We start from the raw sequence: 57,671 nt of genomic DNA, 5'->3' as shown, positions 1-57,671 counted from the left end.
GGGAGCCTGTCGAGCAGGGCGAGCAGGGCGTCGTCGCGGGCGACGGCCTGCGCCAGACGCTCGTACGTGGGCGACACGCCGCGCGCCTCGCGGCTGCCGAACTCGGCGTACGCCTCAGCGGTCGTCATGCCCTCATCGTCGCAGCCCATTCCTCGCAAGTTCAGCCCCCGTTCCCGTGTGCTGACTCACCGCCCTCGTAGAGTGCTGCGGCGGCCGGCCCGTCGAGCAGCAGCTCAGCGGCGGTGCGGGCAGGGGCAACGGGGAGGAGTGTGTCATGCGGGGCAACGGTGTCCGGGTACTGATCGTCGGTGGAGGTGTCGCCGGGCTCGCGACGGTGGCCGCGTTGCGGGACTGGGGCGCGACCATCGACGTGGTCGAGCGGGCACCCGGGCCGACCGACTCCGGCACCGGCATCTACCTCACCGGCAACGCGACCCGCATGCTCGCCGTACTCGGTCTGCGGGAGCCGGTCGCCGACGTCGCCGTGGAGATCACCCGACAGCGCAGCGCCAACCAGCGCGGGGGCCGCCTCTTCGACATCGACGTGACCGCGCTGTGGCGGGGCGTCGGGCCGTGCGTGTCGCTGCCCCGGGCACACCTGCACCGGGCGATGCTCGCCGGCGTCCGGGACACCCCGATCCGCTGGGGCCGCCACCCGGTCGCAATGGCCGAGGAGGGCGACCGGGTCGCCGTCGAGTTCGACGACCACAACATCGAACGGTACGACCTGGTGCTCGGCGCGGACGGGGTGAACTCGACGGTCCGGCGGCTCGCCTTCGACGCTCCGGCGGCCCGCGACCTCGGCCAGTACGCGTACCGGTGGATCGCCCCCCGGATCGACGCCGAGCCGGTCTGGTCGGTGCAGTTGGGGCGTGGTCGGCAGTTCCTGACGATCCCGATCAGCGCCGAGCAGACGTACTGCTACTACAACGACGGCCCGGTGGTCGACAGACCCGGCTGGCGCGACGAGGTGGCCGCGACGTTCACCGAGCCGGTCGCGAGCATGCTCAAGGCCCTCGACCACGACGACAGCACCCTGTACGCCGGGCCGAACCAGGAGGTCGTGCTCGACGCCTGGTCCCGGGGGCCGGTGCTGCTGATCGGTGACGCCGCCCACGCCACCTCGCCGAACATGGCCCAGGGCGCGGCGATGGCACTGGAGGACGGCGTCGTGCTCGCCGCGTCGCTGGCCGCCGCCGGGTCCATCGCCGAAGCCCTGCGCGGGTACGAGGCGCGGCGACGCCCGCGTACCGACTGGGTGCTCAGCCAGACCCGCCGCCGCGACCGGGCCACCGGGCTCCCGCCCGCGCTCCGCGACCTGGTGATGCGCCGCCTGGGTGAGCAGATGTTCCGCTCGAACTACGGCCCGCTGTTCGCCCAGCCCTGAACCGCCCGCACGCGGCGCTGCCCCTTCCCGTCGTCTTCTCGCGTGACCTCCTGATCGGCGACCCGCCCGGCACTGCTCAGGGCTGCTGGCCCGGCCGGTCGACGATGGCGATGCGGAGTAGCGCGAAAGCCAGTCCCAGGGACTCCTTGCCGTCGCGCACCACCGACCCTCGGCGGCCGAGGAAGACGTGGGTGTCCCGGTCGAAGAGGAAGTCCTCGTTACCGCCGATCACGCCGGGCATCCGGATCGCCACCCCATGCCGACCGGCGGCGTCCACCACGTCGCCAGAGATGACGACGGCCCCGGGCTCGCGCGCCAACAACTCGAACAGCGCCGCCAGCGCTCGGGGCGGCACGTAGCCCTGGAGCATCATCCGCGCGGTGGTGTACACCATGCTCTCGTCCCCGTAGACGGCCTCCTCATCGGCTCCTTCGGGGAGGTGCAGGTCGACCGGGTGGTCCCGAAGGTATCGGAGCAACTCGTCCGGATCGGTGGGCAGGTCGCCGTGGTACGCGGGCGACTGGAAGGCGTCGAGCTGCCGGTCGGGATCCCCGGGATCATCGAGGCGGAGCACCTGCACCTCGCTCCACCCGTTCGGATCGGTCTCCGGTCGATAGCGTGCCTGCGTGTACGCGACTCCGCCGGCCGACTGCCACAGTTCGGTCCGATGTGTCCGGTACGGGCCGCTGGCCGGCTCGTCCCGTAGCGTCACCAGGGATTCCGTGAAGACGTACTGGTCGGGTCGGGCGGTGAGCTCGGGCTGCTGCCGGGCGGCGTCGGCCGCCATCCGGAAGATCTCCGACGCGGTTGCCGTGGGCGGCGGCCTGTCGCCCACCCCCATCGTCTGGACCGCCAGCGCGCCGGCGGTCAGGACGACGGTCAGTCCGAACGCTCCGGCCAGGCGCCAACCGCGCGGGAACCGGGTACGGAGTCCGGCGGCGCGGGTCGCCGAAGCCACCTCGGCCCGCCGAGCGACGTGGGCGGTCAGGTCTCTGAGGAGCTGCTCCTCGAAACCCTCGGTCGACTGTTCGATCTTGTTCATGATGTCAGCTCCGTCTCATCAGGCGAGGGTGGTGGCCGGACGGGCGAGCACGGCCTGGACGACGCGACGGGCACGGTGCAGGCGGACCCGAGCAGCGACCGGGGACATCCCGACCACGGTCGCCGCCTCCGCGACACTGAGGCCGTCCACGGCGACGAGTTCGACAAGCGTTCGGGTGCCCTCGGGCAGCTCGCTCAGCGCCCGATAGGTGTGGCGGGCCACGGACTCGGCGTCGATCCGCTCCTCGATGCGGGCGATGTCATCGGGACCCAGGTCCCGTCGTCCGGCCAGTCGGCCGGTCACCCGCAGCCGTTGGGCCGCCCGACGCCGCTCGTCGCCGATGACGTTGCGGGCCACCCCGTACAGCCAGCCGACCTGGCTACCCCGGTCCGGCCGGTAGCCGTCCGCCGACTCGATCACCGCGAGGAACACGTCGGCGGTCAGGTCGGCGGCGAGGTGCGGGTCGTCGACCCGCCGCGCCACGAACCGGCCCACCGCCTCCAGGTGCCGCCGGTAGAAGACCTCGAAGGCCACCGGATCGGCCCCGATGCCGGAGATGTCACCCCCCGCTTCGCTGGGCTCACGCACAGGCTGTCCCCTCTCGTCACTCACACCTCTTCTTCGTCAGCCGGACCGCTGGTGTTACCAAACCCCCGGGCGAGTGGGCCCCGCCCGAGGCGGCACGGCCGGTCAGCTGGGCAGTCGCCCTGGTGATGGGGCACTATCGAGGCACCGGCGACTGGCGGCACGGGGATGGTGGAACCATCGGGGAGCCTCTCGCGGGCGTCGACCGCCTGGGCGCCCGCGTCGAGGGACCGTCATGACCACGACAAGCGAATCCACCGAACACCACACCTCGTCGGGCCCGGCCCGGCTCCTGCCGGGTGCTCCCGTCGCCGAAGCCGTCCTGGCCGAGACCGCCGCCGCTGCCGCAGCACTCCGCAGCCGCGGGATCACGCCGAGCCTCGCCACCATTCTCGTCGGCGACGACGACGCCAGCGCCGGTTACATCGCCATCAAGCAGCGCCAGGCCGTCGCGCTCGGGTTCGCGTCCCCGCACGTGCATCTGCCCGCCGCCGTCACCCAGGCCGAGCTGCACCAGGCCATCGCCCGCTTCAACGCCGATCCCGCCGTGCACGGACTGCTCGTGCAGTATCCGGTGCCGGGGCATCTGGACTACGACGCGGCGCTGCTGACCATCGACCCGGACAAGGACGTCGACGGCATGCACCCGCTGAACATGGGGCGTCTCGCCGTCGGCCTGCCCGGCCCGCTGCCGTGCACCCCCGCCGGCATCGAAGCACTCCTGGCGTACCACCAGATCCCCGTCGCCGGTCGTGAGGTCGTCATCCTCGGTCGCGGCGCCACCCTTGGCCGTCCCCTGGCGATGCTGCTCGCCCAGAAGCGCCCGACCGCCAACGCCGCCGTCACCGTCGTCCACACCGGCGTGCCCGACTGGGACCGCTACACCCGCCGCGCCGACATCCTCGTCGCCGCCGCCGGCGTACCCCGGATCGTGCGGCCTGAGCACGTCAGGCCCGGCGCCGTCGTCATCGGTGCCGGCGTCCGCTACGAAGGGCGGCGTCTCCTGCCGGACGTGGACGAAGCGTGCGCCGAGGTCGCCGGCGCCATCACGCCCCGGGTCGGCGGGGTCGGTCCAACCACCGTCGCGATGCTGTTCCGCAACGCCGTACGCGCGGCCGAGCGAGCGAGCCAGTAGCCCGCACCGCTGCGCCAACCGCGCATTCATGGCGGGGTTAGTCCCAGGTTCGTGGGGGCCGCTATGGTGCGCGGTGGCACAGACGTTGCGAGGTGCCCCGCGCGAGTGGGGAGAATCGGGAAGCCGGTGTGAGTCCGGCACGGGTCCGCCGCGGTGACCGGGGTCCGAAGACCGGCCTCGCGTCATCGCCCCGTCAGGGGCGCGAGCGCAGCGGGAGCCTGCCGTGAACAACGAGCTCTACGAGACCATCCACCGCCGCCGGGACGTACGTGCCCAATTCACCGGGGCGCCGATCCCCGCGGATACGTTGGATCGGATCCTCACGGCGGCGCACGCCGCACCGAGCGTCGGTCTCTCCCAACCCTGGGACTTCATCCTGGTCCGCGATCCAGAGCTGCGGCAGGAGTTCCACCGACACGTAGAGCGGGAGCGGGACACTTTCGCGGCCACTCTCGACGGTCCGGCGGCGGAACGCTTCGCCCGGATTAAGATCGATGGCGTACGAGAGTCGACGTTGTCGGTCGTGGTCACCTACGACCCGGAGCGGGGTGGGCCGGCCGTACTCGGTCGACACGCGATCACCGACGCCGGCCTCTACTCGGTCTGTCTGGCGATCCAGAACCTGTGGCTGGCCGCAACCGCCGAGCAGCTCGGGGTCGGCTGGGTCTCGTTCTACCGGGAGCCGTTCCTACGCGATCTGCTCGGCATCCCGGCCACCGTCCGCCCGGTGGCGTGGCTCTGCCTCGGCCCGGTCACCCATCTGGAGCAGACGCCGGACCTGGAGCGGCACGGCTGGCGTCAGCGACGTCCGCTGTCGTCGGTGATACACCACGACCGTTGGTCCGAGTGACCAGCACACGGACGAGCCCCGGGCGCGCGAACGCCCGGGGCTCGTCGCTGACGTGTCAGCTGCAGCCGCTGGTGGAGCCGCAGCCCTCGCAGACGTAGCAGCTACCGGCGGGGCGCATCTTCGTACCGCAGGTGAAGCAGAGCGGCGCGTCGGCGGCCTTGCCGATCACGGCCTCCAGCAGTTCGGTGCTGGAACCCACACTCGGCGCCGGCTTGGCGGCGGCCACGTCGGCCATCTCCTGGGCCGGCTGGGCGACAGCCTCCGGCTTGGCCGGGGTCTCCACCGGCGCGGACGACGCCATCGCGGTGAGCTCCGCGCCGGTGACGGCGGCGGCCTCGGCCCGCAACTGGGCGGCCCGCTGTTCGCTCAAGCCTGACCCACACGCCGCCCCGCGACCTCTCCTACAGCCGCCGGGACGGGAACGACAAGCACCTGGCCGTCGAGGGTGCCGATCGCCAGGCGGCCGACATCTATCCGCCTCAGCGAGAGGGGTACAACCGGGTGGCCGGCGATCCGTAGTTCATGTCGCGCGTGGACATTGCCGTCCTCGGTCCTCAGGACGACCAGCTCCCCCGTGTTGAACACGACGTAGACGAAAGTGTCGTCGGCGTCCAGGGCGGTGGCCTCCCGATCGGCGGTGAAGATCCATTGCAGCTCACCGGTCAGATACCGGCGGCGGACCACGACGGCGTTTCCCGGCAGTCTTCCCCCGCCGTTGTGCACCGCGCCCGTGTGCACGAGCGACGGCCCGGCCCGGTCGTCCAGGTACGCACCGACGCCACCGAACAGGTGGCCGCCTCGCAACGTATCCCATTCCAGCGGAAAGAGCTGCCGGACCCGTCCCGTTGGCACGTCGACAGCGACCACCCATTTGTCGCGCCAGGGCTCGCCCCTCCGGCCTTGAAGAAACAGCAGATCCGGTGCGTAGCGGATGTCAAAAAAGTGGTTGAAAAGGTCGTACGGGCCGAGTTGGATGGTGGCCGCAGCATCAGCGGGCGGCCCGAAAGTGACTTCTCCGGCTGTTTTGCTGCGCCTGTCATGGTCGGTGTCGCGAAGCGCCCACGAGCCATCGATCCTGCCAACCAGGAGTGCGGGATTGGACGATTCGTGGGTCTTGCGGACCGTGCCGTCGTCCAGATCGATCTCCAGCACGCCGCTCGGGTCCTGGGTCGACCGCCCACCCCCGTACCGGCGCGGCACCTGTGTCAACACCAGGGCCGTCCGATCGCCCGGCAGCACGCGGATCTGATAACCCGTGCGATCGGTTGGTACCTGCCAGAGCAACTCCGCAGATGTCCCCGACCAGCATTCAAGACCGACACCCTCCAGTGCGGTGAGGATCCGGCCATCTGCGAGCGCCTCGACTGCCCACACGCCCCGTCGGGCCGCCCACACCTGGCCGCGTCGGCGGCAGAGTTGCGAGACAGTGGCGACTGCCGCCGCCGTATCGATCGAAGGTTCGTCCGGGACCGGTTGTTCGCCATAAGGCATCTGCAGCATGCCTACGACGGCTCGGTCCCAGTCATCGCGGCTGATCGAGCACGCCAGGGAGGTAGTGCCGAACCGCTGCTCGTCCGGGTCACACGGGATGGCCAGCACCAGGTCGAGCATCTGCGGGCTTCGCCACGCGACTCTTCGCACCTCGCGGGGATATTCCAGCAACGAGACGGCGATACCGGCGGTCAGGTCCAGCAGGAGCAACTCGCCCTCGTAGGACCACCCGCCGTCGTAGGAGCCAGTGCCGATCGCCACCAGGGGCAGAGTTGGATGAAAGGCGATGCTGTGGACCGGCCAGCGAGCGGTGACCTGGTGGACGCAGGTGAGGTCGTCGGTCCGGTAGACCGCCAGCGGATGCGGCCCCGAGCCGCAACCGATGTCACGGCCGTGCCATTGCGGCCAACCAAGATCACCACCGACCGCGATCAGATCACCGTTGGGGGAATTGGCGGTGACGCGGGGCTGGCCGATTTCGCGGAAGGGCCCGGCACCCAGCACGCGGGCTTCGGAGCGCTTCACCGGTTGGCGGCAGGTTCGATTCTCTCGATCATGTTGGCATCCTGCAGGGCCTGCCACTCAAGGACAAGGCAGTTTCCGATAGGTGCTGGGACGGCTTCACCACCTCGACCACATCACGGTTCATTGGCGCGGCGTCCTGCGCAGGGAGATCTCCTCCAAGTGCTGGCGTTGGTGCTGCCGAACCATCTCGTCCCAGACCTCCTGGTCGTAGTCCGGATCGGGCGGGATCCACTTGTGCGAGTTGTCGCTGTAGTGGAACCGCTCGTCGCCCCGCCGGATCAGACTCACCGGACCCAGCCCAGAAAGCGCCGGTGCAGCAGCCCGGCGGGCACCCAGGTCAGGTCCTCGGCCGCCCAGACCAGGTACGACCCCATGTAGAGGGCCAACGACACCGGTGCGCGGTCGAACTCGGCACGCAGCTCGGTGCGCCGGGTCCGGCAGGGCCAGTGCGCGTCGCAGCCGCCGCAGGTCCACACCGGAAGGACCGGGCCGTGGGTGGTCACGACAGACCATCCAGGAAGCGCCGGGTGACCGACCGGGCGTGCCAGCGGGCCGCCCATTCCGCCTGATAGCAGGGGTACGGGGACAGCCGTTCCCACCACCAGCGACAGCCAGCGCAAAGCCCGCCAAGGCCGGGCAGGTGCACGGACAAGATTCGTTCGACCTGATCCTCGGTCACTCCTGCTCCTCCCCTGGCCAGTGGCCTCGCCGGATCGGGATGCGGTGCCTGGCCCGACACGGCAGTTCAGCTCCACACCGGCAGACCCACCGCCACCGTCGCCACGACCAGACCGGCCGATGCCGCCGAGCCAGAGTCAGCGCCACCGCCAGCAGGTAGTCGTCGTACGGCACGTGCGATCCCATGAGACCCCAAACTTGGACTCCTATTTTGGAAGTACAACCACGTTAAAGTTGGACTCCTATTTTGGGAACCTCTTCGCGGCGTGTCGCGGCATCCAGCGATGACCACGCCATAATCAGCCGGTGGTGAACCCGACGATCCAGCGACGGCGCCTGGGCCTTGCTCTCAAGCGGGCACGTGAAGGCGCAGGCAAGACGCAGGACGAGGCGGCTGTTGTCATCGACGCAGCAGCAAGCAAGATCAGCAGGGTCGAGCTTGGACAGTCGGGAATCAAGCTCACCGACCTGAACCTGCTACTCGATCTCTACGGGGTTCGAGGCGATGACGCCGAATCGCTCCGCGACCTTGCACGAGCAGGTCGACAACGTGGGCGCTGGAGCACCTACCGGAACGCCGTACCCGACTGGTTCCGCCAGTACCTGGACCTCGAAGGTGACGCGTCAGAGATCCGTTGGTACCAGCCAGAGGTCATCCCCGGAGTCCTTCAGATCGAGCCCTACATCCGTGCCATGAACGCGATCGCCCACCCACGCCCGCCCACCGACGAGGTCGACCGGCAGGTTGCCGTGCGCTTGGAACGGCAGTCGATTCTGCGGCAGGACGGCGGGCCTGACCTGAGCTTCATCCTCAGCGAGTCGGCGCTGCGCCGAAGTGTCGGTGACGCGACGACGATGCGGGATCAGCTCCTGCACCTGACAGAGGTCAGCAAGCAGCCCAACGTCACCCTTCAAGTGTTCCCGTTCAACGCACAGACCTACGAGACGGCATCGTTCAGCTTCATCATCCTGCGCTTCGGGGACGACGCGGCATCGGACGTGATCTACGTCGAGACCTTCACCGACGCCGACTACCTTGACCGGCCGGACGCCGTACGGGCCTACACTCGGCTGTGGGACCGACTCCGGGCAGCCGCTCTCGGGCCGGTAGAGTCGCGCAAGCTCATCCTGAGGATGGCGGACGACGTGGAGCGGCAACAGACCTGAGAGAGTGATCATGGAAACTTCGGACAACCTGGTCTGGCGCAAGTCGAGCTACAGCGACAACAACGGCGGCGCTTGTATCGAGGTTGCCGAATTGGATACGAGCATCGCGGTGCGCGACAGCAAGGACCCCAACGGGTCAACCCTTCGCTTCAGGAGGGGCGCATGGACGGGGTTCGTACGTAGCATCCGGTAGCTCCCGGCCCCAATACCCAGGACAGCAAGCGTGCCGTGCGCTCGGGTGACGCTAGAGCCTCCAGCGGCAGCAAGCAGTACCCACGTCGAGGTCACATGCGTCCACCGACCCGACGAGGTCCACGACGAAAGGACCGGGTCGGCCCAGTCCTACGGTTCGAATCGCCGCTGCTTGGAAACACGTCCTCCATCGAGGCTTGCGATGGTCGCTCTACACATCGCTGTCGCCGTTCCAAAATAGACCGGCCCCGGGCGCAACCCAACGCGCACCTACGACCAGGCTGTGAAGCGACCGCGCTTGTACGGGCCTGGCGAGTTGGCCGCCCTGTTCAACGTGTCGCCGCAGCGGGTACTTCAGATCACACGCCGCCCCGGCTTTCCGAGCCGATGGCCCGCCTGATCGGGGCGACCATCTGGGACGCAGACGAGGCCATGTGACCATGCGTGGACGAGACGATCGGGCCGCGTAGCCTGCGGCGCGGGCTGTCGCCGATAAGCATCCCGAACCCGTCGAGCCAGACGCTCCAGAATAGGTTTCCTCGATGTCCAGCGGCGCATCGGCACCCTGCTGTCGGCCGAGATCCCAACTACCTGCATCAGCAGAGTGGCAGCTTGGCTGAGAAACGACAGTCACTCGTGCGGTGCTTGCGCCTCACGCTCGTTCACGTAAGTTGGGCTCATTTCGCGTACTTGCAGCATGACCCAGGCGATCTGCGCGATGGTGATGTCGTGCCGATTAGTCTCGGCCCGGATCGTGGCGCTGACCCGTGATGGACTCCACTGCGGATACCGAGCGGTGATTCGTCGTACCGATTCTTCGGCTTCGACGGAGGGCGGTGTCGTCATGCCGGCGGCAAGCTCCGCGAGTGATGCCGGCGCGATCGGGTGAGGCTGGGGGAGAATCGGGTCGCCGTAGTAGGCCATGAGCACCTCCACCTCGTGCCGTCCAATACTCACGACGCTAGGAAACGGTGCTCCCGCCGGTCCACGACCGATCTCCTGGCAGGCCCCTGACGTCTTCTGGCAGCACTCCGCCACGACCATCGTGGCGAGGGCCAGTGCGGGATGATCCTGATCCAAAGCGAGATCCGCCGGCAGAGAGGACCCCCTTCCGTGGCCGTTCGCGTCGCGGTCGTCGACCCGTTGCCGATGTTCCGGCACGGCGTCACAGCAGTCCTGTCCGCCGCCGGGCATGCGGTCGATCTACCGGACGATCTGGTGGCGTGGGCGTCACGACGCAGCTCCGCCCTGGTGTTGCTGACCCTGGCCCATGAAGCGGATTGGCGTCTTCTCGCTCGCCTGGGTGAAGTGCCCACACCACCGGCTGTTATCGCACTGATCGACGGTGTCCCGGCGGCCCAGGGCTCCAGGGCTATCCGCAGCGGCGCCCGCTCGGTTCTACCGCGTGGCGCGGTCGCGCCACTACTGCGGCGAACCGTCGAGGCCACGCTCGACGGGCAGTCGGTGATGCCGACGGGGGTGATGACCGCCGTACTAGGCGCGGCCGCCGACACAACACCCTTGCCGACGGCCGGCGCGGTTTGGCTTCGCGAGCTCGCCGCAGGCACGACGGTGGCCCAGCTCGCCCTACAGAGCGGCTATTCGGAGCGAGCCATGTTCCGCCTGCTGCGAGCGCTATACAAGCAGATGGGAGCCAGCAGCCGGGTGGAGGCGATCATGCGGGCTCGGGAATGGGGCTGGCTTTAGTCGTCCTCGAGCCGGGCAATAACTGGCGCGAGCTGCCCGGGAGGCGTACCTGAGGCATCGAGGGTCTGTAGGAGGAACCGCAGCCGAGCCGTCAGCCCGCGAGCTGCGGCATGGACTCGACCCTGGCCACTGCCATTGATGGCCGCAATTGCCGTTTCGAGCGTATCGCGCCGCTCGAGCAGACGACCGGAACGCGCGAAGGCTTCGAAGCCTCGTGTGGAGATAGCATCGGGATCTTCCTTCAGGCGCTCCGTCGTCGAGGTGAGTAGCCGGTCGAACCACGCCGAGGCGGCAGCGGGTTCTGTGAGCCGAGTGGTTAGCGCCAGTAGGGCTAGGACGGCCAGCGGCGGCTGCGGCCTACGGTAGTGGTAGGCCCGCCTGATCTGCCGCGCTGCCTCGAAAAAGTCGCCCTGCCTCAGATACGCGACGCACAACGTAGTGCGGGCCCGACGCAGGATCGATGCGTTCTCCAAGCGCAGTGCTAGGTCAACGGCACCGTGGGCGAGGCGCACCGCCTCGTCGACGGATCCGCCCTCGAGGTTCGCGCCCAGCACCAGATCGGCTTCGCTCTCGATGCAGGCTGCAATGAGCGCGTCCTCGTTACGCTCGCTGGCCATCTCCCTTGCCGCGGCAAGCCAGGTCCAGGCGGTGTCGAGGTCGCCACGTTCGGCGTCCCAGCGCACCAGTCGCAAGATGACCGTGAGTCGCCGGTCGTCGGCGATCCCAGGCAGATCCAACGCGGCTCGGGCGTGGGCGACGGCGGCGTCGTAGTCGCCCTGCCGGCGGCGGCAATACGCCAAGCCCTCAAGCGCTCCGGCGAGCCCCGCCTGGTCGCCCGTGGCAAGCGCCTCCTGGCGGGCGTACGTGAACTCCGCCTCGGCGCGTCCTGTCCGATTCGCGGCGAGATTCAGCAGGCCGAGGTTATTGTGCAGTGCGATCGCGTCAGAGGCCCGGCCATCTTGATGCGCAAGCTTCAGAGCGCTGCCGTAGACCCCGTCGGCCTCCTCGAGCCGTCCCGTTGCGAAGTAGATGCTCGCGATGGCGTTCTCGTTGGAAAGCCTATCCTCGATATGTTCGAGCGCGCCGCGGACCGACAATCGCTGTTCAAGGAGTAGGTAGCTGCAATTCCACACGCGCAGCAAATCGTCGATCTCGGCGATCACGGCGTGCGCCGCAACGAGTTCGTCCGCAGCGATCAGCACCTCGACTTCCGCGAAGGGAATCCTCAGGTCCTCGAGATTGCGGGGTGCGACTTCACGCAGGTCATAGAGCGTGTTCGCCGCCCGGACCAGAAGTCTTCGCTTCTCGGTGACCGGCATGCGGGAAAGGATGATCCAGGCGTCAGCAGGTGGCAGATGAACGTCGTCGTTGTGGGCGCTACGAAGAACTCTCACCTGCAGGAGATACCTCACCGCCCGGGCGACCTTCTCCCGCGACCACTTGTCGGCGAGCAGTTCCACAACCGCGTGCAACGGTACGTGGGTACCAAACGCCGCGACAGCATGGAGTACGTCACGTCGCCAATCGTCGACGTTTTCAACCAGCAGTCCGGTGATGTGCGACGCCACCGCCGCCTCGACGCCACGTGGTAGGCCGTCCACGAGGCTCTGAAGATCGATCGAGCTGCCACAGACGATCGCGCAGACAAGCTCGCCCAACCGCGGATTGCCCTGCAAACGCTGCCACAGCTTTCGCTGCTGCTCATCCGGCAATGCGTCGAGCTCAAGCATCCCGTTGTAGTCCCGAGTACGCAGGAAGGCCAGGAACTGTTGCGGCTCGACTCGGCCGACCACGATGGGCTCGTCGATCTCCGGCCACCCAAAACCGGACGGTGAGACCGGGTCCTGCTGTGTCGCGAGAACGATCGAGATCCGGCGATCAGGCTCGTCGCTGAGCAGCGCGAACGCCTCGTCAAGATCCCGGTCGACCAGCACCCGGCTGTGCGGATCCAGGAGGCTCTCCGCGGAGTCGACCGCCACCACCACCGGTGGGCCGGCAAAGTCGTCGAGCACGGCCTCGAGCCGCACTAGTGACGACCTGCCCGCCGCCGGCATTCCCGGTACCGGCTCGCCGCCGATCAGGTCGATGAGAGTGCGCACGTCCAGCCGGCGACCCCGCGACGCGAGGTATTTTCGAATGTGCACGCTGCGCTCCATGACGTCGCCGCTCTGGAGCGCCTGAAGCGTCACGTCGAGCAAGTTCGTCTTGCCCATGCCCGGGCGGCCCCGAACCAGGATCATGCCGAAGGGACCGGTGGCCAGACGAGTTCGCAGCCTGCGGTGCTGATCCTCACGTCCGAGCAGATCTGCTGCGGCGACGCCCAGGTCACTGGACTGGCCAGCCCTCTGACCGTCGGGAACCTGTTGTCGCGCGGACGCGCTCGCAGCGGCGAAACGGGCCGGAGCGGGCGCGTGATCGTACTCAGAAAGAAGGCGCGCAGCGGCGGCGGCCGCCAGTTCGAAGCACCACTGTTTGGCCTCCTGCTCGAGCTCCTGCGCCCTATCCAGGGAGCCATCACCCACATGGAGCTTGCGTCCCAGGTGAACCAAGGCCGCGCCGACGAGGCCGACCAGGCACTGCGGTTGCCACGAATCACCCAGGCCGCTGCCCGAGAGACCGGCGCCGACAGCCTCGTGGATCGCACGGCTGATATCAAGGAATTCGCTGATCCGCCGGGAGTGGTCACCATGAGGATTCACCATGGCATTGATGTACTCGCGCCCGCGGTTGCGCACCTCGGCGAAGTCATCCAGCGCCAACGCCACGAGCAGGTGCATCGGATCGTTGGCCAGCGGCGCGTCGTCGGCGAAGTGGTCGTAATCGATCAGCCAGAACTCAGCGGCAGACTCCGGATGGGCCCGCTGCAAGATGTTGCGGGCGCTCAGATCCCCGTGGGCCTTACCGATCTGCACATCCAGGACCAGGTCGGCGTGTGCACCGTACAGGAACGACCTCGGATCGTCGCGGAGCGGTCTTGATGGCGTCCACGCACGTACGCCTTGCGCCCTCCCGGCAACGATGGCCGCCACGACCTGTCCGACGGACCGGTTCCGCACCTTGATGCCCGAGTGGTTCCACTCGGCGATCACCGAACGGACGACGGCACCGCAGCGCTGGTGAAAGTCGCGGTGATCTCGCAACTTCGCCAGCGCCTGGTACTCGGAGAGCTTGTCCCCGGCGACACGCATGAACACGACAAGTTTGCCGCCCGGGAGTGGCAGAGGCGTCTCCTCCGTCTCCGCCAGATGTTCTTTACAAAACGCTTCCTGCTCGTACCATCCCTGGGCCAGCCGGTCAGCGCGATCCGCCGAGGCGCAGAACTTCAGAACGACCTGGTCGTCGTTGCCACGTCTCTTCTGACGCAGAACGCGGGCCACCGGGCTTCCGCTCCGCCCGGAGCCGAACCACTCCTTGAAGACCACGTTGTAGGACTGACCACGGAGCGCCTGCGCGAGTTCGTCGACACATGCCCGACCGTCCTCGTCCAGGCCCTCCTTCCACCGCTCCGGTTCGACGAGTTCTCCCCACACGCTCGCCTCCCCCTGTCCCACTAACGCAGTGTTGCCAACTTATGCGCCGAGCGTGATCAACTGAATAGGCTCAAGGCCCGATCCCCTCGGAGGAACACACGATGCCTGATCAGCTGTCAGACACCGCCAAGGCCCGAAAAGACCTTCTCTGGGGGATGTACGCCGATCTACGGCTGCATTCCCGGCACGCAGAGACTCTCCGCTCCAACGTGGTCAACTTCTCGATCGTCATCGCTTCGTTGCTGATCGCGGCAATCTCGGCCGACGGGCACATATGGCGGTCGGACCTCGCGCTGTGCCTTGGCGTTGTGAGTGTGGGTCTGCTCGGTCTCGGATTCGCCGCGTCGTACACCGAGCTGCACGAGCGCAACCGGCGCCGAGCCATGCGTCTCCGTGACGCTCTCGACGCCGAGTTCCTGTCCGGTCCGGAACCCGACATTGAGGATCTGCTCGAAGAGTCGGACCGCTCGCACGAAGCCGGTCGGCTCTACCGGTGGAGCCGCGCCATCACCGGCAGCACCCAGCGGTTCTGGTTCGCCCTTCCGGTCCTGGTGCTCGTCTCCGGCGTGACACTAACGGCGGTGGCGGCATAGACCTCGACGGCCAGGCCGGGACCAGCGCGGATCGACTCGAAGCGTGTCTGTCACCGGCCCTACTACAGCCAATGCAGGTGCCTCCCACCCGAAACTGGATGGGAGGCACCTGTTGTATGCCTTCAGTTGGATGTCAGCCAGTGATTCCTCTTAGGAGTTACTCACGCTCAGCTGCAACCGCTGGTGGAGCCGCAGCCCTCGCAGACGTAGCAGCTACCGGCGGGGCGCATCTTCGTACCGCAGGTGAAGCAGAGCGGCGCGTCGGCGGCCTTGCCGATCACGGCCTCCAGCAGTTCGGTGCTGGAACCCACACTCGGCGCCGGCTTGGCGGCGGCCACGTCGGCCATCTCCTGGGCCGGCTGGGCGACAGCCTCCGGCTTGGCCGGGGTCTCCACCGGCGCGGACGACGCCATTGCGGTGAGCTCGGCGCCGGTGACGGCGGCGGCCTCCGCGTCGGCCTCGGCCCGCAGCTGCGCGGCCCGCTCCGAGGCGGTGAAGATGCCCAGCTCGGCACGGCGCTCGTAGGGCAGGAAGTCCAGCGCCAGGCGACGGAAGATGTAGTCCATCACCGAGGCCGCCATCCGCACGTCCGGGTCGTCGGTCATGCCGGCCGGCTCGAAGCGCATGTTGGTGAACTTGCTGACGAACGTCTCCAGCGGCACGCCGTACTGCAGGCCGATGCTGATGGCCACCGAGAAGGCGTCCATCACGCCGGCCAGGGTCGAGCCCTGCTTGGACATCTTGAGGAAGACCTCGCCGAGGCCGTCGTCCGGGTAGGACGACGCGGTCAGGTAACCCTCGGCGCCACCGACGGAGAAGCTGACCGTCTCGGACGGGCGCTTCTTCGGCAGGCGCTTACGCACCGGCCGGTACTCGATGACCTTCTCGACCGCGGCCGGCGCGGCCGGTGCGGTCTCGACGGCGGCCGGCGCGGTGACCCTGTTGGACTTGGCCACCGAGAGCGGCTGGCCGACCTTGCAGTTGTCCCGGTAGATCGCCAGCGCCTTGAGGCCGAGCTTCCAGCCCTCGAAGTAGATCTTCTCGACGTCCTCGACGGTGGCCGCCTCCGGCATGTTCACCGTCTTGGAGATGGCGCCGGAGACGAACGGCTGGATGGCCGCCATCATCCGCACGTGGCCCATCGGGGCGATCGTCCGCTCCCCCATGGCGCAGTCGAAGACCGGGTAGTGCTCCGGCTTGAGGCCCGGGGCGTCCACCACGTGGCCGTGGTCGGCGATGTGCTCGATGATCGCCTCGACCTGCTCCTCGGGGTAGCCGAGGCTGCGCAGCGCGCGCGGCACCGTCTGGTTGACGATCTGCATCGAGCCGCCGCCGACCAGCTTCTTGAACTTGACAAGCGCCAGGTCCGGCTCCACGCCGGTCGTGTCGCAGTCCATCATGAAGCCGATGGTGCCGGTCGGGGCGAGGACGCTGGCCTGGGCGTTGCGCCAACCGAACTTGTCGCCGATCTTGTTGCCCTGGGTCCACTGCCTGGTCGCCTCGCGGACGATCGCGGTGGCCACCGGGCTGGTCGGCTTGATCTCGTCGTTGGCGGCGGCGTGCTTGCGCATGACCCGCTTGTGCGGCTCGGCGTTGCGGGCGTAGCCGTCGTACGGGCCGACGACGCCGGCCAACTCGGCGGAGCGGCGGTACGCGGTGCCGGTCATCAGGGACGTGATCGACGCGGCGACCGAGCGGCCCTGCTCCGAGTCGTACGGCAGGCCGGTGGCCATCAGCAGGGCGCCGAGGTTGGCGTAGCCGATGCCGAGCTGCCGGTAGGCGCGGGAGGTCTCCCCGATCTTCTCGGTCGGGAAGTCCGCGAAGCAGATCGAGATGTCCATCGCGGTGATGACGAACTCGACGGACTTGACGAACTTCTCCACCTCGAAGCCACCGTCGGCGCGGAGGAACTTCATCAGGTTGAGCGAGGCAAGGTTGCACGAGGAGTTGTCCAGGTGCAGGTATTCCGAGCACGGGTTCGACGCGGTGATCCGCCCGGTCTCCGGGCAGGTGTGCCAGTCGTTGATCGTGTCGTCGTACTGCAGACCGGGGTCGGCGCACTCCCAGGCCGCCTGGGAGATGGAACGGAACAGGTTCTTGGCGTCGACGGTCTCGATCACCGAACCGTCCAGCCGGGCGCGCAGGTCGAAGCCCTTGTCGTTCTCCACCGCCGACATGAACTCGTCGGAGACCCGGACCGAGTTGTTGGCGTTCTGGTACTGCACGCTGACGATGTCGGAGCCGCCGAGGTCCATGTCGAAGCCGGCGTCCCGCAGCGCGCGGATCTTGTCCTCCTCGCGCGCCTTCGTGACCACGAACTCCTGGATGTCCGGGTGGTCCACGTCGATGATGACCATCTTGGCCGCCCGCCGGGTCGCGCCGCCGGACTTGATGGTGCCGGCGGAGGCGTCCGCGCCGCGCATGAAGCTGACCGGGCCGGAGGCGTTGCCGCCGGAGGAGAGCAGCTCCTTCGACGAGCGGATCCGCGACAGGTTGACCCCGGAGCCGGAGCCGCCCTTGAAGATCAGCCCCTCCTCCTTGTACCAGTCGAGGATGGAGTCCATCGAGTCGTCGACGGCCAAGATGAAGCAGGCGCTGACCTGCTGCGGCGACGGCGTGCCGACGTTGAACCACACCGGCGAGTTGAAGCTGAACACCTGGTGCAGCAGCATCCAGGTCAGCTCGTGGTCGAAGATCTCGGCGTCCGCCGGGCTGGCGAAGTAGCCGTACTCCTCACCGGCGGTGCGGTAGGTGGTGACCACCCGGTCGATCAGCTGCTTGAGCGACCACTCGCGCTCCGGGGTCCCCACCGCTCCCCGGAAGTACTTGGTGGTGACGATGTTCGCCGCGTTGACGCTCCACGACTGCGGGAACTCGACCCCCCGCTGCTCGAAGTTGATCGAGCCGTCCCGCCAGTTCGTCATCACGACGTCGCGGCGCTCCCACGCGACGTCGTCGTACGGGTGGACCCCCTCGGTCGTCCACACCCGCTCGATTTTCAGCCCCGCGCCTGCCTTGCTCCGTGAACGGCTAGTTGTCACGCCGTCGCCCCCCTCGTCTGCGCGGTCACCCACCGCGCGTCCTGATCTTTCGAATAACAGTGAAGTCAATTGGTACGGCCGGCGGCCTCGACCGCGTCGGCCCGGCCCTGCTCCCGGGCTCGCGCCACGGCCCGCAACGTGTCGATCTCGCGCTCGAAGTCGGCGAGCGAGTCGAACGAGCGGTAGACGCTGGCGAACCGCAGGTAGGCGATCTCGTCCAGGTCGCGCAGCGGACCCAGGATCGCCAGGCCCACGTCGTGACTGGGGATCTCGGCGGCCCCCTTGGCCCGGACGGTCTCCTCCACCCGCTGCGCGAGCAGCGCGAGGGAGTCGTCGTCCACCGGCCGGCCCTGGCACGCCTTGCGCACCCCGCCGATGATCTTCGTCCGGCTGAACGGCTCGGTCACCCCGCTGCGCTTGACGACCGCGAGAACCGCCTCCTCGACGGTGGTGAACCGCTTGCCGCACTCCGGGCAGGACCGCCGCCGTCGAATGAGCTGGCCGTCGTCGGCCTCCCGCGAGTCGACCACCCGGGAGTCAGCGTGCCGGCAGTACGGACACCGCATCGCCCACCTCCTTGATAATGATCAACTGCAACCCGGACCGAGCACCCCCGGGCACGACTCACCACGACGGTGCCATCCGCGGATGACGCCCGCCGTGATTGACGTTACGGGAGTGCGGTCGGTAGTCGGACCCAACCTGTGGGCAACTTACGCCCGTGTCACTACTACATGTAGGGGTCGACCGTATGTCGCCGGGGAAGCCGGGTCAAGTTCGCCGGCGTGTCCGGCGCGTCACGGACCATCTGGTCATCCACGACCGCCAGCACGTCCAGAAACCCCAACGTCGAGACTCCTCCCGGGTTACCGACCGGGCGGCCGGATCGGCCCGGAAAACGGCCGAGGATCGAACACCAGTACTACTCGACGTACCATTTATCAGAACATCCGTACGACGGGAGCGGTTTTTCACCCCGACACGCCGGTGAGAGGTCGTACAGATGTTTGAAAATGACCGATCTCACCTATACGGTCATGAACAACGTGGCACCACCGCACGCACCACGAGCCGACGAGGCACCCAGCGCCGACCAGGGAGGACGGACGTGACCGAGGAACGGGCCAGCCGGCCGAAGAGCCCGCAGCAGATCACCGAGGCGGGCCCCCCGGCCACCCGACGCCGCACCGCCGCGCGCAGCCGGACGGGTCAGCCCGCCGTACGCCCGGTCACCCCGGTCGTCAGCGCCTTCCCCGACCCGGCGACTGTCGACCTGACCGCCCGCCAGCGGCGCATCCTGGAGTTCATCCGCAACTGGGTGGAACGGCACGGCTACCCGCCCAGCGTCCGGGAGATCGGCGAGGCGGTCGGCCTGGTGTCGCCGTCGAGCGTCGCCTACCAGCTCAAGGAGCTGGAAAAGAAGGGCTTCCTGCGCCGCGACCCCAACCGGCCACGTGCCGTGGACGTGCGCGCCCCCAGCGAGGCCATCGACGACGAGCTGTCCCGGGCACAACGACCGACCCCGGCGTACGTGCCGATGCTCGGTCGGATCGCCGCCGGTGGGCCGATCCTCGCCGAGCAGGCCGTGGAGGACATCTTCCCGCTGCCCCGCGAGCTCGTGGGCGAGGGCGAGGTCTTCATGCTCCAGGTCAAGGGCGACTCGATGCTCGACGCGGCGATCTGCGACGGCGACTGGGTGGTCGTCCGGCAGCAGCCGACCGCCGACTCGGGCGAGATCGTGGCCGCCATGCTGGATGGCGAGGCGACGGTCAAGACCTACCGGCGGCGCGACGGGCACGTCTGGCTGATGCCACAGAACCCGGCCTTCGACCCGATCCCCGGAGACGACGCGACCATCATGGGCCGGGTCGTGGCGGTGTTGCGCCGCATCTGACCGATCGGCGGGTGAGTGCTCACGAGCGCTCACCCGCGTCGGTTGCCCGGTGCTGGCCCGTCAGTTGTTGGGGGCTGGCCCCGTCAGTTGTTGAAGGCTGGCCCGTCAGTAGCGGTCGCCGCGGGGGCCGCGACCGCCCCCGGGATACTGCCCGTACGGGTCGATGGGCTCGTCGTCGTCACGGCGACGGCCTGGCCGCTGGCCCCGGGGGTCGGATTCCTGCCTTCCGCGCCCGGGCGGCTCCGCGCGACCCGTGCCGGTGTGGCCACCGTCACCGCCGTACACACCGCTGACGGGACGAGCACCCCCGCCCGGCGGGACACCACCGGCACCCTGCGGACGGCCACCGCCACCCACCGGAGGACGACCGCCCCCTTGAGGGCGACCACCACCCGCCGGAGGACGAGCAGCGCCACCCGCCGGAGGACGAGCGCCGCCGTACACACCAGCGGCGCCGCCGTCCGGTCGTGCCGCACCGTAGCCACCGTCGGCCGCGGTCGGTCGACCACCGCCGTACACGGCACCACCCGCCGGAGGCGGGCCACCGCGACCGGCAGGGCCACCGCGGCCCGTACCACCTGCCGGAGGCGGGCCACCGCGACCGGTGCCGCCGCCGTAGGCGCTCGCCGGCGCCCCGCCACCGTAGACACCGCCCGTACGGTCACCCACCGCTGGCGAACCGTCGACGGCCCGGCGCGCGCGTGGGTTGAGCGGCTCGCCGTCCGGATCCGACGTCTCTGCCGCGTCGGCGGCCGGCAGCCGTCGGCGGGCCCGGACGATGCCGACGATGCCGGCAGCGACCAGCAGCAGGCCGATCACCCCGACCGCGCCGACCAGATAGGTGATGTCGTCGAAGTCCAGTCCGGCGGCCCAGGATGTCGAGGTCGCCTGCTTGACGTTCCCCGCCCCCGCCGCGACTGGCACCGCGGTCGACGTGGACGGTGCATAGCTGAGGATGTCGAGGGGCTCGTCCTCGCCGAACCGGAACGCGTCGGAGACGGTCAGGAACGACTTGCCGTCCGTGGAGTAGCTGATGGCCTCGCCGAACGGGTCCGCCAGCGCCGTCACCCGGGGCTTGCCGGTGGTGAGCGCGCCGACGATGTCACCGCCGCTCACGTCGTACTCGAAGGCGTCCGCGTAGGTGCGCAGGACCACCCGGGAGCCGTCCGGCGAGCGGGCCGCGCCGGTGATGGCGATCCGGCCGAACGTGTTGAGCGGGTTCTCCGTCTGGGTCTTCGGCAGGGTGATCTCGCCGACCTTACGCATCGGTACCGAATCGGCCTCGCCGTTGCGCAGCGCTGCCGTCGGCGCGTAGATCTCGGCCTTGCCGCTGGTGACCTTCGTGATCACGAGCGGTTTTCCGTCGTCACCGATGAGCAGTGCCTCGGCGTCGTGCGGCTTGCCCTCCGGGTAGGAAATCCGGTGCGGCGTCGGCTGCCTCGCGCCGGTGACCGGCATCGACCAGAGCGCGACGCGCGTGCGGCGCTCCTTCGCGTCGGCGTTGTCACCGGTGTCGGCGATCCAGAGGGTCTCACCGTCCTTGGAGAGGGCGAGATCCTCGGTGTCGACCGGGCCCTGCCCCGGGTAACGGACCGGCTCCTTCGAGACCTTGCACCTGGTGTCGAGGAAGAAGATCCGCTCGCGCGCCGTGAGATCGGTGCTGTCGTTGATGACGACGTAGCCACTCTTGGTCGCGACCAGACCGGACAGCTCCCGCAGCCGCTCGTCGACGATCGCGCACCGCTTCTGGCCGGCGGTGACGGCGGGCGGCTCGGACGACCCGGGGCCGGGAGCCGCTGCGGCGACTCCGGCGAGCGCCACGGTTGCCCCGAACAGGCCGAGGGCAACCGTGACCGAGGAAACAACGCGGCGCATTCGGCCAGTGTCGCATGCCACGCGTTTCCGACGGATGACACCGTGGCCGCTCAGGAGCGGCTGCCCGCCGCCTGTCCCTGTCGCTCGACGTCGAACGGTGCCAGTTCCGCGGCGAGGTCCGCGGCGACGCGGACATGCAGCAGGGTGCCCTCCGGCAGGTGCGCCGTGCTGAGCACCTCGCCCGTGCGGTGCACCCGGGCGACCAGGTCACCGCGGTCGTACGGCAGCACGGCCCGGACCTCCACGGCCGGTCGCGGCAGCCGGTCCTCGATCGCCGCGCGCAGCTCGTCCATGCCCCGCCCGGAGTGCGCGGAGACGAAGATCGCGTCCGGCCAGAGCCGCTTGAGCCGCAGCAGCGAGTCCTCGTCGGCCGCGTCGGTCTTGTTGACCACCAGCAACTCGGGAAGCCGCTCCGCGCTCACCTCGGCGAGCACCGTGTGGACCGCCCGGACCTGCTCCTCGGGAACCGGGTGGGTGCCGTCCACGACGTGCACCACCAGATCCGCCTCCGCGACCTCCTCCAGCGTCGAACGGAACGCCTCGACGATCTGGTGCGGCAGGTGCCTGACGAAACCGACGGTGTCGGTGAGGGTGTAGATCCGGCCGTCCGCGGCGGTCGCCTTCCGGGTGGTCGGGTCCAGTGTCGCGAACAGCGCGTCCTCGACAAGTACGCCCGCGTCGGTCAACCGGTTGAGCAGGCTGGACTTACCGGCGTTGGTGTAGCCGGCGATGGCCACGGCGGGAACGGAGTTGCGGTTGCGTCGGGCGCGCTTCGTGACGCGTACCGTGCGCATGTTCTTGATCTCGCGGCGCAGCCGGGAGATGCGGTGCCGAATCCGCCTCCGGTCGGTCTCCAGCTTGGTCTCACCGGGACCACGCACACCCACGCCGCCGCCGGCGCCGCCGCCACGGCCGGAACCACCGGTCTGCCGGGAGAGCGTCTCACCCCAACCGCGCAGCCGGGGCAGCAGGTATTCGAGCTGGGCCAACTCGACCTGGGCCTTACCTTCCTTGCTCTTCGCGTGCTGGGCGAAGATGTCGAGGATCAGCGCGGTCCGGTCGACGACCTTGACCTTGGTGCGCTGCTCCAGGTTGCGCAGCTGCGACGGGGACAGCTCACCGTCACAGATGACCGTGTCGGCACCGCTGGACAGCACCACCGCGCTGAGGTCTTCGACCTTGCCGCGGCCGATGTACGTGGCCGGGTCGGGTCGGCTGCGACGCTGGATGAGCCCTTCGAGCACCTGCGAACCGGCGGTCTCGGCCAGCAGGGCGAGCTCGGTGAGCGAGTTTTCCGCGTCCGCCGCCGTGCCCTCGGTCCAGACGCCCACCAGGACGACCCGCTCCAGCCGCAGCTGGCGGTATTCCACCTCGGTGACGTCGGTGAGCTCGGTTGACAGGCCCGGGACGCGTCGGAGGGACTGTCGCTCCGACAGATCCATCTCGCCGGTGGTGACGTCGTCGAGCTCGTCCTCGACGGGGACAAAGCTCTCCTGGTCTCGCAAGCGGGTCTCCTGTCCGTTTTGATAAGTGGAACGTAATCCTGACATGACACAACGCCGAACGCACCTGCTATATGCCCATGCTCCAGGTCGCGAAAAGTGGGGGCGAATGCTGGTCGGCTGCAACAACCCGGTAGAAATGCGGGCGGCGGCCGACCGGCCGCACAGCCGTGACGGAGGGATCCCGTGGCCATCACCCGACTGCCGAGCGCCGGATTTTCGATCACCATCCGGATCGCCGTAACCGCGGACGCGTCCTCGATCGGCCGGCTCACCACCTCCGTCGGCGAGGCCGGCGCGATCGTCACGGCGTTGGACGTGGTGGACTCCGACCCGACGAACGTGATCGTCGACCTGACCTGCGACACCGCCGACGCCGGCCACGCCGACCAGGTGGTCGACGCGCTGACCGCGCTGGACGGCGTGGACGTGCGCAAGGTGTCGGACCGGACGTTCCTCCTGCACCTCGGCGGCAAGATCGAGGTGACGTCGAAGGTCGCGCTGCGCAACCGCGACGAGCTGTCCCGGGCGTACACCCCGGGGGTCGCCCGGGTCTGCATGGCGATCGCCGAGAACCCGTCGGACGCCCGCCGACTGACCATCAAGCGCAACACCGTCGCGGTGGTCAGCGACGGCTCGGCGGTGCTCGGCCTGGGCAACCTGGGTCCGGCCGCCTCGCTGCCGGTGATGGAGGGCAAGGCGGCACTGTTCAAGCGCTTCGGCGGGGTGGACGCCTGGCCGGTGGTGCTGGACACCCAGGACACCGACGAGATCGTGCAGATCGTGAAGGCGATCGCGCCGGCGTACGGCGGGATCAACCTGGAGGACATCGCCGCGCCGCGCTGCTTCGAGATCGAGGCCCGGCTGCGCGAGGCGCTGGACATCCCGGTGTTCCACGACGACCAGCACGGCACCGCGATCTGCGTGCTGGCCGCGCTGACCAACGCGCTGCGGGTGGTCGGCAAGCAGCTGGAGGACGTCCGGGTGGTCGTCTCCGGGGCCGGCGCGGCCGGCACCGCGATCATGAAGCTGCTGCTGCGCCAGGGCGTCGGCGACATCATCGCGTACGACCGCCAGGGCGCCCTGCACCGCGGGCTGACCGGGCTCAACTCGGCGTGGCAGTGGCTGGCGGACAACACCAACAAGGAGAACTACTCGGGCGACCTGCCGGGTGCGATCCGGGGTGCCGACGTGTTCATCGGCGTGAGCGCGCCGAACCTGCTCACCGGGGACGACATCGCCCAGATGGCCAAGGACTCGATCGTCTTCGCGCTCGCCAACCCGGACCCGGAGGTCGACCCGCGGGAGGCACGCAAGCACGCCGCCGTGGTCGCCACCGGCCGCTCGGACCAGCCGAACCAGATCAACAACGTGCTCGCCTTCCCCGGAGTGTTCCGCGGGATGCTCGACGCGCACGCCGAGGAGTTCACCGAGGAGATGGCGATCGCGGCCGCCCGGGCCATCGCCGACGTGGTGGGCGAAGACAAGATCAACCCGACGGTGATCGTGCCGAGCGTCTTCGACTCCCGGGTCGCCCCGGCGGTCGCCGCCGCCGTTCGCGCCGCCGCGCACAACCCCAGCCCGCTGCCGGCAGCCGACCCGGGTCCCGCCGACCTCCCCGAGATCGCGGCGAACGCCAGCGCCACCCCGTAACACCCGACCTTGGTGATCAAGAGGTTCGCGTCAGGAACCGCGCCGTTCCTGACGCGAACCTCTTGGTCATTGCGCGGAAGCGTGCGGCGGTGTGGAGGTCGCGAAGTCGGCGGCTCGGTCGGCGACCACGTCCGGGTGGCTCAGCGGCAGGTCGTGACCCGCGCCGGGGACGACCTCCGACCGGGCGCCCAACGGGCTGGGCTCCAGCGTGCTCGGCGGTCAAGGCGACGGCGCGAGCGCGCTGGCGATCCTGACCTACCACCTCGACCGGCTGTTCACACCGCCAGTGCGGGCAGGCTGATCTCGCCGCTCGCCACCAGGACGGCGGGGCCGGACAGCCAGCAGGAGGTCTCCGTGACGGTGACCGTCACCCGACCGCCGGGCACGTCCACGGCGATCACTCCGGTGTCCCGGCCGAGGTCACGCAGGGCCACCGCGCCCACCGCGCAGGCACCGGTGCCGCAGGACAGGGTCTCGGCGCTGCCACGCTCGTACACCCGCATCAGAATGTGTGCGTCAGTGTCGTCGACCGGGTCACCCGCCACGATGAACTCCACGTTCACCCCGCTCGGGAAGAACTCCGGGTCGAACCCGGGCGCGGTGGTCAGGTCCAGCGCGGACAGCTCCACGCCGGCCGGCAGCACGCAGACCAGGTGTGGGTTGCCGATGTCCACGGCGGTGCCGGCCAGGGTCAGCCCGCCCAAGGTGGCGGTCGAACCGTCGTACACCCGGGGTCGGCGCATCTCGACGGACACGGCGTCGCCCTCGACCAGCGCGCGCACGACGCCGGCCCGGGTGGCCACCGGCAGGGCCGCTCCGGCGGGCGTCGCCAACCCGGTGTCGAGCAGGTAGCGCACGAAGACCCGGGCACCGTTGCCGCACATCTCGGCGAACGAGCCGTCGGCGTTCCAGTAGTCCATGAACCACTCGGCCTCGCCGGCCAGCCCGGCGCCGTCCGGATGCTTGGCCGCCCGGACCACCCGCAGCACGCCGTCCGCGCCGATGCCCCGCCGCCGGTCGCAGAGCGCCGCGACCAGCTCCGGGGTCAGGTCGAGCTGACCGTCCGGGTCGGGAAGGAGGACGAAGTCGTTGCCGGTGCCGTGGCCCTTGGTGAACTCCACGCCCTATTATCGCGTCTCGGCCGGCATCAGACGCAGCGCGGCCCCGATCAGGTCCGGCGCGGCCGAGTCCAGCCAGTGGATCCGCTGGTCGCGGCGGAACCAGGACCGCTGCCGGCGGACGAAACGCCGGGTGGCGCGGACCGTATCCTCGTGCGCCTGCGCCTCGGTCAGCTCACCGGCGAACAGGCGCAGCACCTGCTGGTAGCCCAGCGCTCGACTCGCCGTCCGCCCCTCGGGCAGCCCGCGTGCGACCAGCTCCCGGGTCTCCGGTACCAGACCGTCGGCCCACATCCGGTCGACCCGCAGGCTGATCCGCTCGTCCAGCACCCCCGTGTCCAGGTCGACGCCGAGCTGCACGGACGGGTAGTACGGCGTGGGTTGCGGCAGCGACGCGGTGAACGGCGCGCCGGTGAGCTCGATCACCTCCAGGGCCCGCACGATGCGCCGGCCGTTGCCGGGCAGGATGCCCCCGGCGGCGACCGGGTCGGCGGCGCGCAGTCGCGCGTACAGGGGGGCCGGGCCGACCTCGGCCAACTCCCGTTCCAGCCGCTCCCGCAGCGCCGCGTCGGTCCCGGGGAACTCGAAACGCTCCAGCACCGCCCGCACGTACAGCCCGGACCCACCGACCAGCAGCGGCACCCGCCCCCGCGACAGGATGTCGTCCACCGCCGCGCGGGCCAGCCGCTGGTACTCCGCGACGCTCGCCGGCTCGGTGACCTCCCAGATGTCCAACAGGTGGTGCGGCACGCCGTCCCGCTCGGCGGCGGTCAGCTTGGCGGTGCCGATGTCCATGCCCCGGTAGAGCTGCATCGAGTCGGCGTTGACCACCTCACCGTCCAGCGCGTGCGCCAACGCGATACTCAGCGCCGACTTGCCCGCCGCGGTCGGGCCGACCACCGCGACGACAGTGCCCCCCGCGTCGCCACTCACATCCGCGTCGCCAGTCACATCCGCGTCGCCACTCACATCCGCTCCCACGACGCCACGAAGTAGGCCACCCCGTAGGGGGCGGAATCGTGCAGCAGCTCACCACGCCACCCTCCGCCGGCCGCCCGGGCCGCGCCGGCCAGCACCTGCCAGGGCGCCCGGCCGGCGGCCTTCAGCTCCGCCGACACCACTGGGTCGAGGCCGAGCAGGGCGTCCAGGTCCGCCTCGGCCAGAGCCGTGGCAACCCCCTTGTCGTACGCGCTGGCGCGCGGGTCGTCGTACCCGGGAGCCTTCTCGCCCCGGCAGGCCGACCCGTCTCCGAGCACCAGCAACGCCACCCGGTCCCCCGCGGCGCCGACCTCGTCCGCGAGCGCGGCCAGCTCGGCCGGGCCGGCGTCGGCGGCCACCTGCACGGCGGACACCGACTCCCGCGGGTCGTGCTCCCGCGCGTCGTGCTCCCGCGCGTCGTGCTCCCGCGCGTCGTGCCGCGACAGCAACCACGCGCCGATGGTCAGGCTCAACGGCAGCACCGCGCCTCGGTCCGGCTGACCGGGGACCAGCGGCACGTCCAGGTCGACACCCCACGGCTGGAGGGAACCGGTGGCCGGGGAGTCGATCAGGCCGGTGACCGGGCCGGTGCCGAGCAGCACCACGGTGTCCGGGTCGACGGCCAGCAACCGGCGTACGGCCACGTCGCAGGACGCCCGCAGACCGTCCAACTCCGGAGCCGCGGCGCCGGCCACCTCGGGCACGAGCAGGGGCGGATGTGGGCAGACTGCAGCGGCGACCAGTGGCACCCTTTCACCGTAGCGGGAATCGTCGGTGCGTCTCCGCGCCGATCCGGTCATTCGGCCCCTAGGACACCGTATGGTCACGGTCGGCGATAGGCGCTCGACGCGGACCGGGTTGGACCTGTGACAATGCCGGAAGCAACTTGGCTGCGCCGTGGCGGCGACGGGGGATCGATCCCTCGACGCCGGGAGAACGAGGATGGGCACATGAGCGACTGGACTGCCTTCGGACGGGTGGACGCGGACGGCACCGTGTACGTCAAGACGACCGAGGGCGAGCGGGTTGTCGGATCCTGGCAGGCGGGAGCACCGGAGGAGGGCCTGGCACACTTCGCGCGCCGCTTCGCCGATCTGGTGACCGAGGTGGACCTGACCGAAGCGCGTCTCAAGTCGGGTGCGGCCGACGCCGGGCACTCGGTGAGCACGATCCGGCGGATCCGTGCCACGCTGCCCGAGGCCAACGTGGTCGGCGACATCGACGCACTGGCCGCTCGCCTCGACAAGCTGGCCACTCTCGCCGAGGAGAAGGCCGGCGAGGCGCGCGCCGCCCGGGAGGCCGCTCGCGGCGAGGCCCTGGCACGCAAGACCGCCCTTGTGGAGGAGGCCGAGAAGCTGGCCGCCGAGTCCACCGGTTGGAAGACCGCCGGGGACCGGCTCAAGGAGATCCTCGACGAGTGGAAAACCATTCGTGGGGTCGACAAGAAGGCCGACGGTGAGCTGTGGAAGCGTTTCGCCGCCGCCCGGGACGGTTTCACCCGTCGCCGGGGCGCCCACTTCGCGTCCCTGGACTCCCAGCGCAAGCAGGCGCAGACGGTCAAGGAGGAACTGGTCGCCGAGGCGGAGAAGCTCTCGGAATCCACCGACTGGGCCGCGACCGCCAACCAGCTCAAGGAGCTGATGACCCAGTGGAAGGCCGCGCCGCGCGCTTCCAAGGAGGCCGAGCAGAAGCTCTGGGAACGGTTCCGGGGCGCGCAGGACGCCTTCTTCAGCCGGCGCAGTGAGGTCTTCTCCGCCCGGGACAACGAGCAGCGCGGCAACCTGGAGCGCAAGCAGGCCCTGCTCGCCGAGGCCGAGGCGTTGGACATCGACGCCGACCCGAAGGGCGCCCAGGCCAAGCTGCGGGAGATCCAGGCACAGTGGCACGAGGCCGGCCGGGTGCCCCGCGAGGCGGCCACCGGGCTGGAACGCCGACTGCGCGTCATCGACGACAAGGTCCGCGACGTGATGGACTCGGCGTGGCGCCGCACCACCAAGGAGGACAACCCCCTGCTCGCGCAGATGCGGGCGCAGGTGGCCGAGGCCGAGGAGCGGCTGGCCCGGGCCCAGAGCGCCGGCGACGCGCGCCGGATCAAGGACGCCGAGCAGGCGCTCGCCGCCAAGCGGCAGTTCCTCCAGCTCGCCGAGCAGGCCGGCTGAGCTGACGTTTTCCGGGAGCCCCCGGCCCCTCGACGGGACCGGGGGCTTCCGCGTGTCCGCCTCCACGCCCTCGCCTCACGCGCCCCGGGGTCCCCGCGCCCCGCGCCCCGCGCCCCGCGCCCCGCGCCCCGCGCCCCGCGCCCCGCGCCCCGCGCCCCGCGCCAGGATCTACGCAACTTCCCGGATGTTGCTGCCTCCGAGGCGCGAGAGGCACCAACATCCGCGATCTTGGGCGGATCTTGACACGAACCTGGTGCTTGCGGAACAAGATCGGGGCCTAGAGGGCCACCAGACGTCAAGGTCACGCTCGATCCAGGATGTAGTGGCATCCGAGCGCCCGGAGACCACTACATCCATGTTCTAGCGCGATCTTGCAGGGGCGCGCGGCGCAGGACGGGCGGCGGGGCGCGGGGCGGCGCGGCGCGGGGCGGCGCGGCGCGGGGCGGCGCGGCGCGGGGCGGCGCGGCGCGGGGCGGCGCGGCGCGGGGCGGGGCGGCGCGGCGGGGCGGCGCGGCGGGGCGCGGACGGGGGCGCGGCGCAGAACGGGCGGCGCGGGGCGGCGCGGGGCGGCGCGGGGCGGCGCGGGGGCGCAGGTTGACGCATCGAGGCTGGCTGATCAGAATGAGCGACGGAGCCAGGTAGGGCCACCGGCACGAGGGCGACGAGGGCGGAACATCCGCCGTCGAGGGTCGTCGGTGAGCTGCCGCGAGTGACCACGTCCGCGTGACATGGGCCGTCGCGCACTGTCCGCGTACCCGAAATGGGTCCGTGACGTGCGGACGGCCGCCCGCCGACGTCGTCATCGGACGGCGTCGGACCTCCGAAGTGGAGCTCGAATGTTCCGTCCCAAGGCTCTCGGCGGCGCGCTGACCGCGCTCGCCACCGTCGCGGCTGGCGTGTTCTTCGCCACCGCCGTCAGCACCAGCCCGGCCGTCGCCGCTGGCACCGGCTCCGGTTACCTGCACACCAACGGCAATCAGATCGTGGACAGCACCGGTGCCACGGTCCGGTTGACCGGCATCAACTGGTTCGGCATGGAGACCGACAACAAGACCTTTCACGGGCTGTGGTCGAACAACCCGTGGCGGGGGCAGCTCGACACGATGGCCCGGCTGGGTTACAACACGTTGCGGGTGCCGTACTCGAACGACGCGCTGAAGCCGGGCGCGACCGCCAGTGGGATCAACGACTTCGTCAACCCGGACCTGATCGGGCTGTCGCCGTTGCAGATCCTGGACAAGGTGATCGATTACGCCGGCAGCAAGGGAATGCGAATCATCCTGGACCGGCACCGGCCGACGTCGGCCGGGCAGTCGCCGTTGTGGTACACGTCGACGGTCTCCGAGGCGACCTGGATCAACGACTGGAAGATGCTCGCCCAGCGGTACGCGGGCAACCCGACGGTGATCGGCGCGGACCTGCACAACGAGCCGCACGCCGAGGGCACCAACCCGGCGGCCACCGGCGCGTGCTGGGGCTGTGGCGACACCACCCGGGACTGGCGGCTCGCCGCCGAGCGGGCCGGCAACGCGATCCTCGGTGTCCAGCCCAACTGGCTGATCTTCGTGGAGGGGGTGAGCTGCCCGAGCGGTGGCCTCTCCAACGTCTGGGACGGCGACACCAGCAACGACGAGGACTGCGGTTGGTGGGGCGGCAACCTGTCGAAGGCGGGTCAGTTCCCGGTACGGCTGAGCGTGGCCAACCGGCTGGTCTACTCGCCGCACGAGTACGCCACCTCGGTGTACCGGCAGACCTGGTTCGACGCCCCGGACTACCCGGCGAACATGCCGGCGATCTGGGACAAGTACTGGGGTTACCTCTACAAGCAGAACATTGCTCCGATCATGATGGGTGAGTTCGGTAGCACTCTGGTCGACCCGAAGGACAAGGTGTGGCTGGAGAAGTTGATGGCGTACACCGGGACCGGGGTGACCGGGATGTCCTTCACCTACTGGTCGTGGAACCCCAACTCCGGTGACACGGGCGGCATCGCGCTTGACGACTGGACGAACGTCAACACCACCAAGCAGGCGATCCTCCAGCCGTACCTGATCGCACCGTCGGGTGGCGGACCCACCGGCGGGCCGACGGGCGGACCTACCGGCGGGCCGACGGGCGGGCCGACGACCCCGCCGCCGGGTGCCTGCACGGCCACCTATCGGCAGGTCAACGCCTGGCAGGGCGGCTTCCAGGGTGAGTTGACCGTGAAGAACACCGGCACCGCCGCGGTCAACCCGTGGTCGGTCACCTGGACCTGGCCGTCCGGGGTGACGCTGGGTAGCGGCTGGAACGCCACCGTCTCCCAGTCCGGCACGACGGTCACTGCCGCTGCGCCCAGTCACGCGCCGTCCCTGGCGGCGGGAGGGTCGGTCACCGTGGGCTTCACCGCCAACGGCACCGCCAGCGCCCCGGGTGCCGTGAAGCTCAACGGCGCCGGCTGCTGAACCGCTGGGACGGCCGATGCGGTGCGCATCGGCCGTCCCAGCCATTTACATTCACATGCTTCTATGTTTTTATCGAGAAAGCGTTTGCCTTCGTAGAGGTGGTCGCGAGCGCGGGAGCCGCTTTCCTTCACGTCATCGCACTGGCGGGCCACTGGTCCGGGCACGATTCGCCGCCCACGGGCATGGGTGTCGCGACGGTCCCGTCCGCCTCCTCGAAAGGAAGCAGCATGCGCACACCACAGCGTCGAATGACGCTGCTCGCCGCCACCGCCGCCGCCACCGCCAGCCTCGTCACCGCCGGGCTGCTGACCTCCGTGTCCGCGCAGGCGGCCGCCGGCTGCCGGGTCGCCTACTCGGTCGCCAGCCAGTGGCCGGGCGGGTTCACCGGCAACGTCACGGTCACCAACCTCGGCGACCCGGTCTCCGGTTGGACGCTGCGCTGGTCGTACGGGGCCGGGCAGCAGGTCAGCCAGGCGTGGGGTGCCACCGTCTCGCAGACCGGCGGCCAGGTGTCCACCACCAACGTGGACTACAACGGCAACCTGGCGACCAACGGCAGCGCCTCGTTCGGCTTCAATGCGAGTTGGAACAACGCCAGCAACCCGGATCCGACCAGCTTCACCCTGAACAACGTCGCCTGCACCGGCGGCACCACCACCCCGACCACCCCGACCACGCCGACCAACCCGGGCACACCGACGACCCCGCCGATCCCGAGCGATCCGCCGCCCAGCGTCCCGCCACCGACCGGGCTCGTCGGTTGGGCCACCCAGAACGGCGGCACCACCGGTGGCGGCGGCGCACCGGCCACCACCGTCACCAACGCGTCGGCGCTGACCAGCGCGCTGAACGCGACGGGTGCCGCGGTGATCCGGGTGTCCGGCACAATTTCCTGCTCGGGAATGCTGCGGGTCCGGTCCAACAAGACCATCCTCGGCAACTCCGGCGCCACCATCGCCGGCTGCGGGCTCAACGTCAGCGGTGACCGCAACGTCATCATCCGCAACCTGACCTTCCGGGACTGGAACGACGACGCGATCAACGTGCAGGAGTCGGCCACCAACGTGTGGGTCGACCACAACACCTTCAGCAACGGGTACGACGGCGCGGTCGACATCAAGCGCGGATCGGACTTCGTCACCGTGTCGTGGAACCGGGTCTTCAACCACGACAAGGCCATGCTGCTCGGTCACAGCGACGACAACGGCGCCCAGGACACCGGCCACCTGCGGGTGAGCTACCACCACAACTGGTTCGACGGGAGCAGGCAGCGCAACCCCCGGGTGCGCTTCGGCAACCCGGTGCACGTGTTCAACAACTACTACCGGGCCAACGGCGGCTACGGCGTGGCCTCCACGGAGAACGCCGGCGTGCTCGTCGAGGGCAACTACTTCGAGAACGTCAACGACACGTACCACCTGGGCGAGGCCGACTCCGGGCCGGGCCGGCTGGTCGCCCGGAACAACCACTTCGTCAACTCGCCCGCCGGACAGACCGGCGGCAGCGTGGCCAGCATCCCGTACTCGTACCAACTGGACACCGCGAGCAGCGTCAAGTCCGTCGTGACGGCGGGCGCCGGCGCCGGCCGGATCACCGTCTGACCGAGGAAGGGCCCCTCGACGAGGGGCCCTTCCGTGCGCTCAGTGCGTGGCGCACCCGGCGGTGGGTGCAGCCGCGACCGGCGGTGCGCCGATCGTCGGCAGACCGAGCAACACCCCGGGGGTACGCGGGGAGCGGCCCGCCTCGGCCGCGTCGCCGGCCCGGGTCCGTCGGTGCGCCACCGGCGGTCCGTCGGCGTTGAGGTGGTGCGGAGCGGCGTACGTGATGGCGGTGTGCACGATGTCGCCCGGCCGGATCTGCCCAGCGAGGGACTCCCCACCCGCGGTCTCGGTCGCGAAGTGCACCAGCCGGCCGTCGCGGGCCCGACCGGACATCCGGCCGGTCCGCTCGTCCTTGCGGCCCTCGCCGACGGCGACCAGCACCTCGACGGTCTCCCCGACGAGCCGCCTGTTCTCCGCCCAGGTGATCTCCTCGACGCAGGCGACGAGCCGCTCGTAGCGCTCCTGCACGACCTGCTTGGGTAGCTGATCGTCCATCGTCGCGGCGGGGGTGCCGGGGCGCTTCGAGTACTGGAAGGTGAAGGCCGAGGAGAACCGGGCCTCGCGGACCACGTCCAGGGTGCGCTGGAAGTCGGCCTCGGTCTCGCCGGGGAAGCCGACGATGATGTCGGTGGTGATCGCCGCGTCCGGCATCGCCGCCCGGACCTTCTCGATGATCCCCAGGTAGCGCTCGGAGCGGTAGGACCGGCGCATCGCCTTCAGCACGTCGTCGGAGCCGGACTGCAACGGCATGTGCAGCGAGTGGCAGACGTTCGGCGTCTCGGCCATCGCGGCGATCACGTCGTCGGTGAAGTCCTTCGGGTGCGGGCTGGTGAACCGGACCCGCTCCAACCCGTCGATGTCGCCACAGGCCCGCAAAAGCTTGCCGAAGGCGTACCGGTCGCCGAACTCCACACCGTAGGAGTTGACGTTCTGCCCGAGCAGGGTCACCTCCAGCACGCCCTCGTCGACCAGGGCGCGCACCTCGGAGAGGATGTCGCCGGGACGGCGGTCCTTCTCCTTGCCGCGAAGCGCGGGCACGATGCAGAACGTGCAGGTGTTGTTGCAGCCCACCGAGATCGACACCCAGCCGGCGTAGGTTGACTCGCGGCGGGTGGGCAGCGTGGAGGGGAAGACGTCGAGGGACTCCAGGATCTCCACCTCGGCGGCGGCGTTGTGCCGGGCCCGCTCCAGCAGCACCGGCAACGCACCGATGTTGTGGGTACCGAAGACCACGTCCACCCAGGGCGCCTTGCGGACGATCTCGCCCCGGTCCTTCTGGGCCAGGCAGCCACCGACCGCGATCTGCATCCCCGGGTGCTTGTCCTTCACCGGGCGCAGCCGACCGAGGTTGCCGTAGAGCCGGTTGTCCGCGTTCTCCCGGACGGCGCAGGTGTTGAACACGACGATGTCCGGGGTGTCGTCGGCGGGCACCGCACGTACGTAGCCAGCCTGTTCGAGCAGGCCGGAGATGCGCTCGGAATCGTGGACGTTCATCTGGCAGCCGTACGTCACGACGTTGTAGGTCCTAGCCACCCTCTTGGTGCCCCTTCCCCTCGGGCTACCAGGGTAGCGGCCCATTTGGCAGCCCCCACCCACCGGCATTGACCCGGTGGTCCTTGGTGCGGGTTCAGGGCGGGCAGCACGCTGCCGCCCGGGCCCCGGCTCGGCCACAGCGGCGAGCCGGAACGGTGCCCCCGATCACAACAGGTGCGGGTCGATGACCCGAACGACGAACCGCCGTTCACGCAGGGTCCGCACCGTGGGGTGCTCCTGGCCGATGACCTCGGCCAGCCGGTGCGCCACCGCCCCGACATCCTCGGCAGGGGCCTCGCCACCGGCCCGCTTCGACACCAGGGCGAGATCACCGAGGCAACGCAGCGTGTCGGGGTGATCCGCCCCGATCACCGCGGCCAGGCGATCGGCGGTCTCCCGCAGTCGCTCCCGCGCCGAGTCCCACGCCCCCTCCTCGGCGAGACACACCGCGTGGTTCACCTTCGCGGCGAGGGTGTGCGGGTGGCCGGGGCCGAGTATCTTGCGCAGCTCACCGGCCGCCCGGGCAGCCGACGCGCGGGCTTTCGAACTTCGGCCGAGCGCGCGCTCGGCGGCAGCGATGTTACTCAGCGTGGCCAGGGTGTACGGGTGCTCCGGGCCGAGCCGGAGACCCTGCTCATACGCCTGGGTGACCGCGAGCATCTCGGTCAGCGCCCGAGGCGCATCGCCGACGGCCAGCAGGTTCGCCGCCCGGCTCGCCCGGCACGCCACCGTGTCCGGGTTGTCCGGACCGAAGCGTTCGCCGAGTTCGCGGTAGGCCGTGTCGAACATCGGCGCGGCCTCGCTGCCCCGACCGGAGCTGCGCAGGGACACCGCCAGGTTGACCTGGGCGGCGAGGCTCTGGCCGTCGTCCGGCCCGAGCACCTCGCAGTACGTCTCGTACACCGTGCGCAGCAGGGTGGCCGAGCTCTCGTACTCGCCGGCCTCCCGCAGGTCGCTGCCGAGCCGCACGGCGGAGACGAGCGTGTAGGGATGGGTGGGACCGAGCACCAGCCGCCGCCGCTCGTGCACCTCGTCGTCCCACCGCCGGGCCGACCGGTAGTCGCCGACCAGCCGGTACGAGACGGCGAGGTTGTTGGCCGCGCTCAACGTCCCCGGGTGGTCCTCACCGAACATCTGGAGCCACGAGGCGTAGGTGGACCGGTCCCGTTCGAGCGCCTCGGCGTAGCGGCCGAGGGCCCGCAGGTCACCGCCGAGGCTGCCGGCGGTCATCAGACTGTGCGGGTGCAGCGGGCCCAGCAGCCGGTGTTGCTCGGCCAGCACCGCCTCGTCCAGGTCCCGGGCCTCGTCGAATCGGCCCAGGCTTCGCAGGATGTTCGCCCGGTTGAACCGCAGGTGCAGCAACTGTCGACCCAGCACCGACGTCTCCACCTCGTCGTGCGTGTCGCCGAGCCGGGCGCTCCAGGTGTCGTCCACCTCCTGGCTGAGGACGTCGGCCTGGTCCAGACCGCCGCGCTGCCACAGATAACGGACCCGGTCGATCAGGAGCTGACACACCGGCTCGTCGGGGCAGGTCAGCGCCTCGGAGACCTCCAGGTGCGGCCAGAGCATCCGCAGCCGGGCCCAGGTGGTCGGGTCGTCCACGTCGCCGCGTGGCCGGGACGCGGCCAGCACCAGGTGCACCTGATGTCGGGCGCCGTCGATCTCGTCGTCGGTCATCCGGTCGCGGACCACCGCCTGCAACAGCCGGTGCACCTGCACCCGACCGCCCCGGACGTCGAGTTTGAGCAGTGCCAGGCGGTTGATCTGCTGGACCAGGGCACCCCGTACGAGCCGCTCCGACGCCGAAGGGTCGAATGGCACGAGGGCCGCCGCCATCTCGTCGCTGTAGATGAGTTCGAGGGCGATCTCCGGGGCCAGCACCGAGCAGAGCTGCAACAGCCGGTACGCGGCGGGCGCCTGTTCGAGCAGCCGGTTGAGCGACAAGTCCCAAGTCGCCCCCACCGAGAGGGCGCTCGGGCCGTGCCGCTCGATCTGCCGCAGGTAGTCGGCGACCGACGTGCCGGTGTCGGCGAGCCAGGCGCCCGCCGCGGCCACCGCGATCGGCAGGTCGCCGAGCGCCTCGGCCACCCGGTCGGCCTCCTCGGCGCTGATCGTGGGCACCCGCTGGGCGAGGTGCGCGACGGCCTCGGTGCGGTCGAAGACGTCTACCTGGATCGGGTTCGCCCGGTCACCCCAGGCGCGGTTGCGGGAGGTCAGCAGGACGTGCCCGGGGCCCTGCGGCAGGAAGGGCTCGATCTGGTCGAGTTCTTCGGCGTTGTCGAGTACGACGAGCCACCGCTCGTACGGTTCACCACGGCCGAGCACCTGGAGCACCGACCGGACCGTGTCGGGCAGGGTCGGCCCGACAAGGATGCCGAGGCGAGCGGCGAGGTCGGCGAGGGCGGTGTCGACGAACTGCGGCGGGTCCGCCACGATCCACCAGACCACGTCGTACGCGGACTTGAACCGGTGCACGTATTCCAACGCCACCTGCGTCTTACCGACGCCGCCCATGCCCTGCAGGGCGACCGGCAGCACCACCGCGACGCCCTCGCCCCGCAACTGCGTGCGCAGCCGCGCCAGGTCGCCCTCGCGGCCGGTGAACCGGGCGTTCCGGTTGGGGGCGTGGAAGATCAACGGCTCGGTGCCGGGATACCGGGTGGCCCCGACCATCGGCCCGTCCGCCGACGACGGCACCGGCCGGCCGACCAGCCGCAACACCTGCTCCACCGCCCTCGCAGCGCTCACGTTCACCAGGTTGGTGGAGTTCTGAGACGGGAACTCCGCCAGCGGGCGCAGGTCGGTGACGTACCCGGCGAGGGCCGTAGTGTCGGCGCTCGGGTCCCGGTCGGGCAGACCGCCGAACGGCGTCGCCACGTAGGCCGACGAGACCACGGTCAGCGTGCGTGGGGCCGGGGTTCCCGCCAGCCCGACGGCGGCCGTCGGCTCCACCACCCGCAGCCCGGCCGAGCTGAGCACCTGCTCCAGCCACTCGGCCCAGATGGCGTCCTCCGGCGCGTACCGGAGCACGATCTGGTCGTCGATCGTCTCGGCGCGTCGGCGGAAACGGGCCTTGACCCGCTCCCGCACCGACTCGTCCATCACCGGCAGTGCGGTTACCGCACCGTCGGTGAGGATCCCGGTCAACGTCTCGAACGCGGCCAGCAGCGACGTCGGCGAACCGGGCGGGTCGCCGAAGGTCGCCAGGATCTCCTCGTACGCGTAGAACGGCCGGTACGGGACCTCGACGGCGGCCCAGTAGCGCCGCCGTTGCGCCTCGGTCATGCCCGCCGGCAGCCCGGCGAACCGGCGCATGGCCAGCAGCCGCCCCGCCTCGGCCCGCTCCTTCTCGGCCTGGTCGACCCGCATCGGCACCGGCAGGACCCGGATGTCGCGCCGCCGGTACCGGTCCCGTACCGAGTGCGCGACCCGGGCCGCCCCGTCGATGCCCTGGTCGCTGAGGGTGAAACAGTCGACCAGGGTGTCCGGCAGGTGCAGGGTGCAGATGTCGGCGACGTCGCTCAGCCCTGCCCGGCTGTCGATCAGGGTGAAGTCGTACTGCCGCTTCATGTCCGCCCGCAGCGCCTCGAAGAACTGCGCCCCGCCCAGCCGGTTGTAGAAGTTGTCCCAGTCCAGCCCGCTCACCGAGACGGAGTAGTCGCTGTTCTGCCGGCCGGCGGAGAGGAAGTCGAGACCACCGCCGTCGGGAAAGTTCCAGCGCAGCGAGAACGTGTGCCGGCCGACCCGGGCGTACTGCTCCATCCAGCGGTCCGGCCGGTCGTCGAGCCGGGTGGTCTCCCACTCGTAGTCGCGGATCATGTCGATCACGCCGCTGGTGCCCTGGATCGCCTCGGTGTCCAGGAACGGGTGGAAGAAGCGGTGCAACCCGGGTGACTCGAGATCCCAGTCCGCGACCAGCACCCGCTTGCCGTTGGCAGCGAGGATCCACGCGATGTTGGCCAGTGCCGTCGTCCGTCCCGTTCCACCCTTGACCGAGTAGAAGGTGATGACGTGACCTTCGCGATCAGCGCTCATGCCTGTCCTTTCCGGACCGGGTGTCCGGCCCGATCAGAACGGGTGCGGGTCGATGATCCGGGCGACCAGCCGCCCCTCCCGCAGCGCCCGCACGCTCGGGTGATCGGGCGCGACCACCCCGCCCAGCTTGACGACCGGGTCGGTGGTCGCCGCCGACGGCCGGTCGCCGTCGCTGACCCGCAGGACGAGATCCAGGTTCGCCCGGCAACGCAGGGCGTCCGGATGGCTCACTCCGGATTTGTCATCCCAACGGTCCGCGGTGGCGCGGAGGCACTCGATCGCGGCGTCCCGGTCGCCCTCCTCGGCGAGACAGATGCCGAAGTTCTCCTGCGCCGCGAGGGTGTGCGGGTGGTCCGGCCCGAGCACCTCGCGCAGCGCGCTGGCGGCCCGTTCGGCGGTGGCGCGGGCCTGGGCAGCCCGCTCCATGGCTCGCTGTGCGACGGCAAGATTGCTGAGCGCACCCAGGGTGTGCGGGTGGCGGGCACCCAGCCACCGCTCGTAGATCATCGCCACCTGCTCGGCCTCGGCCACGGCGCGTTCGTTCTTGCCGAGTGCCAGCAGATTGGCCACCAGAGCCGCCCGGCAGATCAGGGTTTCGGGGTTGTCGCGCCCGAACTTCGCCTCGAGCACCGGGTACGCCGAGTCGAGCAGTCCGGCTGCTTGCGTCTCCTGACCCGCACAACGCTGCGACACTGCGAGGCTGACCTGGGCGTTCAAGGTGTCCCCCGCCTCGCTGCCCATCTCCTTGAGGCCGGTGAGTTGATCACGGAGGTCGCTCAGCATCGTCGCCGATTTGCCGTACTCGCCGGCCTCTCGCAGATCGCGTGCCAGTTGCGCGATCGAGTGCAGCGTGTACGGGTGTTCCGGGCCGTGCACGAGCCGGCGGCGCACGAGAACGGCATCGTCCCCGGTCCGCGCCGACCGGAAGTCGCCGACGAGGCGATAGGAGTGCGCGCGGTTGTTGCCCGCGTTGAGCGTCCGCGGGTGCTGTTCGCCGAACTCCTCGCTCCAGGCGTCGTAGGTTTTCTGATCGTGCTCGAGCGCCTTGGCGTAGCGGCCGACCGCCCGCAGATCGGCGCCCAGGCTCCCGGCCGTCATCAGGGTGTGCGGATGCCGTTCGCCCAGGAGCTCCCGCTGCTCCTCGAGGACCTGCTCGTCGAGGGCGAGGGCCTCGTCGTAGCGGGCCAGTGCCCGCAGCACGTTCGCACGGTTGAAGCGCAGGTGCAGCAACTGCCGGAGCAGCGTGGCGACCTCGTCGGTGCTTTGGAGGCGGTCCAGCCCCGCCGACCAGACTTCGTCGGCCTCCGCGGCGAACGCGTTCGCCTGGTCGAGGTCACCCCGACGCCACAGATACCGCACCCGGTCGATGATCAACTCGCGGGCCGACTCATCCTGGCTGCTCACGACGCCGGAGGGCTCGATGTGCGGCCAGAGCATCCGGAACGTGTCCCAGGTCTGTGGATCGTCGGTGTCGCCCTTGGGGCGGGCTCCGGCCAGCACCTGGTGCACCTGGTGTCGGGCGTCGGCGAGCTCCTGCACGGTCATCGTTTCCCGAACCGCCGCCTGGAGCAGCCGGTGCACCAGCACCCGCTTCTCCGATGTGTTGATCGTGACCAGCGCGGACCGGTTCATCTGCTGGACCAGCCGCCCCCGCACGTCGCGCTGGGAAACCTCGGGGTCGAACGGCTTCAGCGCCGCAGCCATCTCGTCGCTCTGCAGCAGCAGGTCCGTGTGGATCTCCGGGGCCAGCACCGAGCAGAGCTGCAACAAGCGGAACGCCGCCGGGAACTGCCTACGCAACCGTGCCAGCGACAGGTTCCAGGTGGCCTCCACGGAGAGGGCGGTGGGCCCGTGCCACTCGATCTGCTCCAGGTACGCGTCGGCCGAGGTCCCGGTGTCCGCCAGGTACGCGCCGGCGGCGGCCACCGCGACCGCCAGGTCCCCCAACGCGTCGGCGATCCGCCCGGCCTCCTCTTCGCTGAGGGCGGGCACCCGGCGTCGCAGGTGGGCGACGCTCTTCGCGCGGGCAAAGACGTCGACCTGAACCAGTGTGGCCAACTCCGCCCACGTCGGGCTGCGGGAGGTGAGCAACACGTGGCCACCGCCGGTCGGCAGAAAGCCCTCGACCGGGTCGACCTCCTCGGCGTTGTCGATCACCAGCAGCCACCGCCAGCGCTCACCCCGCCCGAGCGCCTCCCGCACCGCCCGGACGTCGTCAGCCCGGTCCGGGTGGCCACCGACACCGAGCCGGGCGGCGAAGGCCGCCAGGGACTTCGCCACGTCGGCGCCGGCCGACTCCGTCGCGCCGATGGTGATCCACCAGACCACGTCGTACGCCGACTTGAACCGGTGTACGTACTCCAGGGCGAGTTCGGTCTTGCCGACACCGTCCATCCCCTGGAGGGCGACCGGCTTGGCGGGGGTCAGGTGTCGACGCAGGTAGGCCAGCTCACCTTCGCGGCCGGTGAAGCGCGCGTTGCGGTCTGGGGCCTCGAAGACGGCAGGCTCGGCGGCCGGGAAGCGCAGGCCGGCGTCGGCCGGATCGTCGGCACGCAGCGGTGGCGGTCGGTCCACCAGCCGAAACAGCCGCTCCGCGGCCTCCTCGGCGCTGACGTTGAACAGACTGATGGACGAGGCCACCGGGAACTCCGCGAGGGGCCGAAGATCACTCACGTAGACCGCGAGCGGAGTGGTGCCGGCGGCCGGGTCGCGCGGGGGCAATGCCGCAGGGGGCAGCGCCACGTAGGCCGAGGAGAGGATGGTCAGCGTACGGGCTGGTGGCTTCGCGCCGGGATCGGCCGGTTGGGTCCCGTCGACGACCCGGACACCGGTGGAGCTGAGCGCCCGCTCGATCCATTCCGCCCAGACCGCGTCCTCCGGGGCGTAGCGGAGCAGGAGGTCGTCGGGGAGCGCGGAGCGGCGCCGGAAGCGGGCCTTCTGCCGCTCGCGCACCGACTCGTCCATCGGCGGCATCGCGCTCACCTCGCCGTCGGTCAACTCCGCGGTGAGCCTCTCGAACGCGGCCAGCAGTGAGGTGGGCGAGCCGGGATCGTCGCCGAAGGTCGCCAGCGTCTCCTCGTACGCGTAGAAGGGTCGGTACGGCACCTCCACCGCCGCCCAGTAGCGCCGGCGCTCCTCCTCCGTCATACCGGTGGGGAGCCCGGTGAATCGGCGCATCGCGAGCGCCCGTCCGGCGTCGGCCTTCTCCTTCTCCGCCTGGTCGACCCGCATCGGCGCCGGCAGGATCCGGATGTCGCGCTCTCGGTGGTGCTCGGCGGTGCGGGCGACCCGAGCCCCGCCGTCGATGCCCTGGTCGCTGAGGGTGAAGCAGTCCACCAGGATGTCCGGCAGGTGCAGCGTGCAGATGTCGGCGACGTCGCTGAGCCCGGTCCTGCTGTCGATCAGGGTGTAGTCGTACTCGCGTTTCATGTCCGCGCGCAGCGCCTTGAAGAACCGGTCGCCATTCAGCCGGTTATAGAAGGTGTCCCAGTCCAGGCCGCTCAACGAGGTGGCGTAGTAGCTGTCCTGCCGGCCGGCGGAGAGGAAGTCCAGCCCGCCACCGCCCGGGAACTCCCAGCGCAGCGAGAACGCGTGCAAGCTGACCCGGGCGCACCGCTCGACCCAGCCCTCCGGCCGTGCCGGCCCGCGGATGGTCTGCAACTCGTACTCCCGGATCAGGTCGATGACCCCGCCGGTCCCGCCGATCGTCGCCTCCTCCAGGAAGGGGTGGAAGAAGCGGTGTAGGCCGGGCGATTCGAGATCCCAGTCGGTGACCAGCACCCGCTTGCCGTTGGCTGCCAGGATCCACGCGACGTTGGCCAGCGCCATCGTCCGGCCCGTTCCACCCTTGAACGAGTAGAAGGTGACTATCTTTCCGTCGCGCTCACTGCTCATCGGGCACCTCCGGGGCTTTGAACGATGACGGGACCGGGGTGCGCAGGCTGGGTGGCCGGGTGCCCGGCCCCGATGCCGGAAACACCGCGCCGTGCTTCAGGTAGAGCCGCCGGGCCTCGGTCACCAGGGTCGGCATCAATTCGGCGAACTCGCCCATACGGCCGACCCAGCGGACTCGCGTCATTCCCGCGTCCTGGAGCACGCCGAGCGCCAGCCGGGCCAGATCGGCGCTGCGCTGCGCGTCGCGCGGGTCGTCGGCGTCGGTCACCACGAGCGGGACCGCCCACTGCGGAAGCGCCCGCGCGGCGGCCCGCAGGGTGGACACGCCGCCGGGTAGCTCGGTGATCCACGGGTCGATCAGGACCACACCCGGGCGGATTTCGAGCAGGTCCTCGGCGTCGACGAAGTCGGTGGTGCGCACCGGCAGACCGAGTCGCTCGGCGGTGCTAGCGGCGTACTCGGCCAGCGGGAGTTCCTGTCGTGCGCCAAACGGGCGCCAGAGCGAACTGCGCTCGGCGTACGAGGACGGCTCCCGTCCCTGCGGCGGCCGATCCCGGGTGGGCGCCAGCACCGCCACCACGAACGCCGGGTCTGCCGAAGTCTGCCGCGACACCTCGTCCAGGGCGGGCGCTCGGGACGGGCGCAGCCAGATCCGCTGGGTGGGCTCCACGATCCGCCGGGCCAGCCGCCCGAGCAGGACCCGATACTGGTCCAGGTAGGCATTGAGCATGCAGAGCGCTCGCATGCCGTTCTCGGCGTACTCGGGGACATCCCGTCCCAGGTCCAGTGCCGCATCGAGCTCGGGATGGGCTTCCCCGCTGGGGATCGGGATCCAGAGCACCGGTGCCACGTGTTCGGCTGCCACGACGGGAGGCACCGACCCCGCGCCCGCGGCCGTGAGCAGTCTGGCAAGGAAGGATTTCTGCTCGCCCAGCGCCCACGGCCTGTTGAAGTAGCCCGGCGAGTAGAGCGGCACGAACACCTGGGCCGCGCCGAGGGCACCCACCAGCGCCGCCTTCACGTCGGCGCCCGGGGGGATGTGCTGGTCGATGAAGCCGATCTCCACGCCCGGCCGTGGGGCCGCCAGCCGACCCACCTCGTTCGACAGGTCGGCGAAGAACCGACGGACCCAGACGTCGGTTTCGGTGCGGGCGCTCCGCACGGGTGCGGAATGCGCATAGCTGAGGAAGAAGTACGTTTCACGCGTCGGTGCCGCCCCCGCGGCGGTGAGCGGCGTCATACGGCTGCCTCCTCGGTGAAGACCGTGCGCAACTCGTCGACGCCCTTCGGCACCAGCGGATGGACGCGGTAGGCCCGGTGGATCGCCACCACCCGCTGGGCCAGACGCCACACCACCGCGCGGTACGCCTGCTCCATCTGCATGGTCAGCAACCCGTAGACCCCCTCCTGCTCGTACTGGCGCGCGACGGAGTTGTCGTCCCGTATCGCGGTTGGCGAGAAGCGTTGGATGGCACGGAGGCTCGGGGGCAGTGCCGCCTCGGCAGTGGGCGACCAGTTGACGGGCACGATCGCCGTCTCATGCGCGGAGGCCCCTGGACTCAGCGGCTGGATACGGCGTCGCGCGAAGGCGTGCCACTCCATCGCACACCATGTGCTGGTGATGAATGAGCTGGACACCAAGGGGATGAAAACCTGGCAGGTGCCGGCGGCGTTCAGCAGTTCGGGGGTCCAACGCTCACCGCCGGTGAGCGTGCTGTCCATGAACCCGGGATCTACCCCGGTCGGCAGCCCGACCAGCTCGCTGACGTGCGTGGAGAGGTCGTCGAAGAACCGGAAGACGTACTCCTGGGGGTTGTTTCCGGCCCGCCGGACCGTCGGACGTGAATAGCTCACGAAGAACAGCGGGGTTCGCGAATTAACGACCGCCACCGCTTCGCTCACCGTCGTTCCTCCGCCGGCCGGAAAGCGACCGGATTCTCAACGTAAGGCGTCCGTCAATGGTTCGGGCTGATCCGGTTGCTGACGAACCACTCTACGGCGAAGTCCACTGTGGCGGGTATCGGTAGCAGTCGGCTGATCGCCCGACCAACCGTGGCACGACGTACGAAGGGCTGATCGTCCAGGCACGAGCCGAGATTGTCGAAGTCGCTGTCGTCCAACTCTGGCGCGACGAAGTCGCAGCGCAGCCGCCCTCCGTCGACCTGACGGTAACAGCGATAGACCTTTGTCGTCACGCTGGGCAGTCGGTACTCGGCCAGGTGCAGAGCGGTGCACGCCTCGTAGCCGACCCCGAGGAGCAGCACGTGGCCCCCGCTGTCGTACATCCGACCAATCGGCGACCGCTGCCCAAGGTGGGAGGCCAGGGCATGATCGGCCGTCAGCGACTCGGCCCGGCGTCCGACGGCGGCGAACGAAGTCTGCGGGTGGTCACTGCGCACGGCTCCGGGCAGAAGGCGTACGTACTCGGCCAGTGCGCCGACGCCCTGCGCGGGAGTGCGCCCGCGGTCCCAGCCCGGCAGGGTCGCCTCGTACCGGAGCCGCTCGTCGGCGGTCATTCCCCGGGTCGCCTCGTGCCAGGTACGCGACGTCGTCGAGTTGCCCGGGTTGTGGGTCGGCACGACGAGCGTGCCACGCGGACCGAGCACCGCGCTGAGCGCCTCGACCAGGGTCTCCGCCCCCTTGGCCAGCGGGCCCACCCGACGCAGTGACGAGTGCACCAGGACGTCCTGCCCGGCGGCGAGACCTGAGGCGCGCAACTCGGCGGCGACGCTGCCGGCGTCGAACGGGGGCGTTGGCGGGTCAGCCACGAACCAGCCCTGCCAGCGCGCGTCCCAGCCCCGCGACGAAACGGTCCCCGGCTGCGGTCAACGAACGGCTTGCCGCCAACCCGTCGAGCGCCTCAGCCGTCCAGCTGTGGAATCGGTCGGCGTGGGTCGCGGCCATCCGGTCGGCGACCGCGCGGGCATGCCAGACCTCGGCAATCGCCAGGTGGGCGTACGCGCCCTGGAGCACCCCTTCGACTGGCCGCGGATCGGGCCGCCACGGAACCGACAGCCGGACCGGCGATCCCGGTTCTACCAGGTCGTACAGGTCCAGCACCGCACCGAGTTTGGAGTGCTGCCACTCGTGCACGAGCAGCACGGCGAGGGTCTCCGGGTCGGCGACCGGCCCCACCGCCACGGCGCCGAACGCGGCGCGGGCGGTGGCACTACGCAGCGCGCCCGTAGGCGAGGTGTCCAGTGGAACGACAGCGCGCATTCCCACCCTCATCGCCCCCGCGTGGCGCGGGACATCCCGCTCGGCGGTCCGCCACGCCCCGGTGACCGTTTCCACCAGATCGGCGGCCGGCCTCTTGGCCAGGCGTTCCCGTACCGACTGCCCGTAGCAGTCCCGTGCCGGGTCCAGATCCTCGATGATCACCTCGTGGCCGGGCAACCTGCTCCGTCGGGTCGGCCGCCATCCCGAGGGCCAGCCGGCCGGATCGTCAAACCTGACGTCGTACGGATCGGATCCGGCGAGCAACCGGAAGCCGCCGGGACGGACGGTGAGCACCACGGTGTCGATCCCGGTCGACGGCACCCGGAATGCGCCAAGCGTGGGTAGGAAGACCTCACCACCAGCGACGGGGACCTGGACCTCGGCGGCAATTCCGGCACGAACGGCGGCCGCTGCGGCGAGCGCGGCGACCGGGTCCGGTTCGGGGGATCGCGACCCGGGTTGCCGGGGACCCGACAGCAGGCTGGTCAGGCGAGGGCGTAGAAAGGGATGTCGGAGCACGGTACGGAGCGGGGCCGGCGCGGTCGTGTCCAGGTCGACGAGGAGGTCCCATCCGGGGCCGGGCGCCGTCGTATCCCGGCTGGCCGCCAGGAGCGCGCGGACGATGGCCAACTCGGCGTCGACCAGGAACGCGATCGATTCCGGGCCACCACCTCCGCCGGCCAGATCGTCCAGGATCCGCTCCGCATCGAACGGCACCGGTTCGGCGTCCGGCCGGTCCGGCGACCGCCGGGGGGTGGGGACCTCCCCGGGCGGTCGCGGCGCCGCCGCACGGTCGGCTGTCCTGGCCGAACCGGGCGGGTGCCGGTCAATGATTGAGATCAACTTTCGGAGGTCGCCGCAGTAGACCGACGGGTTGTCGAACCCGGCGCCGGTCCGGTAGCGGTGGGCGTAGAGTCCGCCGCCGCAGCGCGCGACCACCGGGCAGGACTGGCAGATCGAGGAGAGCCCGACCAGCCCGGTCTGCCGGTTCGCCACCCCGGGATGCCGCGCCGCCTCGTCCACCGTGTGGTCGAAGACCGTTCGGCCGGTTCGGGCGGCGCCGTCGTACGCCACCTTCAGCGAGTCCGCCTGCTCCCAGGTGCCGTCGGTCTCGACCACCAGCAGGTCGGCCGCCCCGAGGCCGACAGCTTCCGTGCCCGCCGGCGTCCCGCCGGGACACAACGCGTCGAACAGGCGGATCGACACCGGCCGGCCGTCGTTCACCCACCGCCGGTAGATCCGGCCCAGCCAGTCGGCATAGGGGGTCGGGGAGCCGCTCGGTCGAACCGGTGGATGATCCCAGGTGTGGTGGGGCAGCAGCAGGTCGATCCGGGGTGGCTCCTCGGCGAGCAGCGCCGCGTAGACCGCCTCGGGGTCGTTGGCCACGTCCACCGTGCAGAGGATCCCGGCGTAGCTGGCGCGGTACTCGGGGCGCCGGAGCAGGGCCAGGGCCTGTCGGACCGGATCGTGGCTGCTGGCGCCGTTGGCGAAGCGGCGGTGCCGGTCGTTGGCAACGCGGTCGCCGTCCAGGGAGACCCCCACCTTGACGTCGTACTCGACGAAGAGGTCGCAGAACGCGGGGTCGAGCCGGACGCCGTTGGTCTGCATCCGCAGATCGAGCGGGGCGACCGGATCGATCACCGTTCGCAGCCCGTTGAGGATCTGCCGCATTCGGGCCGGACCGAGCAGCAACGGTTCGCCGCCGTGCAACACGACGTGGACCAGCGGCAGGTCACGTACCCTGGCATGCTCGGCTATCCGGGCCGCGGCGGCGTCCAGCGTCGCCGCGGCCATCTCCCGCGGCCGGCCCCGCCAGGTCTGGTCGACGTGCTCGTAGACATAACAGTGATCGCAGCTGAGATCACAGCGGCTATGCACCTTCAGGACATACTGGCTGATCGCAACGCTGGGCGGAGCCGTCGCGGATCGCCCAGCCATCATGGGTCAGATGGCCGAGTTGAAGGCGGCGATGGGCACAACCGTCTCCGCCGGACCGGTGGCCGGAGGGAGGACGCGGCGCAGGAGCACGTCGACCGTCTCGGGGTGCTCGGCCGCAACCTGATCGAGCCGAGTCCTCAGGATCGACGCGATGTGGTCGGAACTGCGACCGGTGGGCGATGCGGGCTTCTGGTCCACAGTGAGTCTCCGGGTCCCGCGGACGCGCCACGGGAGGTGTGATGGACGGCCCGAGGGCCCTGACGCGCCACCAGAATAGGCAACAGCCCCAACGATGCCATCGTTGGTCAAGTAGCGCACCAACCGAGGAGGAACTCACATGTGCCGGAGCATCAAGACGCTGCGTGAGCCGTTCACCCCGCAGGTGACCGACGCGGATGTCGAGGCGGCGGCGTTGCAGTACGTCCGGAAGATCTCTGGCTTCCGAGCGCCCGCCGCACACAACGCCGCCGCGTTCGACGCCGCGGTGGCCGCCGTGACCGCGGCGACGCGCGACCTGCTCGACCAACTGGTGGTGCGGGGCGCCGGATCGGGCACCCCGGACCGGCAGGCCACCGCCACCACCTGATCGCCGCACCACCTGATCGCCGCACCACCTGACCGCCGCACCACCTGACCGCCGGCGCGGGACCGACCTGCTGTTGCGGCACCGGGGCCGCCCCTCTGGCGGGTCCGGCCGCGGCGATTCGCGCCCGAACCCTTGGCCGAAGGTCAGGCCGCGGCGAGCGCCGGGACGACCGTGTCCGGCGCCCAGCGCGAACGGTGGCACTGCGACCAGCCCCGACAGCCCGGGTCGCCCACCGTGCAGAGCCGGTGCCTGCTGAGCACCTCACCGTCCTCGGTGTCCCGTACGTCGAAGTGCACCGGACGGACCGTGCCGTCCGGGGCGACGAGCAGGTGCCGGCCCGCGTCGAGCGTGTCGTCGCGCAACAGGCAGTTGCGGCCCAACAGTCGAGCGAGCGCGGCGATGCTGGCGTGCTCGGAGAGCCGCTCGGGCACCCCGTAGCAATCCACCACCGTCGCGAACTCGCCCGGCGCCTCCCAGACGTCGCACACCACCGCGTACGCCGGCAGTCGGGCCGGGTCGGCCACCGCCAGCGGCATCACCACCCGACCAAGCGCCTCGGCCAGCGCCGGGTAGACCTCCACGGGTCGAGCCCCGTCGATTCTCCAGTTCCACAGCTCGGTCATTCCGCCTCCTCGCTGCGTTCGTCCCACCGGCCTCCGGATCGGGCCTTACTCACGATGGTGGGGGGCATTTGACCCCAGGCGGGGGCAAGTTACCGGTCTGTGACCATTCCGGGCAAAATTTCCCTGAGCCACATTGCTCGGAGTAGCGGGAAGGTGACAGTTTATCGGCTATGTGCGCCGACCGCACCACCGCGACCGCGTGTCCGGCGAGCGGCACTCGCGTGTCCGGCGAGCGGTGACCACCGCCTATCCGGCGTCAGCGGAAACGGTCAGCGCAGGACGACGAGGTGCTCGCCGCGCGGCAACAACTCGCCCACCACGGGAGCGCCCGGAACCTCTCCGGCAACCAGCAGGCCGCCGGAGGTCTGCGCGTCGGCCAGCAACAACCGCTCGTCCTCCCCCACGGCGCCGAAATCGGTCCACGGCGTGACCCACTCCAGGTTGCGCCGGCTGCCGCCGCTGACGTACCCGTCGCGCAGCGCCTCCCGGGCACCCGCCAGGTACGGCACGCTGGCCGCGTCGATGGCCACCGTGAGCTGGCTGGCCCGGGCCAGCTTCGAGGCGTGCCCGAGCAGCCCGAACCCGGTCACGTCGGTGCCACAGCGGATGCCGGCGGCGACCGCCGCGCGGGCGGCGTCACGGTTGAGCGCGCTCATCGAGGCCACCGCCTCCGGGAAGGTCTCACCGGTGGCCTTGTGTCGGGTGTTGAGCACACCCACCCCGAGCGGCTTCGTCAACGACAACGGGACTCCGGTCACCCCGGCGTCGAGAGTGATCAACTCCTCCGGACGGACCGTGCCGGTGACCGCGAGCCCGTACTTCGGGCCGTCGTCGTCCACACTGTGGCCGCCGGCCAGGTGACAGTCGGCCTCCCGCGCCACGTCCTGGCCGCCGCGCAGGACCTCGCCGGCCAACTCCATCGGCAGCACGTCGCGGGGCCAGCAGAGCAGGTTGAGCGCGACCAACGGGGTGCCGCCCATCGCGTACACGTCGGAGAGCGCGTTGGCGGCGGCGATCCGACCCCAGTCGTACGCGTCGTCGACCACCGGGGTGAAGAAGTCGGCGGTGGTGACCAGGCCGGTCCGCTCGTCCAGGCGGACCACCGCCGCGTCGTCACCGTGGTCCAGCCCGACCAGCAGCTCCGCGGTTCCGGTGGCCGGGCCGAGACCGGACACCATGATCTCCAACTCACCCGGCGGGATCTTGCAGGCGCAGCCACCACCACGGGCGTAACGGGTCAGGCGTACCGGTTCGGTCATCCCCCCATGATCTCGGCAACGCGCCACGATCGCCACCGTTGTCACCCGCGCAGTGACCAGAATCGGACGCTCGTCGACGATCGTTACCGGTGTTATCGCTCCGTGACCCGCCGAGTTGCATACCGCCACATCAGGCCGCCTACAGTGGCCGCACCGGGGGTCAACCGACCCCGATCCGGGAGACGACAGGGGACGGTGGACGACGTGACGACGGGCGAACCGCTCATCGTGCTGGACGCGGTCAACAAGTGGTTCGGGCCGCTGCACGTGCTGGACGACGTCTCATTGTCGGTGGGTCGGGGTGAGGTGGTCGTGGTGATCGGCCCGTCCGGCTCCGGCAAGTCGACGCTGTGCCGCGCCATCAACCGACTGGAACCGATCAGCTCCGGCAGCATCACCTTCGACGGTCAGCCGCTGCCGGCGGAGGGCAAGCCCCTCGCCAAGCTGCGCAGCGAGGTGGGCATGGTCTTCCAGTCCTTCAACCTCTTCGCGCACAAGACCATCCTGGAGAACGTCACCCTCGGCCCGATCAAGGTCCGCAAGGAGAAGCCGGCCGCCGCCCGCGAGCGCGGCCTGGCCCTGCTCGACCGGGTCGGCATCGGCAACCAGGCGGACAAGTTCCCGGCTCAGCTCTCCGGCGGCCAGCAGCAGCGCGTGGCCATCGCCCGAGCGCTGGCCATGCAGCCGAAGGCGATGCTCTTCGACGAGCCGACGAGCGCCCTCGACCCGGAGATGGTCGGCGAGGTGCTCGAGGTGATGACCTCGCTTGCCCGCGACGGCATGACGATGGTCGTGGTCACCCACGAGATGGGCTTCGCCCGGCACGCGGCCAACCGGGTCATCTTCATGGCCGACGGCAAGCTCGTCGAGGACGCCTCCCCGGCGGAGTTCTTCGAGAACCCGCGCAGCGAGCGGGCGAAGGACTTCCTCTCCAAGATCCTCACGCACTAGGCGTCCGTAGTGGAGCGCGCCGCACCTCGGTGGGCTCCGTCGAAGAAGGAGAAGAGTATGCGTATCAAGCGCATTGCGGCAGTCGCCGCGGTCGCGGCCCTGGCCGTCACCATGACCGCCTGCGGCGGGGACGAAGGCGACAGCACCGGCAGCTCGGGCGCCAAGGGCATCGTCGGCAAGGCGGAGAAGCAGAAGAAGCTCGTGATCGGCGTCAAGGCCGACCAGCCCGGCCTGGGTCTGCAGACCGGCAGCCAGTACGAGGGCTTCGACATCGAGATCGGCAAGATCATTGCCAAGGGCCTCGGAGTCGAGGCGAACAACATCGAGTGGAAGACGACGGTCTCCAACAACCGGGAGCCCTTCATCCAGCAGGGCACCGTCGACCTGGTGGTGGCCACGTACACCATCAACGACGAGCGCAAGCAGAAGGTCAACTTCGCTGGCCCGTACTTCATCGCCGGCCAGGACCTGCTCGTCAAGGCCGACTCGACGATCACCGGCCCCGAGGGCCTGGAGGGCAAGAAGGTCTGCTCGGCCTCGGGCTCCACGCCCGCCAAGCGGATCCAGTCGGACTACCCGAAGGCGAAGCTCCAGCAGTTCGACGCGTACTCCAAGTGTCTGCCGCTGCTGGAGAACGGCCAGGTCGACGCCGTCACCACGGATGACATCATCCTCGCCGGCTACGCCGCCCAGTCGCAGTACGCCGGCAAGTTCAAGGTGGTCGGCAAGACCTTCTCCAGCGAGCCCTACGGCATCGGCCTGAAGAAGGACGACAAGGACGGCTGCGAGAAGGTCAACGAGATCCTCAAGACCGCCGCCTCGGACGGCACCTACAAGGCCGCCTGGGACACCAGCCTGGGCAAGAGCGGCAAGGCCGCACCCGAGCTGGACACCACCAAGCTGACCAACTGCGGCAGCGTCTGACCGGTCCCGGGGGCCGACATCCGATCACGGGTGTCGGCCCCCGGCCCGTGACGACGCCGACGACCTGCCCCCGGGAGCCGACGCATGCACGTATTCGCTGATCCGACGAACTTCGACGCGTACCTGTCGGGTTTCATCTGGATCCTCAAGCTGACCGGCGCGTCGGCGTTGTTCGCGCTGGCGCTCGGCCTGGTGCTCGCCGCCATGCGGGTCTCGCCGGTCCCCGTGCTGCGCGGCTTCGGGGCGGCCTGGGTCAACATCTTCCGCAACACACCGCTGACCCTGGTGGTCTTCTTCTGCTACTTCGGGCTGTACTCCAACCTCGGCCTGAGCCTCTCCGACGACCTGGACCTGAACAACTACTGGCTCGGGGTCGTCGGCCTGTCGGTCTACACGGCCTCCTTCGTCTGCGAGGCGCTGCGCTCCGGCGTCAACACCGTGCCCACCGGGCAGGCCGAGGCGGCCCGCGCGATCGGTCTCACCTTCATGCAGACCCTGCGGATCGTGGTGCTGCCCCAGGCCACGCGCTCCGTGATCGCGCCGCTGGGCAGCATCCTGATCGCGCTCTGCAAGAACGCCACGATCGTCGGCACGATCGGGTTGATGGAGTCCTCAAACGTGATGAAGCAGCTCATCAACGACAACGGTGACGCGGTCATCATGATCTTCCTGGTCTTCGCCGGCACCTTCGCCGCGTTCCTGATCCCCACCGGCTACGCCTTCGGCTGGCTGGCCAATCGACTGGCGGTGAAGCGCTGATGAGCACCGACTCCGTCCTCTACGACCACCCGGGGCCCCGGGCACGCATCCGCAACGCGGCACTGACCGTCGTCTTCGGGGTCGCCCTGGCCGGGCTGCTCTGGTGGATCTACGCGAAGTTCGACGAGGCGGGCCAGTGGGACGGGCAGCTCTGGAAGCCCTTCACCGAGGCCACGACGTGGACCCAGTTCATCGGGCCCGGCCTGCTCGCCACGCTCTGGGCGGCCGCGACCGGCATGGTGCTCTCGTTGGCGTTCGGCATCATCTTCGCGGTCGGCCGGCTCTCCGAGCGTCGCTGGATCAGCATCCCGTCCGGCGCGGTGGTCGAGTTCTTCCGCGCCGTACCGCTGCTCCTCATGATCTTCTTCATCTTCTACGGTGTGCCGTTCGTGATCGACGGGCCGGTGACCGCGTTCTGGGCCGTCGTGATCGGCCTGACGCTGTACAACGGCTCGGTCCTCGCGGAGGCGTTCCGGGCTGGGATCCGCTCGCTGCCCGGCGGGCAGGCCGAGGCCGCCTACGCGATCGGCATGCGCAAGAGCCAGGTCATGCAGCTGATCCTGGTGCCGCAGGCCGCCCGGGCGATGCTGCCGGTCATCGTCAGCCAACTCGTGGTGCTGCTCAAGGACACCGCGCTCGGCTACATCGTCGCCTACCCGGAGCTGCTCCAGCGCGGGGTCAACGACCTCGCCGCGAACAAGGGCAACATCGTCGCCGCGGCCATCGTGGTGGCCGCGATCTACATCGTGATCAACTCGCTGCTCACCGCACTGGCCAACTGGCTGGACCGGCGCAGCAGGCAGCGTGGGTTCCGCGCCCAGCGACGGACCGCCACCGACGCCACGCCGGTCGACGTCCACACGGTCAGCGAACCGCAGGGCTGACCGGCGACGTACCTCCCGCCGGGCCGCCCAGCGCTTGATCGACTCGATCTTTTGGATATCGGGGTGTCCCCACCATGGGGACACCCCGATATTGCTGAACTCGTGGTGAGCGGGCCGGTCAGCGGGCGATCTCGGTGACCCGGGACTCGCGGACCACGGTGACCCGGATCTGACCCGGGTAGGTCAGCTCCTCCTCGATCTGCTTGGCCACGTCGCGGGCCAGCACGGCCGCGCCGATGTCGTCCACGTCGTCCGGCTTGACCATCACCCGGATCTCCCGGCCGGCCTGCATGGCGAAGACCTTGTCCACGCCGAGCTTGCCGGCCGCGATCTCCTCGATCCGCTCCAGCCGCTTGACGTACGCCTCCAGGCTCTCCCGGCGCGCGCCCGGCCGGCCACCGGAACAGGCGTCGGACGCCTGGGTCAGTACGGCCTCGATGGTCTGCGGCGGCACCTCGTTGTGGTGCGCCTCGATGGCGTGCACCACGTCCTCGTGCTCGCCGAACTTGCGGGCCAGGTCCGCGCCGATGATGGCGTGGCTGCCCTCCACCTCGTGGGTGAGTGCCTTGCCGATGTCGTGCAGGAACGCCGACCGCTTGATGATGGGCACGTCCAGCCGCAGCTCGGCGGCCATGATGCCGGCGATGTGCGCGGTCTCCACCAGGTGCTTGAGCACGTTCTGCCCGTACGAGGTGCGGTAGCGCAGGCGTCCGAGCAGGGCCACCAGCTCCGGGTGGATCTCGGTGATGCCGACCTCGACCAGAGCGTCCTCGGCGGCGCGGAGGCAGAGCTGCTCCACCTCCTGCCGGGCCAGGTCGTAGACCTCCTCGATCCGGTGCGGGTGGATCCGCCCGTCCAGGACGAGCTTCTCCAGGGTCAGCCGACCCACCTCGCGGCGCACCGGGTCGAAGCAGGAGAGCAGCACCGCCTCGGGGGTGTCGTCGATGATCAGGTTGACGCCGGTCACCGACTCGAAGGCGCGGATGTTGCGCCCCTCGCGGCCGATGATCCGCCCCTTCATCTCGTCACCGGGCAGGTGCAGGACGCTGACCACGCTCTCCGCGGTCTGTTCGCTGGCGACCCGCTGGATCGCGTCCACCACGATGTGGCGGGCCCGCTGGTCCGCGGTGTTGCGCGCATCGGACTCGATGTCGCGCACCAGCAGCGCCGCCTCCCGCTTGGCCTGGGTCTCGATCGCCTCGACCAGCTCCAGTCGTGCCGCGTCGGCGCTGAGCCCGGCGACCCGCTCCAGCTCCCGGCGGCGCAGTTCCTCGGACTCGGCGAGCTCGGCCTCCCGTCGGGCCAGCGCGGACTCCCGGGTCGCGAGGGCCGCGCGCGCCTCGGTGAGCTGCCGCTCCCGCTCGGCGAACCGCTCCACCTCCTCGGTGTGCATCCGCTCCCGCTCGTCCATCCGCGCCGCCCGACGCTCCACCTCCGCGGCCTGCTCGCGGGTGGTGGCGGCGAGCACCGCGACCTCCCGCTCACCGCTGCGCCGGGCCGTCGACCGTAGCTGCTCGGCGTCGGCCTCGGCCTGCTTGTGGGCGCGCTCCAGGACGGTGTCCGCCTCGGCGCGGGCGTCGTCGAGCACCCGGCGCGCCTCGGCGCGAGCCGCCTTCGCCTCGGCCTTCGCCGCCGCCGCCTCGGCACGAGCCGCCGCGGCTGCGGACTTCGCCACGTCGATCGTGCTGTTCGCCTCGTCGGCGGCGGTCCGCAGGGCAGCGAGAGACTGCTCCTGACGGTCCTTTTCGGCGATGAAGGCGGGATCCTCCGGGGCCGGCGCGGCGCCCATCCGCCGCATCGTTCGGATGCCGACGAGGACAGCCCCGATCACCACCACGGCGAGGACGAGGACGGCCGCGAGGAGCACGACGTCGAACGCGTTCATGCCGGGACCCCGTCGGGTCTACCGATGAACCTGTGCCGCCGCCCCGCCATGGCCGCCTCCCCTAAGGTCGAGACCGCAGCGACCGTGCCGGGGGCACACTCCTGCGGCTGTGGACGCCCGACCGGAGCGGCTGGCCGTGGGTAGCTCTCTCCGCCGGCGGTGCTCGCAGGCAACGTCGGCGACCGGGTGCAGTTGTCGCGGCGTTCCGGACCGGCCTGCCCGGAGTTGCCGCCAAAGGCCGCGGAGTCGGCCAAAGTGATGCTGTCTTGTTACGCGATCTATGTTGTGCGCTTAGCCTGCAATGGTCGGGCAATGTGAGCCTGTATGGCGAGGCTAGGTCGCCGGGGGTGCTCTGGTCAAGGACTCATGATCAAACCCCCCAAACGGAGAGAAGTTGCATCGTCACCCAAAGGTGATGCCGTGTCGGACACGACGGGACAAACACGGCGAGGCGTCCGTCCCGATCCGGATGTCGTGCCTGTTCAGCGACGGCAGCGCCCCTCCGGGGAGCCGACTGTGTGACACCAACGACCCCACGTCCGCGCCCGACCCCCGGCAGGCTCGCCCCGACCAAGATCACACTTGCCGTCCCACGATCGTGCCTCGCCGGCCAAGATCGTGCTCGATCGTGGATGTAGTGGCCTCACCGCGCGAGGACCCCACTCCATCCCGGATCGAGCATGATCTTGGCCGGCGGCCCGGCGGACGGCCAACTCCGCGGCCGTGATCGGCACCGCGGGGTGGACGTCGCGGCCGCGCCCACCGTTCAGACCCGCCTTCAACCTCGGCCCACCCCACAGCGCCCAGCGCGATTCTCACCCGATCGAGCGGTTGTCGCGGTCCAACTCGCCCTCGGCGTCGGCGAGCGCGTCGGCGTCGATCTGCTCGGCGAACTCGGCCGCCTCGGCGCTCTGCGCGGCCAGCGCGTCCTTCACCGCCCGGATAGCCACGCCGGGCGGGTAGCCCTTGCGGGCCAGCATGCCCACCAGCCGGCGGAAGACCGCGTCGGGCTCACCTCGGGCCGTGCGTAGCTTGCGCTCCACCAGGCCACGGGCGGTGTCCGCCTCGGTCTCCTCGTCCAGCTCATCCAGCGCCTCGGTGGCCACCTCGCCGTCCACGCCCTTGCGGCGTAGCTCGTTGGCGAGCGCCCGGCGAGCGAGGCCGCGCCCGGAGTGCCGGCTGGACACCCAGGCGCGGGCGAACGCGGCGTCGTCGATGATGCCGACCTCGTCGTACCTGTCGAGCACCTCGGCCGAGACCTCCTCGGAGATGCCCCGCTTGGCCAGCGCACCGGCCAGCTCGGCCCGGGTGCGGGGCCGGACCGCGAGCTGCCGCAGGCAGATCTCGCGGGCCACCTCCGACTCGTCACGAGGGGGAGACTCGACCGCGTCGGTGTCGGCGGAGCGCCCACGGCGGCCCTGGCGGGGGCGCGGTGGATCGGTGGCGTCGCCCGTACGGGGTGGGCCGGCATCCCAGCCCCGCCCCGTACGGGCGCGTCGTCCTGCCATGGGTCAGCGACCGTCAGAAGTCGACAGGCGGCAGCTCGGGGCCACCGGCGGCGTCACCCGCACCGACACCGACGCCGAGCTTCTCCAGGATCTTCTTCTCGATCTCGGCGGCCACGTCCGGGTTTTCCTTCAGGAACTCCCGGGCCTTCTCCTTGCCCTGGCCGAGCTGGTCGCCGTCGTACGTGTACCACGCTCCGGACTTGCGGATGATCGCCTGCTCCACGCCGACGTCGATCAGCGAGCCCTCACGCGAGATGCCCTTGCCGTACATGATGTCGAACTCGGCCTGCTTGAACGGCGCGGCGACCTTGTTCTTCACGACCTTGACCCGGGTGCGGTTGCCGACCACGTCGGTGCCGTCCTTGAGGCTCTCGATGCGTCGCACGTCGAGCCGGACCGAGGCGTAGAACTTCAGCGCCCGGCCACCGGTGGTGGTCTCCGGGCTGCCGAACATGACGCCGATCTTTTCCCGCAGCTGGTTGATGAAGATCGCCGTGGTGCCGGTGTTGCTGAGCACACCGGTGAT

At 70.0% G+C, this 57,671-nt stretch carries 46 protein-coding genes, 1 pseudogene and 1 riboswitch (2 of these 48 cut by a window edge); of the genes and pseudogenes, 17 read left to right on the top strand and 30 right to left on the bottom strand.

Going from position 1 to position 57,671, the window contains the following annotated elements; translation table 11 throughout:
• Positions 1 to 128, bottom strand: partial view of a DUF2332 domain-containing protein gene (locus tag ACFYPM_RS23495; RefSeq protein ID WP_387200623.1) — the beginning only. It extends 808 nt beyond the left edge of the window; the window shows 128 of its 936 coding nt (coding positions 1-128); it begins with the start codon at positions 126 to 128; its stop codon lies beyond the left edge, outside the window.
• 146 nt (positions 129 to 274) lie between these two features.
• Here ACFYPM_RS23495 and ACFYPM_RS23490 point away from each other — a divergent pair, with 146 nt between their 5' ends.
• Positions 275 to 1,387, top strand: coding sequence for an FAD-dependent monooxygenase (locus ACFYPM_RS23490; RefSeq protein ID WP_387200621.1), 1,113 nt, complete (start codon positions 275 to 277; stop codon positions 1,385 to 1,387).
• A 76-nt stretch (positions 1,388 to 1,463) separates the two neighbouring features.
• On the opposite strand, the gene ACFYPM_RS23485 is transcribed toward ACFYPM_RS23490, so the two are convergent.
• A complete protein-coding gene (locus ACFYPM_RS23485) occupies positions 1,464 to 2,429 on the bottom strand; it encodes a CU044_5270 family protein (RefSeq protein WP_387200618.1) in 966 nt (321 codons plus the stop codon).
• Between the two features lie 18 nt (positions 2,430 to 2,447).
• Entirely contained in the window at positions 2,448 to 3,017 is a 570-nt protein-coding gene (locus ACFYPM_RS23480) for an RNA polymerase sigma factor (protein WP_387200615.1), read from the bottom strand.
• 232 nt (positions 3,018 to 3,249) lie between these two features.
• Here ACFYPM_RS23480 and ACFYPM_RS23475 point away from each other — a divergent pair, with 232 nt between their 5' ends.
• Positions 3,250 to 4,149 carry a bifunctional 5,10-methylenetetrahydrofolate dehydrogenase/5,10-methenyltetrahydrofolate cyclohydrolase gene (locus tag ACFYPM_RS23475; protein WP_387200612.1) on the top strand — a complete coding sequence of 300 codons (900 nt, stop codon included), beginning with the start codon at positions 3,250 to 3,252 and terminating at the stop codon, positions 4,147 to 4,149.
• Positions 4,150 to 4,222: 73 nt separating this feature from the next.
• A riboswitch (cobalamin riboswitch) is annotated at positions 4,223 to 4,344 on the top strand.
• A gap of 28 nt (positions 4,345 to 4,372) precedes the next feature.
• Positions 4,373 to 4,999 (top strand): 5,6-dimethylbenzimidazole synthase, encoded by a 627-nt coding sequence (gene bluB, locus ACFYPM_RS23470; RefSeq protein WP_387200608.1) that lies wholly within the window; start codon positions 4,373 to 4,375, stop codon positions 4,997 to 4,999.
• A gap of 55 nt (positions 5,000 to 5,054) precedes the next feature.
• Here bluB and ACFYPM_RS23465 read toward each other — a convergent pair.
• The 5 genes and pseudogenes from ACFYPM_RS23465 to ACFYPM_RS23445 all read right to left on the bottom strand — a co-directional run.
• Positions 5,055 to 5,360: pseudogene (locus ACFYPM_RS23465) on the bottom strand (vitamin B12-dependent ribonucleotide reductase); the annotation flags it as partial.
• 5 nt (positions 5,361 to 5,365) lie between these two features.
• Complete coding sequence (locus ACFYPM_RS23460; RefSeq protein WP_387200605.1) at positions 5,366 to 7,015, bottom strand: hypothetical protein; 1,650 nt, start codon at positions 7,013 to 7,015, stop codon at positions 5,366 to 5,368.
• A 120-nt stretch (positions 7,016 to 7,135) separates the two neighbouring features.
• A complete protein-coding gene (locus ACFYPM_RS23455; RefSeq protein ID WP_387200602.1) occupies positions 7,136 to 7,303 on the bottom strand; it encodes a hypothetical protein in 168 nt (55 codons plus the stop codon).
• On the bottom strand, positions 7,300 to 7,518 hold the full coding sequence (locus tag ACFYPM_RS23450; RefSeq protein WP_387200599.1) for a hypothetical protein: 219 nt from the start codon (positions 7,516 to 7,518) through the stop codon (positions 7,300 to 7,302). The genes ACFYPM_RS23455 and ACFYPM_RS23450 overlap by 4 nt, the downstream gene beginning before the upstream one ends.
• Positions 7,515 to 7,694, bottom strand: a complete 180-nt coding sequence (locus ACFYPM_RS23445) for a hypothetical protein (RefSeq protein WP_387200596.1) — start codon at positions 7,692 to 7,694, stop codon at positions 7,515 to 7,517. Before ACFYPM_RS23445 ends, ACFYPM_RS23450 begins: the two co-directional genes overlap by 4 nt.
• Positions 7,695 to 7,999: 305 nt before the next feature.
• Here ACFYPM_RS23445 and ACFYPM_RS23440 point away from each other — a divergent pair, with 305 nt between their 5' ends.
• Complete coding sequence (locus ACFYPM_RS23440; RefSeq protein ID WP_387200593.1) at positions 8,000 to 8,860, top strand: helix-turn-helix domain-containing protein; 861 nt, start codon at positions 8,000 to 8,002, stop codon at positions 8,858 to 8,860.
• 10 nt (positions 8,861 to 8,870) lie between these two features.
• A complete protein-coding gene (locus ACFYPM_RS23435; RefSeq protein WP_387200590.1) occupies positions 8,871 to 9,053 on the top strand; it encodes a DUF397 domain-containing protein in 183 nt (60 codons plus the stop codon).
• Between the two features lie 629 nt (positions 9,054 to 9,682).
• Here the strand turns inward: ACFYPM_RS23435 and ACFYPM_RS23430 are convergent.
• A complete protein-coding gene (locus tag ACFYPM_RS23430; RefSeq protein ID WP_387200587.1) occupies positions 9,683 to 9,976 on the bottom strand; it encodes a hypothetical protein in 294 nt (97 codons plus the stop codon).
• Between the two features lie 189 nt (positions 9,977 to 10,165).
• Between ACFYPM_RS23430 and ACFYPM_RS23425 the strand changes: the two genes are divergently transcribed.
• Positions 10,166 to 10,759, top strand: a complete 594-nt coding sequence (locus ACFYPM_RS23425; RefSeq protein ID WP_387200585.1) for a DNA-binding response regulator — start codon at positions 10,166 to 10,168, stop codon at positions 10,757 to 10,759.
• On the opposite strand, the gene ACFYPM_RS23420 is transcribed toward ACFYPM_RS23425, so the two are convergent.
• Positions 10,756 to 14,289 carry a hypothetical protein gene (locus ACFYPM_RS23420; RefSeq protein WP_387200582.1) on the bottom strand — a complete coding sequence of 1,178 codons (3,534 nt, stop codon included), beginning with the start codon at positions 14,287 to 14,289 and terminating at the stop codon, positions 10,756 to 10,758. The two genes, ACFYPM_RS23425 and ACFYPM_RS23420, sit on opposite strands and share 4 nt — an antisense overlap.
• Positions 14,290 to 14,390: 101 nt before the next feature.
• Between ACFYPM_RS23420 and ACFYPM_RS23415 the strand changes: the two genes are divergently transcribed.
• The gene (locus ACFYPM_RS23415; protein WP_387200578.1) at positions 14,391 to 14,882 is read left to right on the top strand and encodes a hypothetical protein; all 492 of its coding nucleotides are present in this window, start codon (positions 14,391 to 14,393) and stop codon (positions 14,880 to 14,882) included.
• A gap of 167 nt (positions 14,883 to 15,049) precedes the next feature.
• On the opposite strand, the gene ACFYPM_RS23410 is transcribed toward ACFYPM_RS23415, so the two are convergent.
• On the bottom strand, positions 15,050 to 17,956 hold the full coding sequence (locus ACFYPM_RS23410) for a vitamin B12-dependent ribonucleotide reductase (protein ID WP_387200574.1): 2,907 nt from the start codon (positions 17,954 to 17,956) through the stop codon (positions 15,050 to 15,052).
• A gap of 32 nt (positions 17,957 to 17,988) precedes the next feature.
• The gene (gene nrdR, locus ACFYPM_RS23405; protein WP_387200570.1) at positions 17,989 to 18,489 is read right to left on the bottom strand and encodes a transcriptional regulator NrdR; all 501 of its coding nucleotides are present in this window, start codon (positions 18,487 to 18,489) and stop codon (positions 17,989 to 17,991) included.
• Positions 18,490 to 19,031: 542 nt separating this feature from the next.
• Here nrdR and lexA point away from each other — a divergent pair.
• On the top strand, positions 19,032 to 19,817 hold the full coding sequence (lexA, locus tag ACFYPM_RS23400) for a transcriptional repressor LexA (protein ID WP_387200567.1): 786 nt from the start codon (positions 19,032 to 19,034) through the stop codon (positions 19,815 to 19,817).
• 105 nt (positions 19,818 to 19,922) lie between these two features.
• Here lexA and ACFYPM_RS23395 read toward each other — a convergent pair whose 3' ends face one another.
• Both ACFYPM_RS23395 and hflX read right to left on the bottom strand, forming a co-directional pair.
• Positions 19,923 to 21,692 (bottom strand): hypothetical protein, encoded by a 1,770-nt coding sequence (locus ACFYPM_RS23395; protein ID WP_387200565.1) that lies wholly within the window; start codon positions 21,690 to 21,692, stop codon positions 19,923 to 19,925.
• 50 nt (positions 21,693 to 21,742) lie between these two features.
• Positions 21,743 to 23,197 (bottom strand): GTPase HflX, encoded by a 1,455-nt coding sequence (gene hflX, locus ACFYPM_RS23390; protein WP_387200562.1) that lies wholly within the window; start codon positions 23,195 to 23,197, stop codon positions 21,743 to 21,745.
• Between the two features lie 183 nt (positions 23,198 to 23,380).
• Between hflX and ACFYPM_RS23385 the strand changes: the two genes are divergently transcribed.
• Positions 23,381 to 24,847, top strand: a complete 1,467-nt coding sequence (locus ACFYPM_RS23385; protein ID WP_387200558.1) for an NAD-dependent malic enzyme — start codon at positions 23,381 to 23,383, stop codon at positions 24,845 to 24,847.
• Positions 24,848 to 25,122: 275 nt separating this feature from the next.
• On the opposite strand, the gene dapF is transcribed toward ACFYPM_RS23385, so the two are convergent.
• Genes dapF through ACFYPM_RS23370 form a run of 3 tightly spaced genes read right to left on the bottom strand, consistent with a single transcriptional unit; the run spans position 25,123 to position 27,743 of the window.
• Positions 25,123 to 25,968 (bottom strand): diaminopimelate epimerase, encoded by an 846-nt coding sequence (dapF, locus tag ACFYPM_RS23380; RefSeq protein ID WP_387200555.1) that lies wholly within the window; start codon positions 25,966 to 25,968, stop codon positions 25,123 to 25,125.
• A 6-nt stretch (positions 25,969 to 25,974) separates the two neighbouring features.
• Positions 25,975 to 26,934 carry a tRNA (adenosine(37)-N6)-dimethylallyltransferase MiaA gene (miaA, locus tag ACFYPM_RS23375; protein ID WP_387200553.1) on the bottom strand — a complete coding sequence of 320 codons (960 nt, stop codon included), beginning with the start codon at positions 26,932 to 26,934 and terminating at the stop codon, positions 25,975 to 25,977.
• Entirely contained in the window at positions 26,931 to 27,743 is an 813-nt protein-coding gene (locus ACFYPM_RS23370; RefSeq protein ID WP_387200550.1) for a class III extradiol dioxygenase subunit B-like domain-containing protein, read from the bottom strand. The genes miaA and ACFYPM_RS23370 overlap by 4 nt, the downstream gene beginning before the upstream one ends.
• 150 nt (positions 27,744 to 27,893) lie before the next feature.
• Here ACFYPM_RS23370 and ACFYPM_RS23365 point away from each other — a divergent pair, with 150 nt between their 5' ends.
• The 3 genes from ACFYPM_RS23365 (at position 27,894) to ACFYPM_RS23355 (ending at position 33,147) form a co-directional block, all read left to right on the top strand.
• Positions 27,894 to 29,102, top strand: coding sequence for a DUF349 domain-containing protein (locus ACFYPM_RS23365; protein WP_357247502.1), 1,209 nt, complete (start codon positions 27,894 to 27,896; stop codon positions 29,100 to 29,102).
• Between the two features lie 836 nt (positions 29,103 to 29,938).
• Entirely contained in the window at positions 29,939 to 31,546 is a 1,608-nt protein-coding gene (locus tag ACFYPM_RS23360; RefSeq protein WP_387200545.1) for a cellulase family glycosylhydrolase, read from the top strand.
• 227 nt (positions 31,547 to 31,773) lie between these two features.
• Positions 31,774 to 33,147, top strand: coding sequence for a cellulose binding domain-containing protein (locus ACFYPM_RS23355; protein WP_387200543.1), 1,374 nt, complete (start codon positions 31,774 to 31,776; stop codon positions 33,145 to 33,147).
• A 39-nt stretch (positions 33,148 to 33,186) separates the two neighbouring features.
• Here ACFYPM_RS23355 and miaB read toward each other — a convergent pair whose 3' ends face one another.
• From miaB to ACFYPM_RS23315, 8 genes are all read right to left on the bottom strand, one after another.
• Positions 33,187 to 34,725 (bottom strand): tRNA (N6-isopentenyl adenosine(37)-C2)-methylthiotransferase MiaB, encoded by a 1,539-nt coding sequence (gene miaB, locus ACFYPM_RS23350; RefSeq protein WP_387200540.1) that lies wholly within the window; start codon positions 34,723 to 34,725, stop codon positions 33,187 to 33,189.
• Positions 34,726 to 34,845: 120 nt separating this feature from the next.
• Positions 34,846 to 38,715, bottom strand: a complete 3,870-nt coding sequence (fxsT, locus tag ACFYPM_RS23345) for an FxSxx-COOH system tetratricopeptide repeat protein (protein WP_387200537.1) — start codon at positions 38,713 to 38,715, stop codon at positions 34,846 to 34,848.
• A 33-nt stretch (positions 38,716 to 38,748) separates the two neighbouring features.
• Positions 38,749 to 42,609: an FxSxx-COOH system tetratricopeptide repeat protein gene (fxsT, locus tag ACFYPM_RS23340; protein WP_387200534.1), complete on the bottom strand. Its 3,861-nt coding sequence runs from the start codon at positions 42,607 to 42,609 to the stop codon at positions 38,749 to 38,751.
• Positions 42,599 to 43,849 carry a TIR-like protein FxsC gene (locus tag ACFYPM_RS23335; protein WP_387200531.1) on the bottom strand — a complete coding sequence of 417 codons (1,251 nt, stop codon included), beginning with the start codon at positions 43,847 to 43,849 and terminating at the stop codon, positions 42,599 to 42,601. Before ACFYPM_RS23335 ends, fxsT (ACFYPM_RS23340) begins: the two co-directional genes overlap by 11 nt.
• Positions 43,846 to 44,463: a TIR-like protein FxsC gene (locus tag ACFYPM_RS23330; RefSeq protein ID WP_387200528.1), complete on the bottom strand. Its 618-nt coding sequence runs from the start codon at positions 44,461 to 44,463 to the stop codon at positions 43,846 to 43,848. Before ACFYPM_RS23330 ends, ACFYPM_RS23335 begins: the two co-directional genes overlap by 4 nt.
• Before the next feature lie 101 nt (positions 44,464 to 44,564).
• On the bottom strand, positions 44,565 to 45,377 hold the full coding sequence (locus tag ACFYPM_RS23325; protein ID WP_387200524.1) for an aminoglycoside N(3)-acetyltransferase: 813 nt from the start codon (positions 45,375 to 45,377) through the stop codon (positions 44,565 to 44,567).
• A complete protein-coding gene (locus ACFYPM_RS23320; RefSeq protein WP_387200763.1) occupies positions 45,370 to 47,766 on the bottom strand; it encodes an FxsB family cyclophane-forming radical SAM/SPASM peptide maturase in 2,397 nt (798 codons plus the stop codon). The genes ACFYPM_RS23325 and ACFYPM_RS23320 overlap by 8 nt, the downstream gene beginning before the upstream one ends.
• A 6-nt stretch (positions 47,767 to 47,772) precedes the next feature.
• Positions 47,773 to 47,964, bottom strand: a complete 192-nt coding sequence (locus tag ACFYPM_RS23315; protein ID WP_387200521.1) for a hypothetical protein — start codon at positions 47,962 to 47,964, stop codon at positions 47,773 to 47,775.
• Between the two features lie 139 nt (positions 47,965 to 48,103).
• On the opposite strand from ACFYPM_RS23315, the gene ACFYPM_RS23310 reads away from it, so the two are divergent.
• Positions 48,104 to 48,352, top strand: a complete 249-nt coding sequence (locus ACFYPM_RS23310) for a DUF2277 family protein (RefSeq protein ID WP_357570203.1) — start codon at positions 48,104 to 48,106, stop codon at positions 48,350 to 48,352.
• Positions 48,353 to 48,495: 143 nt separating this feature from the next.
• On the opposite strand, the gene ACFYPM_RS23305 is transcribed toward ACFYPM_RS23310, so the two are convergent.
• Both ACFYPM_RS23305 and selD read right to left on the bottom strand, forming a co-directional pair.
• A complete protein-coding gene (locus tag ACFYPM_RS23305) occupies positions 48,496 to 48,975 on the bottom strand; it encodes a hypothetical protein (protein ID WP_357247467.1) in 480 nt (159 codons plus the stop codon).
• A gap of 269 nt (positions 48,976 to 49,244) precedes the next feature.
• Entirely contained in the window at positions 49,245 to 50,234 is a 990-nt protein-coding gene (gene selD, locus ACFYPM_RS23300) for a selenide, water dikinase SelD (protein WP_387200518.1), read from the bottom strand.
• Between the two features lie 195 nt (positions 50,235 to 50,429).
• Here selD and ACFYPM_RS23295 point away from each other — a divergent pair, with 195 nt between their 5' ends.
• From ACFYPM_RS23295 to ACFYPM_RS23280, 4 genes are all read left to right on the top strand, one after another.
• Positions 50,430 to 51,185 carry an amino acid ABC transporter ATP-binding protein gene (locus tag ACFYPM_RS23295; protein ID WP_387200515.1) on the top strand — a complete coding sequence of 252 codons (756 nt, stop codon included), beginning with the start codon at positions 50,430 to 50,432 and terminating at the stop codon, positions 51,183 to 51,185.
• A 57-nt stretch (positions 51,186 to 51,242) separates the two neighbouring features.
• The gene (locus tag ACFYPM_RS23290) at positions 51,243 to 52,109 is read left to right on the top strand and encodes a glutamate ABC transporter substrate-binding protein (RefSeq protein WP_387200512.1); all 867 of its coding nucleotides are present in this window, start codon (positions 51,243 to 51,245) and stop codon (positions 52,107 to 52,109) included.
• Positions 52,110 to 52,193: 84 nt separating this feature from the next.
• Positions 52,194 to 52,868 (top strand): amino acid ABC transporter permease, encoded by a 675-nt coding sequence (locus tag ACFYPM_RS23285; RefSeq protein ID WP_387200509.1) that lies wholly within the window; start codon positions 52,194 to 52,196, stop codon positions 52,866 to 52,868.
• Positions 52,868 to 53,752: an amino acid ABC transporter permease gene (locus ACFYPM_RS23280; RefSeq protein WP_387200506.1), complete on the top strand. Its 885-nt coding sequence runs from the start codon at positions 52,868 to 52,870 to the stop codon at positions 53,750 to 53,752. Before ACFYPM_RS23285 ends, ACFYPM_RS23280 begins: the two co-directional genes overlap by 1 nt.
• A gap of 118 nt (positions 53,753 to 53,870) precedes the next feature.
• On the opposite strand, the gene rny is transcribed toward ACFYPM_RS23280, so the two are convergent.
• The 3 genes from rny to recA form a co-directional block, all read right to left on the bottom strand.
• A complete protein-coding gene (gene rny / locus ACFYPM_RS23275; RefSeq protein WP_387200503.1) occupies positions 53,871 to 55,637 on the bottom strand; it encodes a ribonuclease Y in 1,767 nt (588 codons plus the stop codon).
• Positions 55,638 to 56,452: 815 nt separating this feature from the next.
• Positions 56,453 to 57,145 (bottom strand): regulatory protein RecX, encoded by a 693-nt coding sequence (locus ACFYPM_RS23270; protein WP_387200500.1) that lies wholly within the window; start codon positions 57,143 to 57,145, stop codon positions 56,453 to 56,455.
• A gap of 13 nt (positions 57,146 to 57,158) precedes the next feature.
• Positions 57,159 to 57,671, bottom strand: the 3' end of a protein-coding gene (gene recA, locus ACFYPM_RS23265) for a recombinase RecA (protein ID WP_007456801.1). 534 nt of this gene lie beyond the right edge of the window; only the last 513 of its 1,047 coding nucleotides appear in the window; its start codon lies beyond the right edge, outside the window — the gene reads right to left on this strand; its stop codon occupies positions 57,159 to 57,161.

This window comes from Micromonospora sp. NPDC005203 (genome assembly GCF_042872705.1).
Lineage (GTDB): Bacteria > Actinomycetota > Actinomycetes > Mycobacteriales > Micromonosporaceae > Micromonospora.
This window is presented reverse-complemented; position numbering and strand designations above follow the sequence as displayed.

Coding starts and splice junctions, on each gene's coding strand:
- ACFYPM_RS23490 (WP_387200621.1), top strand. CDS start 275: ATGCGGGGCAACGGTGTCCGGGTACTGATCGTCGGTGGAGGTGTCGCC.
- ACFYPM_RS23485 (WP_387200618.1), bottom strand. CDS start 2,429: ATGAACAAGATCGAACAGTCGACCGAGGGTTTCGAGGAGCAGCTCCTC.
- ACFYPM_RS23475 (WP_387200612.1), top strand. CDS start 3,250: ATGACCACGACAAGCGAATCCACCGAACACCACACCTCGTCGGGCCCG.
- ACFYPM_RS23435 (WP_387200590.1), top strand. CDS start 8,871: ATGGAAACTTCGGACAACCTGGTCTGGCGCAAGTCGAGCTACAGCGAC.
- ACFYPM_RS23430 (WP_387200587.1), bottom strand. CDS start 9,976: ATGGCCTACTACGGCGACCCGATTCTCCCCCAGCCTCACCCGATCGCG.
- ACFYPM_RS23415 (WP_387200578.1), top strand. CDS start 14,391: ATGCCTGATCAGCTGTCAGACACCGCCAAGGCCCGAAAAGACCTTCTC.
- nrdR (WP_387200570.1), bottom strand. CDS start 18,489: ATGCGGTGTCCGTACTGCCGGCACGCTGACTCCCGGGTGGTCGACTCG.
- ACFYPM_RS23395 (WP_387200565.1), bottom strand. CDS start 21,692: ATGCGCCGCGTTGTTTCCTCGGTCACGGTTGCCCTCGGCCTGTTCGGG.
- ACFYPM_RS23370 (WP_387200550.1), bottom strand. CDS start 27,743: ATGACCGGATCGGCGCGGAGACGCACCGACGATTCCCGCTACGGTGAA.
- ACFYPM_RS23365 (WP_357247502.1), top strand. CDS start 27,894: ATGAGCGACTGGACTGCCTTCGGACGGGTGGACGCGGACGGCACCGTG.
- ACFYPM_RS23360 (WP_387200545.1), top strand. CDS start 29,939: ATGTTCCGTCCCAAGGCTCTCGGCGGCGCGCTGACCGCGCTCGCCACC.
- ACFYPM_RS23355 (WP_387200543.1), top strand. CDS start 31,774: ATGCGCACACCACAGCGTCGAATGACGCTGCTCGCCGCCACCGCCGCC.
- miaB (WP_387200540.1), bottom strand. CDS start 34,725: ATGGGCCGCTACCCTGGTAGCCCGAGGGGAAGGGGCACCAAGAGGGTG.
- fxsT (WP_387200537.1), bottom strand. CDS start 38,715: ATGAGCGCTGATCGCGAAGGTCACGTCATCACCTTCTACTCGGTCAAG.
- fxsT (WP_387200534.1), bottom strand. CDS start 42,609: ATGAGCAGTGAGCGCGACGGAAAGATAGTCACCTTCTACTCGTTCAAG.
- ACFYPM_RS23335 (WP_387200531.1), bottom strand. CDS start 43,849: ATGACGCCGCTCACCGCCGCGGGGGCGGCACCGACGCGTGAAACGTAC.
- ACFYPM_RS23320 (WP_387200763.1), bottom strand. CDS start 47,766: ATGGCTGGGCGATCCGCGACGGCTCCGCCCAGCGTTGCGATCAGCCAG.
- ACFYPM_RS23310 (WP_357570203.1), top strand. CDS start 48,104: ATGTGCCGGAGCATCAAGACGCTGCGTGAGCCGTTCACCCCGCAGGTG.
- ACFYPM_RS23305 (WP_357247467.1), bottom strand. CDS start 48,975: ATGACCGAGCTGTGGAACTGGAGAATCGACGGGGCTCGACCCGTGGAG.
- selD (WP_387200518.1), bottom strand. CDS start 50,234: ATGACCGAACCGGTACGCCTGACCCGTTACGCCCGTGGTGGTGGCTGC.
- ACFYPM_RS23290 (WP_387200512.1), top strand. CDS start 51,243: ATGCGTATCAAGCGCATTGCGGCAGTCGCCGCGGTCGCGGCCCTGGCC.
- ACFYPM_RS23285 (WP_387200509.1), top strand. CDS start 52,194: ATGCACGTATTCGCTGATCCGACGAACTTCGACGCGTACCTGTCGGGT.
- ACFYPM_RS23280 (WP_387200506.1), top strand. CDS start 52,868: ATGAGCACCGACTCCGTCCTCTACGACCACCCGGGGCCCCGGGCACGC.
- rny (WP_387200503.1), bottom strand. CDS start 55,637: ATGAACGCGTTCGACGTCGTGCTCCTCGCGGCCGTCCTCGTCCTCGCC.
- ACFYPM_RS23270 (WP_387200500.1), bottom strand. CDS start 57,145: ATGGCAGGACGACGCGCCCGTACGGGGCGGGGCTGGGATGCCGGCCCA.